This window comes from Actinoplanes rectilineatus (assembly GCF_000962825.1).
GTDB classification, from domain to species: domain Bacteria; phylum Actinomycetota; class Actinomycetes; order Mycobacteriales; family Micromonosporaceae; genus Actinoplanes; species Actinoplanes rectilineatus.
In genome coordinates, this window is record NZ_JZKF01000017.1 from 1 (window position 1) to 56,181 (window position 56,181).

54 protein-coding genes and 2 tRNA genes (1 of these 56 only partly in view) are annotated in these 56,181 nt (G+C 69.8%); 38 read left to right on the plus strand and 18 right to left on the minus strand.

Annotation, left to right across the window (positions count from 1 at the left end; translation table 11 throughout):
* Positions 1-65 precede the first annotated feature (65 nt).
* Positions 66-740, minus strand: coding sequence for a hypothetical protein (locus WH85_RS52255; protein WP_052720473.1), 675 nt, complete (start codon positions 738-740; stop codon positions 66-68).
* A 108-nt stretch (positions 741-848) separates the two neighbouring features.
* On the opposite strand from WH85_RS52255, the gene WH85_RS15225 reads away from it, so the two are divergent.
* Positions 849-1,400, plus strand: a complete 552-nt coding sequence (locus WH85_RS15225) for a YbaK/EbsC family protein (RefSeq protein ID WP_045742624.1) — start codon at positions 849-851, stop codon at positions 1,398-1,400.
* A 60-nt stretch (positions 1,401-1,460) separates the two neighbouring features.
* Here the strand turns inward: WH85_RS15225 and WH85_RS15230 are convergent, their stop codons facing one another.
* The 3 genes from WH85_RS15230 to WH85_RS15240 form a co-directional block, all read right to left on the minus strand.
* Positions 1,461-2,081 carry a DsbA family oxidoreductase gene (locus tag WH85_RS15230; protein ID WP_045742516.1) on the minus strand — a complete coding sequence of 207 codons (621 nt, stop codon included), beginning with the start codon at positions 2,079-2,081 and terminating at the stop codon, positions 1,461-1,463.
* A 1-nt stretch (position 2,082) separates the two neighbouring features.
* Positions 2,083-2,526, minus strand: coding sequence for a SufE family protein (locus tag WH85_RS15235; protein WP_045742517.1), 444 nt, complete (start codon positions 2,524-2,526; stop codon positions 2,083-2,085).
* 79 nt (positions 2,527-2,605) lie between these two features.
* The gene (locus tag WH85_RS15240) at positions 2,606-2,995 is read right to left on the minus strand and encodes a CBS domain-containing protein (RefSeq protein WP_045742518.1); all 390 of its coding nucleotides are present in this window, start codon (positions 2,993-2,995) and stop codon (positions 2,606-2,608) included.
* A 250-nt stretch (positions 2,996-3,245) separates the two neighbouring features.
* On the opposite strand from WH85_RS15240, the gene WH85_RS15245 reads away from it, so the two are divergent.
* From WH85_RS15245 to WH85_RS15295, 11 genes are all read left to right on the plus strand, one after another.
* Entirely contained in the window at positions 3,246-4,016 is a 771-nt protein-coding gene (locus tag WH85_RS15245) for an SGNH/GDSL hydrolase family protein (protein ID WP_045742519.1), read from the plus strand.
* Between the two features lie 73 nt (positions 4,017-4,089).
* Positions 4,090-4,989 (plus strand): sulfurtransferase, encoded by a 900-nt coding sequence (locus tag WH85_RS15250; RefSeq protein WP_045742520.1) that lies wholly within the window; start codon positions 4,090-4,092, stop codon positions 4,987-4,989.
* A 99-nt stretch (positions 4,990-5,088) separates the two neighbouring features.
* Entirely contained in the window at positions 5,089-6,843 is a 1,755-nt protein-coding gene (locus tag WH85_RS15255) for an HSP90 family protein (protein ID WP_045742521.1), read from the plus strand.
* Positions 6,840-9,674, plus strand: a complete 2,835-nt coding sequence (locus WH85_RS15260) for a tetratricopeptide repeat protein (RefSeq protein WP_045742522.1) — start codon at positions 6,840-6,842, stop codon at positions 9,672-9,674. The genes WH85_RS15255 and WH85_RS15260 overlap by 4 nt, the downstream gene beginning before the upstream one ends.
* A gap of 49 nt (positions 9,675-9,723) precedes the next feature.
* Entirely contained in the window at positions 9,724-10,329 is a 606-nt protein-coding gene (locus WH85_RS15265; RefSeq protein ID WP_045742523.1) for a TetR/AcrR family transcriptional regulator, read from the plus strand.
* A gap of 37 nt (positions 10,330-10,366) precedes the next feature.
* Positions 10,367-11,701, plus strand: a complete 1,335-nt coding sequence (locus WH85_RS15270; RefSeq protein WP_045742524.1) for an acetyl-CoA carboxylase biotin carboxylase subunit — start codon at positions 10,367-10,369, stop codon at positions 11,699-11,701.
* Positions 11,702-11,705: 4 nt separating this feature from the next.
* Positions 11,706-12,587 (plus strand): hydroxymethylglutaryl-CoA lyase, encoded by an 882-nt coding sequence (locus WH85_RS15275; protein ID WP_045742625.1) that lies wholly within the window; start codon positions 11,706-11,708, stop codon positions 12,585-12,587.
* A 156-nt stretch (positions 12,588-12,743) separates the two neighbouring features.
* A complete protein-coding gene (locus tag WH85_RS15280) occupies positions 12,744-13,277 on the plus strand; it encodes a hypothetical protein (protein WP_157411009.1) in 534 nt (177 codons plus the stop codon).
* A gap of 207 nt (positions 13,278-13,484) precedes the next feature.
* A complete protein-coding gene (locus WH85_RS15285) occupies positions 13,485-14,783 on the plus strand; it encodes a chaplin (protein ID WP_083449018.1) in 1,299 nt (432 codons plus the stop codon).
* Positions 14,784-15,008: 225 nt separating this feature from the next.
* Positions 15,009-16,532, plus strand: a complete 1,524-nt coding sequence (locus WH85_RS15290; protein WP_045742527.1) for an acyl-CoA carboxylase subunit beta — start codon at positions 15,009-15,011, stop codon at positions 16,530-16,532.
* Between the two features lie 14 nt (positions 16,533-16,546).
* Positions 16,547-17,704 (plus strand): acyl-CoA dehydrogenase family protein, encoded by a 1,158-nt coding sequence (locus WH85_RS15295; protein ID WP_045742528.1) that lies wholly within the window; start codon positions 16,547-16,549, stop codon positions 17,702-17,704.
* Between the two features lies 1 nt (position 17,705).
* Here the strand turns inward: WH85_RS15295 and WH85_RS15300 are convergent, their stop codons facing one another.
* The gene (locus tag WH85_RS15300; protein WP_425394648.1) at positions 17,706-18,122 is read right to left on the minus strand and encodes a MarR family winged helix-turn-helix transcriptional regulator; all 417 of its coding nucleotides are present in this window, start codon (positions 18,120-18,122) and stop codon (positions 17,706-17,708) included.
* 183 nt (positions 18,123-18,305) lie between these two features.
* Here WH85_RS15300 and WH85_RS15305 point away from each other — a divergent pair, with 183 nt between their 5' ends.
* Positions 18,306-18,875, plus strand: a complete 570-nt coding sequence (locus WH85_RS15305; RefSeq protein WP_045742530.1) for a YceI family protein — start codon at positions 18,306-18,308, stop codon at positions 18,873-18,875.
* 158 nt (positions 18,876-19,033) lie between these two features.
* Complete coding sequence (locus WH85_RS15310; protein WP_045742626.1) at positions 19,034-20,512, plus strand: glutamate-cysteine ligase family protein; 1,479 nt, start codon at positions 19,034-19,036, stop codon at positions 20,510-20,512.
* 57 nt (positions 20,513-20,569) lie between these two features.
* Here WH85_RS15310 and WH85_RS15315 read toward each other — a convergent pair whose 3' ends face one another.
* Positions 20,570-22,171 carry a hypothetical protein gene (locus WH85_RS15315; protein WP_045742531.1) on the minus strand — a complete coding sequence of 534 codons (1,602 nt, stop codon included), beginning with the start codon at positions 22,169-22,171 and terminating at the stop codon, positions 20,570-20,572.
* Between the two features lie 236 nt (positions 22,172-22,407).
* Between WH85_RS15315 and WH85_RS15320 the strand changes: the two genes are divergently transcribed.
* Positions 22,408-23,079, plus strand: a complete 672-nt coding sequence (locus WH85_RS15320; protein WP_052720474.1) for a PASTA domain-containing protein — start codon at positions 22,408-22,410, stop codon at positions 23,077-23,079.
* Positions 23,080-23,189: 110 nt separating this feature from the next.
* Here the strand turns inward: WH85_RS15320 and WH85_RS15325 are convergent, their stop codons facing one another.
* Positions 23,190-23,492 carry a hypothetical protein gene (locus tag WH85_RS15325; RefSeq protein WP_045742533.1) on the minus strand — a complete coding sequence of 101 codons (303 nt, stop codon included), beginning with the start codon at positions 23,490-23,492 and terminating at the stop codon, positions 23,190-23,192.
* An 870-nt stretch (positions 23,493-24,362) separates the two neighbouring features.
* On the opposite strand from WH85_RS15325, the gene WH85_RS15330 reads away from it, so the two are divergent.
* Together WH85_RS15330 and WH85_RS15335 are read left to right on the plus strand one after the other, a co-directional pair.
* Positions 24,363-24,599: a DUF397 domain-containing protein gene (locus WH85_RS15330; RefSeq protein ID WP_045742534.1), complete on the plus strand. Its 237-nt coding sequence runs from the start codon at positions 24,363-24,365 to the stop codon at positions 24,597-24,599.
* Positions 24,600-24,764: 165 nt separating this feature from the next.
* On the plus strand, positions 24,765-25,217 hold the full coding sequence (locus WH85_RS15335; protein ID WP_045742535.1) for a hypothetical protein: 453 nt from the start codon (positions 24,765-24,767) through the stop codon (positions 25,215-25,217).
* 168 nt (positions 25,218-25,385) lie between these two features.
* Here WH85_RS15335 and WH85_RS15340 read toward each other — a convergent pair whose 3' ends face one another.
* The 3 genes from WH85_RS15340 to WH85_RS15350 form a co-directional block, all read right to left on the minus strand.
* A complete protein-coding gene (locus WH85_RS15340; protein ID WP_045742536.1) occupies positions 25,386-25,970 on the minus strand; it encodes a hypothetical protein in 585 nt (194 codons plus the stop codon).
* Between the two features lie 104 nt (positions 25,971-26,074).
* Positions 26,075-26,899 carry a WecB/TagA/CpsF family glycosyltransferase gene (locus tag WH85_RS15345; RefSeq protein WP_245673945.1) on the minus strand — a complete coding sequence of 275 codons (825 nt, stop codon included), beginning with the start codon at positions 26,897-26,899 and terminating at the stop codon, positions 26,075-26,077.
* A gap of 514 nt (positions 26,900-27,413) precedes the next feature.
* Positions 27,414-27,496 (minus strand) — tRNA-Leu (locus WH85_RS15350).
* A gap of 245 nt (positions 27,497-27,741) precedes the next feature.
* Here WH85_RS15350 and WH85_RS15355 point away from each other — a divergent pair.
* The 7 genes from WH85_RS15355 to pknB all read left to right on the plus strand — a co-directional run bounded on the left by WH85_RS15355 (position 27,742) and on the right by pknB (position 36,634).
* Complete coding sequence (locus WH85_RS15355) at positions 27,742-28,530, plus strand: FHA domain-containing protein (protein ID WP_045742627.1); 789 nt, start codon at positions 27,742-27,744, stop codon at positions 28,528-28,530.
* A 5-nt stretch (positions 28,531-28,535) separates the two neighbouring features.
* Entirely contained in the window at positions 28,536-29,018 is a 483-nt protein-coding gene (locus WH85_RS15360) for an FHA domain-containing protein FhaB/FipA (RefSeq protein WP_045742538.1), read from the plus strand.
* On the plus strand, positions 29,015-30,427 hold the full coding sequence (locus tag WH85_RS15365; RefSeq protein ID WP_045742539.1) for a PP2C family serine/threonine-protein phosphatase: 1,413 nt from the start codon (positions 29,015-29,017) through the stop codon (positions 30,425-30,427). The genes WH85_RS15360 and WH85_RS15365 overlap by 4 nt, the downstream gene beginning before the upstream one ends.
* A 76-nt stretch (positions 30,428-30,503) precedes the next feature.
* The gene (locus WH85_RS15370; RefSeq protein ID WP_157411010.1) at positions 30,504-31,970 is read left to right on the plus strand and encodes an FtsW/RodA/SpoVE family cell cycle protein; all 1,467 of its coding nucleotides are present in this window, start codon (positions 30,504-30,506) and stop codon (positions 31,968-31,970) included.
* Positions 31,967-33,457 (plus strand): penicillin-binding transpeptidase domain-containing protein, encoded by a 1,491-nt coding sequence (locus tag WH85_RS15375; protein WP_045742541.1) that lies wholly within the window; start codon positions 31,967-31,969, stop codon positions 33,455-33,457. Before WH85_RS15370 ends, WH85_RS15375 begins: the two co-directional genes overlap by 4 nt.
* A gap of 31 nt (positions 33,458-33,488) precedes the next feature.
* Positions 33,489-34,829 carry a serine/threonine-protein kinase gene (locus WH85_RS15380; protein WP_045742542.1) on the plus strand — a complete coding sequence of 447 codons (1,341 nt, stop codon included), beginning with the start codon at positions 33,489-33,491 and terminating at the stop codon, positions 34,827-34,829.
* The gene (gene pknB, locus WH85_RS15385) at positions 34,826-36,634 is read left to right on the plus strand and encodes a Stk1 family PASTA domain-containing Ser/Thr kinase (RefSeq protein ID WP_045742543.1); all 1,809 of its coding nucleotides are present in this window, start codon (positions 34,826-34,828) and stop codon (positions 36,632-36,634) included. The genes WH85_RS15380 and pknB overlap by 4 nt, the downstream gene beginning before the upstream one ends.
* Before the next feature lie 57 nt (positions 36,635-36,691).
* Here the strand turns inward: pknB and WH85_RS15390 are convergent, their stop codons facing one another.
* From WH85_RS15390 to WH85_RS15405, 4 genes are read right to left on the minus strand one after another with little or no spacing between them, the layout of a single operon-like run.
* A complete protein-coding gene (locus tag WH85_RS15390) occupies positions 36,692-37,342 on the minus strand; it encodes an aminodeoxychorismate/anthranilate synthase component II (protein ID WP_045742544.1) in 651 nt (216 codons plus the stop codon).
* Between the two features lie 8 nt (positions 37,343-37,350).
* Positions 37,351-37,620, minus strand: a complete 270-nt coding sequence (locus WH85_RS15395; RefSeq protein ID WP_045742545.1) for a hypothetical protein — start codon at positions 37,618-37,620, stop codon at positions 37,351-37,353.
* 2 nt (positions 37,621-37,622) lie between these two features.
* Positions 37,623-39,275, minus strand: a complete 1,653-nt coding sequence (locus WH85_RS52915; protein ID WP_245673946.1) for a class E sortase — start codon at positions 39,273-39,275, stop codon at positions 37,623-37,625.
* Entirely contained in the window at positions 39,272-40,078 is an 807-nt protein-coding gene (locus WH85_RS15405) for a DUF881 domain-containing protein (protein WP_045742546.1), read from the minus strand. The genes WH85_RS52915 and WH85_RS15405 overlap by 4 nt, the downstream gene beginning before the upstream one ends.
* Positions 40,079-40,275: 197 nt before the next feature.
* Between WH85_RS15405 and WH85_RS15410 the strand changes: the two genes are divergently transcribed.
* Entirely contained in the window at positions 40,276-40,539 is a 264-nt protein-coding gene (locus WH85_RS15410; RefSeq protein WP_045742547.1) for a cell division protein CrgA, read from the plus strand.
* A gap of 140 nt (positions 40,540-40,679) precedes the next feature.
* Complete coding sequence (locus WH85_RS15415; RefSeq protein ID WP_045742548.1) at positions 40,680-42,827, plus strand: (Fe-S)-binding protein; 2,148 nt, start codon at positions 40,680-40,682, stop codon at positions 42,825-42,827.
* 163 nt (positions 42,828-42,990) lie between these two features.
* On the opposite strand, the gene WH85_RS15420 is transcribed toward WH85_RS15415, so the two are convergent.
* Positions 42,991-43,698, minus strand: a complete 708-nt coding sequence (locus WH85_RS15420) for a GOLPH3/VPS74 family protein (protein ID WP_045742549.1) — start codon at positions 43,696-43,698, stop codon at positions 42,991-42,993.
* An 86-nt stretch (positions 43,699-43,784) separates the two neighbouring features.
* On the opposite strand from WH85_RS15420, the gene WH85_RS15425 reads away from it, so the two are divergent.
* From WH85_RS15425 to WH85_RS15440, 4 genes are all read left to right on the plus strand, one after another.
* The gene (locus WH85_RS15425; RefSeq protein ID WP_045742550.1) at positions 43,785-45,119 is read left to right on the plus strand and encodes a hemolysin family protein; all 1,335 of its coding nucleotides are present in this window, start codon (positions 43,785-43,787) and stop codon (positions 45,117-45,119) included.
* Positions 45,112-46,152, plus strand: a complete 1,041-nt coding sequence (locus tag WH85_RS15430) for a hemolysin family protein (RefSeq protein ID WP_045742551.1) — start codon at positions 45,112-45,114, stop codon at positions 46,150-46,152. Before WH85_RS15425 ends, WH85_RS15430 begins: the two co-directional genes overlap by 8 nt.
* A gap of 81 nt (positions 46,153-46,233) precedes the next feature.
* Positions 46,234-47,103: a LamG-like jellyroll fold domain-containing protein gene (locus WH85_RS15435; RefSeq protein WP_045742552.1), complete on the plus strand. Its 870-nt coding sequence runs from the start codon at positions 46,234-46,236 to the stop codon at positions 47,101-47,103.
* Between the two features lie 295 nt (positions 47,104-47,398).
* Complete coding sequence (locus tag WH85_RS15440) at positions 47,399-47,779, plus strand: YcxB family protein (protein ID WP_245673947.1); 381 nt, start codon at positions 47,399-47,401, stop codon at positions 47,777-47,779.
* 39 nt (positions 47,780-47,818) lie between these two features.
* Here the strand turns inward: WH85_RS15440 and dcd are convergent, their stop codons facing one another.
* A complete protein-coding gene (gene dcd / locus WH85_RS15445) occupies positions 47,819-48,400 on the minus strand; it encodes a dCTP deaminase (RefSeq protein ID WP_045742554.1) in 582 nt (193 codons plus the stop codon).
* Positions 48,401-48,475: 75 nt separating this feature from the next.
* Between dcd and WH85_RS15450 the strand changes: the two genes are divergently transcribed.
* From WH85_RS15450 to WH85_RS15470, 5 genes are all read left to right on the plus strand, one after another.
* Positions 48,476-48,982: a pyridoxamine 5'-phosphate oxidase family protein gene (locus WH85_RS15450; protein ID WP_045742555.1), complete on the plus strand. Its 507-nt coding sequence runs from the start codon at positions 48,476-48,478 to the stop codon at positions 48,980-48,982.
* A 70-nt stretch (positions 48,983-49,052) separates the two neighbouring features.
* Positions 49,053-49,126 (plus strand) — tRNA-Gly (locus tag WH85_RS15455).
* Positions 49,127-49,481: 355 nt separating this feature from the next.
* Positions 49,482-49,739 carry a hypothetical protein gene (locus WH85_RS15460; protein WP_045742628.1) on the plus strand — a complete coding sequence of 86 codons (258 nt, stop codon included), beginning with the start codon at positions 49,482-49,484 and terminating at the stop codon, positions 49,737-49,739.
* On the plus strand, positions 49,736-50,080 hold the full coding sequence (locus WH85_RS15465) for a type II toxin-antitoxin system PemK/MazF family toxin (protein ID WP_045742556.1): 345 nt from the start codon (positions 49,736-49,738) through the stop codon (positions 50,078-50,080). Before WH85_RS15460 ends, WH85_RS15465 begins: the two co-directional genes overlap by 4 nt.
* A 186-nt stretch (positions 50,081-50,266) precedes the next feature.
* Positions 50,267-50,554: a YciI family protein gene (locus WH85_RS15470; protein ID WP_045742629.1), complete on the plus strand. Its 288-nt coding sequence runs from the start codon at positions 50,267-50,269 to the stop codon at positions 50,552-50,554.
* Positions 50,555-50,562: 8 nt separating this feature from the next.
* Here the strand turns inward: WH85_RS15470 and WH85_RS15475 are convergent, their stop codons facing one another.
* On the minus strand, positions 50,563-51,099 hold the full coding sequence (locus tag WH85_RS15475) for a phosphoribosyltransferase (protein ID WP_045742557.1): 537 nt from the start codon (positions 51,097-51,099) through the stop codon (positions 50,563-50,565).
* Between the two features lie 123 nt (positions 51,100-51,222).
* Between WH85_RS15475 and WH85_RS15480 the strand changes: the two genes are divergently transcribed.
* Entirely contained in the window at positions 51,223-52,350 is a 1,128-nt protein-coding gene (locus WH85_RS15480; protein WP_045742558.1) for a PP2C family protein-serine/threonine phosphatase, read from the plus strand.
* On the opposite strand, the gene WH85_RS50385 is transcribed toward WH85_RS15480, so the two are convergent.
* The gene (locus WH85_RS50385; RefSeq protein WP_157411012.1) at positions 52,347-52,499 is read right to left on the minus strand and encodes a hypothetical protein; all 153 of its coding nucleotides are present in this window, start codon (positions 52,497-52,499) and stop codon (positions 52,347-52,349) included. The two genes, WH85_RS15480 and WH85_RS50385, sit on opposite strands and share 4 nt — an antisense overlap.
* Before the next feature lie 275 nt (positions 52,500-52,774).
* Here WH85_RS50385 and WH85_RS15485 point away from each other — a divergent pair, with 275 nt between their 5' ends.
* Together WH85_RS15485 and WH85_RS15490 are read left to right on the plus strand one after the other, a co-directional pair.
* The gene (locus WH85_RS15485) at positions 52,775-54,631 is read left to right on the plus strand and encodes an acyl-CoA dehydrogenase (RefSeq protein ID WP_045742559.1); all 1,857 of its coding nucleotides are present in this window, start codon (positions 52,775-52,777) and stop codon (positions 54,629-54,631) included.
* 105 nt (positions 54,632-54,736) lie between these two features.
* Positions 54,737-56,181, plus strand: partial view of a S8 family serine peptidase gene (locus WH85_RS15490; protein WP_157411013.1) — the 5' portion only. Its footprint extends 520 nt past the window's final position; 1,445 of the gene's 1,965 nt are visible here — the first part of the coding sequence; its start codon is at positions 54,737-54,739; the stop codon falls past the right edge of the window.

The window sequence follows — 56,181 nt, forward strand, 5'->3', positions numbered from 1 at the left end:
CGGGGAGGCCGCGAGTGGCTGAACGGTGCCGGCGCACGGGGCGACCGGAGGCGGCGCTGTGGTTCTCAGGCCGAGTCGGGCAGCGACCGAGCGGCTTCGACGGCCGGTGAAGTGCCGGTGGGTTCGGCATGCGCTGCGGTACCGGTCTGTTCGACGCGCGCTGCGGTACTGGTCTGTTCAACGCGCGCTGCGGCACCGGCCTGTTCAACGCGCGCTGCGGCACCGGCCTGTTCAACGTAAGGCGTGGTTCCGGCCGGTTCGTGGTGTGGCGCGGTGTCGACCCATTCCGCGTGGGGCGCCGAGTCGTCCTGGTCGTCGGGCACACCGGTGTCGGCGTGGTCGACGGATGTCACTCCGATCGGCAGGGACACGATGGTTCGCCGCCGCTCCACGACGAAGTAGGCGCACGCCGCGGCGTACCCGGCACTGAGGATCGCGCCGAGCAGCCGGACCGCGTCGGAGACCAGCGGGAGCAGCGGTAGTGCGACGGCGGCCATCGACCACGCGGCCAGCAGCATGGTGTTGACGGTGTCGTGCCGTCCCCAGATCCGGGTCCGTCGCCGGGCCTGCCGCTGGATCTCGACGATCAGTGCGTGGGACATGCCGAGCGAGAGCAGACCGAGCAGCAGGGTGGCGAAGATCGAGTGATGGCCGCCGGCCACCGCGACGAGGGCGGTGGCTCCGGTCAGGAGGGCGAGGCCGCTGACGGTCCCGACCCGTGCTTTCCGACGCTCCTCCACATCCTCTGGCGGTCGGCATGATCGGCATGGACCTGAGGGTTCCCGGGGTCCGGTACCGGGCAGTCGAGTATCCGAAGATCCACGGCCTGGGTGAGGATGAACAGCATGATGGGAAGCCTGCAGACCGAATCAGCCCAGTCCCGGCTGGACCTGCTCGCCCCGCCGGTGGCCAAGGCGCTGGAGGTCTGGCCGGTGGAGGCGCCGATCGACGCCGATCAGGTGCTGGTCGCGCCGATCGATGCGAGCCTGGCCGACACCGCGGCGTTCTGCGAGGCGTACGGGGTGAGCCTGGCCGAGTCCGCAAACTGCGTGATCGTGGCCGGCCGCCGCGGTGAGGTCACCCGCTACGCGGCCTGCATCGTGCTCGCCACCACCCGGGCCGACGTCAACGGTGTGATCCGGAAGCACCTGGACGTCCGCAAGGCCAGCTTCGCGCCGATGGACGACGCGGTCTCGTTGACCGGGATGGAATACGGCGGGATCACCCCGATCGGGCTGCCGTCCTCCTGGCCGATCCTGGTCGACTCCCGGGTGATCGCCACCCCGCACGTGATCATCGGGTCCGGTGTCCGGCACAGCAAGATCGCCATCGCCGGCCCGGCCCTCGGAGCGCTGCCCGGCGCCGAGGTGATCGAGGGGCTGGCCCGCGAGATCGGCTGACATCGCCGGGTCTCGATGTTGTTCCACGTGAAACATCCACGGAAACGTCATCGACCGGGATCACCGCCCCGCTTCGACCGTCTCGCGTCGCCGGATCTCCTGGAACGCCGACAGCAGCGTGGCCGGATCCTGCGCTCCCTGGATCACGAACTTGCCGTCGATCACCAGTGTCGGGACGCTGGTGACGCCGAGTTCCCGGGCCTCGTCCAGGTCGTTGCGGACCGCCGCAGTGCCGGCCTGCGATTCCAGGTAGGACAGAGCCTCGGCGGCGTCCAGCCCGATCGTTCCGGCCACGGCCGCCAAGGCCGGCACCGACCCGAGGTCCACGCCGTCGGCGAAGTGCGCGCGCTGCAGCGCGTCCAGCATCGCGGACTGCCGGTCGCGGAGCGCCGCCCAAGCGATCAGCCGATGCGCCGTGAAGGTGTTGGCGGTGACCGCCCGGCCGAAGTCCAGGACCAGTCCGTCGGCCGCACCCGCCGCGGTCACCCGGTCGACCATCTCCGCGGCGTTTGCCATCACCGTGGTGACCGGCAGCGGCTCGGGCACCGGGGACGGGTCGAGCTGGTAGGCGCGGTAGGTCACCGTGACGTCCTCGCCGAACATCGCGAGGGCCGCCTCCAGTCGGTGGCGGCCGAGGTAACACCAGGGGCAGACGACGTCGGACCAGACCTGGATGTCCACGTCACTCCGCCGGGAGCGGGGCGAGCTGCTCGGCGACCTGCCGCTTGAGCCGGGCCAGGACCGCCGTGCCGCCGCGGACCCGCAGCGGGCTGATCGCCTGCGCCAGCCCCATCCGCGCGTAGAGGTCGGCCGGCACCGCGAGGATCTCGTCGGCGGTCGCGCCGGCCAGGCCCTCGGCCAGGATGCCGGCGAAGGCGCGGGTGGTCGGGGCCTCCGGCGGGCAGTCGAAGTGCGTCACCACGGTCCGGTCCGGCTGGACCACGGCCTTCAGGAAGAACGCGGTCTGGCACTCCGGGACCTGTTCCATGCCCTCGTGCCCGGCGAGTTCCGCGGGCAGAGGGGCGACCGCGTCCGAGAACTCCAGCAACATCTCCAGGACCACGTCACGGGGTGCGGAGGAGAAGTCGTCGACGATCTCGGCCAGTTTCGGCGGCATGTCAGTCACGCCCTCGAATCTACGCGCCGGGTGATCCGGTCATCCGCCGCGCCGAGCAGCGGATGACCGGAGACCGCAGAGCGGACCGTCAGGCGGCCGTGGCGGTGGCGGACAGTGCCACGTCACTGAGGCTGAGGATGCCGACCAGGTTGCGGTCCGCGTCGCAGACCAGCAGCCGGCGCACACCCCGCTCCCGCATCGCCTGCACCGCCTCCTCCACGGTGGCGGTCTGCTCGATCATGACCAGCTCGCGGCTGGCGACCGTGGCCAAGGTGGTGGAATCCGGTGGCAGGTTCTCCGCGATCGCACGGATCACGATGTCCCGGTCGGTGACGATGCCGGCCAGAGCCGGGCCGCGCGTCACCACGACATCGCCGATCCCGCGGTCGCGCATCGCCTGCGCGGCCTCGTCGAGTGGTGTGTCCTCCGGCAGATAGACGACCTGCCGGGTCATCGCGTCCGCGACCAGTCTGACCATGACTCTGCCGCCCCTCCAGCGCTGTTGTGTCACGGTTACCCGACCTCGGGCCGGATTACACCGATGACGTCCACAAGGGGCGTTCGTGACCTGTGGTGTGTGCGGCGTAGCAGCATGTCAACCAAGGCTAGGGATCGGGGGTGGTGAAAGCACGCCCATATCACTGTGTCGCCAGCGTCACGTTCCGTCTGGCCGCCGTCCGGTGGAAACTTGCTCAGCAGGCAAAGCTGAACAGACGTTAGGGGGCGAGATGGCCTGGCGCAGCTTCGTGGCTATGGGGGACAGCTTCACCGAGGGCATGTCCGACGAGTACCCGGACGGCACCTACCGCGGATGGGCGGACCTGGTGGCCACCCGCTTGGCAGTGGAACACGGTCCGGAGTTCGGGTATGCGAACCTCGCGGTCCGCGGGCGTCTCCTCGACCAGGTGCTCGCCGAGCAGCTGGAACCGACGTTGGAGATGAAACCCGACCTGGTCAGTTTCGCGGCCGGCGGCAACGACATCCTGCGGCCCCGGGTGGACCCGGAGATGCTGCTCGACAAGATCGACCCGGTGGTGGCGCGACTGCGCGCGGCCGGCGCCGACGTGATCCTGTTCCGGTTCGCCGACATCGCGTCGCTGGTGCCCGGCGGGCGCCGGATGATCGGATCCCGGGCGGACGCCCTGAACGACGGCTTCCGGGACATCGCCGCCCGGCACGGCGGCCACGTGATCGACCTCTTCGGGGACCACGCGTTCCTCAACCGCGACCTGTGGAACGCCGACCGGCTGCACCTGTCCGCGGCCGGCCACCGGCGGGTCGCCGGGCACGTGCTGAACGCGCTCGGCGTCGGGGTCGAGGAGGAGTGGATGCTGGTGCCGCCGATGCCGCAGTCCACGCCGTGGCGGCTGGCGCTGAGCGCGGACCTGCGCTGGGCCCGCGAGCACCTGGCCCCCTGGGTGGGACGGCACCTGCGCGGACGCTCGTCCGGTGACCTCGTCACGGCGAAGCGCCCGGTGCTGACCCCGTTCGGGGACTGAACAGGGTTCCGTCAGGGGGCGGGAGCGAGGCGAGGTCCAGCCCTCTGACGGAACAGGCGCTAGCGTGGCAGGCATGTCCGTTCCGAACGATCCGGCGCCGGCGCTGCAGGCGTACGCGCATCCCGAGAAACTGGTCACCACCGAGTGGCTCGCCGCGAACCTGAACAGCCCGGGCCTGGTCGTCGTCGAGTCGGACGAGGACGTGCTGCTCTACGACACCGGGCACATCCCGGGCGCGGTCAAGGTCGACTGGCATCTGGAGCTGAACGACCAGCTCACCCGCGACTACCTGGATCCGGACGCGTTCGCCGCCCTGTGCGCGGCGAAGGGCATCGGCCGCGACGACACGATCGTCTTCTACGGCGACAACTTCAACTGGTGGGCGGCGTACGCCCTCTGGGTCTTCGGTCTCTTCGGGCATCGCGACGTGCGGCTGCTCGACGGCGGCCGGCAGAAGTGGTCGGCCGAGGGGCGTGAGCTGACCCGGGAGAAGACCGTCCGGGAACCGGCCGACTATCCGGTCCCGGTGCGCAACGACGTCGAGATCCGCGCGTTCCGTGACCAGGTGATGGGGCACATCGCCGGTGGGCGGCCGCTGGTCGACGTGCGGTCCCCGCAGGAGTACACCGGCGAGTTGACGCACATGGCGGCGTACCCGCAGGAGGGTGCGCTGCGCGGCGGGCACATCCCGGGCGCGGTCAGCAAGCCGTGGAAGTCGGCGGCGAACGAGGACGGCTCGTTCAAACCGCACGACGAGCTGATCAAGATCTACCGCGACGAACTCGGCCTCGAGGAGGCGGACGACATCATCGCGTACTGCCGGATCGGCGAGCGGTCGAGCCACACCTGGTTCGTCTTGCGCCATCTGCTCGGCTACCCGCAGGTTCGCAACTACGACGGTTCCTGGACGGAGTGGGGCAACCTCGTGCGGGCGCCGATCGCCCGGGGCCAGGAACCCGGCGGTCTGCGGTGACACCGGGCCGCCGGGCCTGATCGACGCTGTGTAAACAAACGGTGCTGCCCGCTCGGGTAGCACCGTTTCTGTCGGTCCGGCCCGGTACCGTGCACGCCCGTGAGCAACACGTTCCAGGTCGACCTACGGGGCATCGTCGACCTGCTCAGCCACCACCTCTACGCGAGCCCCCGCGTCTATGTCCGCGAGCTGCTGCAGAACGCCGTCGACGCGATCACGGCGGTCGGGCCCGACCACGCCGGGGCGGTGGCGATCACGTCCGCCGATGCCACCGGGGACGGCACCCTGCGGATCAGTGACAACGGCATCGGCCTCACCGAGGCTCAGGTGCACGAGCTGCTCGCCACCATCGGCCGCAGTTCCAAGCGCGACGAGCTCGGCTTCGCCCGGCACGAGTTCCTCGGCCAGTTCGGCATCGGCCTGCTCTCCTGCTTCCTGGTCGCCGACGAGATCCGCGTGCACACCCGGCGGGAGGGTGCGGCCCCGGTGCTCTGGACCGGTTTCTCCGACGGGCGCTACGAGGTGCGGCCGGGTCCGGAGCGCGAGGCCGGCACCACGGTCACCCTGCTGCCGCGCCGTGGCGCCGAGCATTTCCTGACGGGTACGACCGTCGTCGAACTCGCCACCGTCTATGGCTCTCTGCTGCCGGTCGCCGTGACGGTCGACGACCGGACCGTCACCACGGGCGTCCTCCCGTGGCAGCTGCCGCCGGCCGGCCGGATGGCGTACGCGCAGGAGACCCTGGGTTTCCGGCCGTTCGACGTGATCGAGCTGAACGTGCCCGGTGCCGGGCTCACCGGTGCCGCGTTCGTGCTGCCCACCCCGGTCAACCCGGCCAGCCGCGGCGGGCACCGCGTCTACCTCAAGCGGATGCTGCTCTCGGAGAACGTCGAGGGACTGCTGCCGGAGTGGGCGTTCTTCGCCCGGTGCGTGGTGGACAGCTCCGAGCTGCGGCCGACCGCCAGCCGTGAGGCGCTCTACGACGACGGCATGCTCGCCGAGACCCGCGACGCCATCGCCGACCAGCTGCGCGGCTGGCTGGTCCGGCTGGCCGCCACCGACCCGCACCGGCTCGGCGAGTTCCTGCGGATCCACCACCTCGGGGTCAAGGCGCTCGCCCTGCACGACGACGAGATGTTGCGCCTGGTCGAGCAGTGGTTCCCGATGCAGACCAACATGGGTGAGGTCACCCTCGCCGAGTTCCGGTCCCGGCACGGCGTGCTGCGTTACGCGGCCACCGCCGACGAGTTCCGCCAGCTCGCCGCGGTCGCGGCGGCGCAGGACGTCGGCCTGATCAACGGCGGGTACGTCTACGACGCCGAGCTGATCGAGCGGCTGGCCGCCACCGACCCGGAGGTCCGCGTCGAGCGGCTCGACCCCACCGACCTGACCACCCGGTTCGTTCCGCTGGACACCGAGGTCGAGTTGCGGCTGCGCCCGTTCCTGGCCGCCGCCCAGCGCCGGCTCGACCGGCTGGGCTGTGAGGTGGTGGTCCGCGCGTTCGATCCGGTCACCCTTCCGTCGCTCTACCTGGTCAGTCGGGCAGCGGCGTTCCACGATGAGTTCACCGCGAGCCGCGATGAGGCGGATGATCTGTGGGGCGGGGTGCTGGACGCTTTGTCGCGGACAGTGCCGGCCGACCGTCCGCAACTGGTGCTCAACCATCGCAACCCGTTGGTCCGCCGGGTCGCCGCCCTCGGTGACGCGGAGTTGGCCGGCCTCGCCGTCGAGTCGCTCTACGGCCAGGCCCTGATGCTCGGCCACCACCCGATCCGCCCGTCCGACGCGGCGCTGCTCACCACGTCGTTCCTCGGACTGCTGGACCGGGCCGTCCCGGGGGAGGAGAACCGATGAAGACCGCACAGGAGCTCTGGGAACTGCTGCACCAGGCGTACGACCTGCCGTACGGCGCGGCGCAGATCGCCCTGACCGAACAGGTGCTGCGGCACGTGGAGGCGACCGGCGACCCGGAGTTGCGTTTCCACGCCCGCCTCTTCGCCACCACGGCGTATCTCTACGGCGGTGAGCCGGTGAAGGCGTTCCCGACCTTCTCCTGGTGTGTGAGCGATTTCGACCGCAACCCCGCGCCGTACCACGCGAGCCGGGTGCACAACATGTTGTGGCTGTTCAAGAACATGGTCAGCTCGTTGACGAAGTTTCCCGAGGTGCCGCTGGAGCGGACCTACGCGGTGCTCGACGACATGGAGCGGCGCTACCGCGAGGGCGGCCACGGCCTGCAGCCGGTCTACAAGTACCGCTACCTGGTCGCCGATCACGTCGGTGACACCGAGCAGGCCGAGGAGTGGTTCGCGAAATGGCAGACGGCGCCGCGCAACGAGTTGTCCGACTGCATCGGCTGTGACCCCAGCACCCTGGTCCGGCACCTGGCCGAGAACGGCAAGCACGCCGAGGCGGTCGAGCTGGCCGAGCCGGTGCTGGCCGGCGAGCTGACCTGCTCGGAGCAGCCGCAGAGCATCCTCAGCGACCTGATGGTGCCGTTCCTGCGGATCGGCCGGTTGCGGGAGTCGGCCGACGCGCACCGCCGCTCCTACCTGGTCGAGCGCAACAACCTGGCCGACCTGTGGGGCGTCGGCGACCACATCGCGTTCTGCGCCCGGACCGGCAACGAGAGCCGCGGCCTGGAGATCCTGCAACGGCACATCGACTGGCTGGACCGTGCCCCGTCACCGGCCGCCGCGATGAACTTCGCCGCGTCGGCGGCGCTGCTGCTGCGCCGGGTGACGGTGCTGGGCCACGGTGACTCGCCGATCCGCCGGGCCGGCCGCCCGGACATCACGGCGGCGATGCTCGGCGAGGAGCTGGCCGGGTTCGCCACCGGTCTCGCCGCCAGGTTCGACGCCCGTAACGGCACGTCGCACCAGAGTGCCGTGATCGCCGAGGTGCTGGCCGCCGAGCCGTTCGAGGTGACCGTCCCGCTCTCGCCGACTGCCCGCCGTGCGGGCGCGACGCCTGCCGAGCCGGTGACGGTGCCGGCCGGGCCGGTGGCGTCGCCGGCCACCGCACCGGCCGCCGTGATCCCCGAGATTCCGGCCGAGGCGACCGTTGCGGAACTGCTCGACCTGGCCGAGTTCCTGTCCGCCGACGACCAGGAGGCCGCCGCGGTCGCTGTCGTCGCGGTGCTCGACGAACGGTTCGGGGAGCCGGCCGACCCGGAACAGGCGGCCCGGTTGCTCACCCTGCGGGGCTTCCACCTGCCCGACGAGGAACACGCGGCGACCGTGGCGGTCTGGAAACGGGCCGCCGACCTGTTCGCCGAGGCCGGCCGGACCGGCGAGGCGGTCAGCGTGCTGGCCCGCGCGGCCCTGGAACGCGTCCGGATGGTCAAGGCCGGCGACGACGACGCCGAGGAGGTCCACGCGGTGGCCCTCGCGGCGGTGCAGGCCGACGTCGCCCACCAGGACGAGCACGGCGACGCCGGTCAGCGGGCCGGCGCCTGGACCCGGCTGTCCACGATGTACCTGCTGCTCGGCCGGATCGACGAGGCCAACGACGCCGGTGACCGTGCCGACGAGCACGCCGTGGCGTCCGGCGACCTCCGGCGGCAGGCCCACCACGCGATGATGCGGGTCCGGAACCGGGCCGAGGCGCACCGGCACGACGAGGCCGGTGAGGCGGCCCGTCAGGCGTGGGAGTTCTACCGCGAGCACGGCCCGGTCACCCTGTCGGCCGGTGCCGCCGCGGCGTTCGGGCAGCTCGCCGACGACCCGGACGAGGTGTTCACCGCGCTCACCGAGGTCATCGGGACCGGTCTGCCCGAGACGGTGCTGACGGCCCGGGTCCACAGGGGGCGGGCGCTGATCCGCCTGGAGCGGTTCGAGGAGGCGATCGACGACTTCGTCGAGGCGGTGGCGGTCTGCGCCGAACAGGGCCGCGACGAGGGCGGCCTCTTCGCCCGGCAGGAGCTCGCCGAGGCGTACCGCGAGGGTGGGCACCTGGCGGAGGCGGCCGAGGTGGGCGAGGAGGCGCTGATCGGGTTCCAGCGGCTGGAGATGGACGAGGCGGCCGACGACACCCGGTTCCTGCTGGCCGCGATCTACCGCGACCTGGGCGACAACCAGCGTGCCCTGGACCTCTACCGCGAACTGATCGAACGGCTGGCGGACAACCCGGCCGGCCGGGGCCAGATCGGTGAGCAGGCCGGCCAGCTGCTCTACGACATGGACCGGGACAGCGAGGCGGCGCTGACCTTCCAGGCGGCCGCCGACGCGTTGCGGGAGTCCGGCGACGCGGTCGGTGAGCTGCGGCTGCTCCGCCGTCAGCTGATGGCGCTCAACTACGCCGACGAGGTGCCCGCCGCCGAGGAGCTGATCAGCACGGTCGCCGGCCACTACGCCGAGCTCCCCGCCGAGTTGGCCGACCACCCGGGGGTGATCTGGGGGAAGGCGATCTTCGCGTTCGAGGTGGGCAACCTGCTGATGCGCCGTGGCCGCTACGCCGACACCGTGCCGCATCTGCGTGACGCGCCGGCACTCCTGCGGGGGATCGAGGCGGACGACGACGCCGATCGGGTGGAGGGGATGCTGGCCGAGGCGCTGCTGCGTTCGGGTGCCGCGGCCGAGTCCGAGGAGATCCTCAACGGCCTGCTGACGAGGATGGGACCGGCCTCGCCCACCCGCCAGCTCGCCGCCGAGCTTCTCGAGGAGGCGCGCGCCGCGCGAAAATAAGGCCTAACGACCGTTAAGGCGTGGGTTGACATCGGGTTAGAGTGGCCGGGTGACGACGGTAGAACAGCGGAACCGGGCCACCCCGCCGGCGCCCCGGCGGCGGTCACGCCGCGATGAGATTCTCGAGATCGCGGTGGGTCTCTTCGCCTCCCGTGGCTACCACGGCGTGTCGATGGACGACATCGGATCCGCCGCCGGCGTCACCGGGCCGGCCCTCTATCACCACTTCGCGGGCAAGGAGGCGATGCTGGTCGCCGCCCTGATCCCGGTCAGTGAGGGCCTGCTGCAGGGCGGGCAGGAACGGGTCGGCCGGCATCCGGACGACGCGGAGGCCGCCCTCGCCGACCTGATCGACTTCCATGTGGACTTCGCGCTGGCCAACCCGGCGGTGATCGCTCTGCACCTGCACGAGCTGGATCGCCTGCCGGAGGAGCCCCGCCGGCAGATCCGGCGGCTGCAGCGTCTCTACGTGGAGGAATGGGTCGGCGTGCTGTCGCGGGTGCGCCCGGAGCTGACCGCGCCGGAGGCCCGGGTGCTGGCACACGCCGCGTTCGGCCTGATGAACTCGACGCCGTTCCTGGGCGGCGAGGTGGACCGGCGCCGCCGTGCCCACCTGCTGCGTGAGGCGACGGTGCACGCCCTGACGGGCCACTGATCACCCACTCCCCACCGGGACCAGCGGGAAGGGCCACATGATCGAGTCCTTGCTCATCGCCAACCGGGGCGAGATCGCCCGCCGGATCGTCCGCACCGCGAAGCGGCTGGGGGTGCGGGCCGTCGTGGTGCACTCCGAGGCGGACGCCGGCCTGCCGTTCGTCCTCGAGGCGGACGAGGCGGTCTGTGTCGGACCGGCGAGCCCGGCACAGAGTTACCGCAATGCGGAGGCGATCCTCGCCGCGGCCAAGTCGACGGGTGTCCAGGCGGTGCACCCCGGCTACGGCTTCCTGAGTGAGAACGCGGACTTCGCGCGTACGGTGAGATCGAACGGCCTGGTGTGGGTCGGGCCCGGCGCCGAGGCGATCAGCGCGATGGGCGACAAGATCAATGCCCGGAATCTGATGGCCGCGGCCGGGGTGCCGGTCGCACCGGGCTCACCGGAACCCGCCGGCTCGGCCGAGGCCGCGCTGGCGACCGCGACGGCGATCGGTTTCCCGGTGATGGTCAAGGCGGCTGCCGGCGGTGGCGGCATGGGCATGGCGGTCGCGACCGAAGAGGCCGGGCTCCGTACGGAGTACGACAAGGTGCGTGCCTTCGCCGAGCGGATGTTCGGCGACGGATCGGTGCTGATCGAGCGCTACTTCCCCCGGGTGCGCCACGTGGAGGTGCAGATCCTCGGACTTGCCGACGGCCGGGTGGTGGCCCTCTCCGAGCGGGAGTGCTCGGTGCAGCGCCGCAACCAGAAACTCCTGGAGGAGGCGCCGTCCCCGGCGGTCGGCCCGGAGCTGCGGCAACGGCTGCTGGCCGCCGCGGTCAAGGCGGGCGAGGCGGTCGGTTACCGCAACGCGGGCACAGTGGAGTGTCTGCTGGACCCGGCGAGCGGCGAGTTCTTCTTCCTCGAGATGAACACCCGCCTGCAGGTGGAGCACCCGATCACCGAGCTGATCCACGGCATCGACCTGGTCGAGGAGCAGCTGCGGATCGCGTCCGGTCTCGCCCCGCTGTTCGACCCGGACCGGGCGACCCGGGGGCACGCGATCGAGCTGCGGGTCAACGCGGAGGATCCGAAACGGTTCCTGCCGGGGCCGGGCGCGGTCGCGACCTGGGACGAGCCGGCCGGTGAGGGGATCCGCGTCGACGCGGGCTACGCCGAGGGGACGACGGTCACCCCGTTCTACGACTCGCTGATGGCGAAACTGATCGTCACCGGCGCGGACCGGGACGAGGCGATAGCCCGGGCGCGGGCCGCGGTGGCCGGGTTCCGGATCGCCGGCCCGAAGAACAACCTGCCGTTCTTCGCCGAGCTGCTGGAGAACCCGGAGTTCCTCTCCGGCGACTACGACACCGGCATCGTCTCCCGGATGCGGTGACGTGATGACCACCGCGGTGTCGCTCCGGGAGGTCGCACCCCGCGACGGCCTGCAGAACGAGGAGCCGGTCCCGACCGAGGCGAAGATCCGGCTGATCGACGCGTTGAGCGGCACCGGGGTGCGGCGCATCGAGGCGGTGTCGTTCGTGCATCCGCGGGCCATCCCGCAGATGGCCGACGCGGACGAGGTCTGGGCGAAAGCCTGGCACAACCCGGACGTGCGCTACTCGGCTCTGGTGCCGAACACCCGGGGCGCCCAGCGGGCGATCGCTGCCGGGTTCCGGGAGATCGAGGTGGTGGTGTCGGCCAGCGACACCCACAACCGGCGCAACCTCAACCGGTCCACCGTGGACTCGCTGGACGACATCGCCGGCCTGATCCCGCTGGTGCACGAGGCCGGGGCGACGGTGGAGGTGATCGTCGCGACGAGCTTCGGCTGCCCGTTCGAGGGGGACGTGGATCCGGCGCGGGTGGCGGCCATCGTGGCGCGGGTCCGGGGCGACGGCGCGGACCGCATCGCCTTCGGCGACACCACCGGGATGGCGACACCGCGCCGGGTGCGGGATCTCCTCGCCGAGGTGCGCCCGGATCTGCTGCACTTCCACGACACCCGCGGTACCGGCCTGGCCAACATCCTGACCGCGCTGGAGCTGGGGATCACCGAGTTCGACGCCAGCGTGGGCGGGCTGGGTGGCTGCCCGTACGCGCCGGGTGCCACCGGGAACGTGGCGACCGAGGAGGTGGTGCACATGCTGCACGACATGGGCCTCGACACCGGGGTCGACCTCGACCGACTGATCGTGGCGGCGGAGTTGGCCGAGAGGGTGGTCGGTCGACGGTTGTCGTCGGGTGTTCTGCGGGCCGGACCGCGTACCCGATTGGTGTGATTCACCCTTTTTCTCACGATCATTTTTCCGATTTGTCCCCGTGACTTTCCCGTCCGGGGCCTCGTTATCTATACCGAGCGGCCAATATCGCCTGTTCCGGCCACAACCGGACAAAAACGGTGTATAAGGCCTCGGTAGACGACGAGGGGGTGGGTCATGACGGATGTGATCCATAGCGGTTCCGCCCTCATGCCGTTCCACAACCAGGGGACGGCGAGGAGCCCGGAGCGCCGTGCGGTGCTCACCGGTCACCGGTGGGTTCTGCGTGTACTCGTCGTCGGCGGACTGGCCGGTGCGGCCTGGCTGCTCACCGGCACCACCGCGCAGGCCGCGGACCCTGCGGGCGTGCCCGTCGGGGCCGTGGCGGAGATGCCCGGCTCCGAACCCGCGGCCGGCGAGCCGCGGCCGACGTCCTCCGTCGCGGACCTGTGGGCGGTGTCCGTCTCCCCGCAGGCCGGCGGGAACACTGTGGACGAAGCGCCGCCGGTCACGGCAGGGGCCGGCGCGAGACCCGTGGCGACTCCGAGCGGGGAGACACCACGGGCCGGCGCCGCGGAGGACGGTGAGACGCTGCGCATCGGGCATGCAGCCGTCCTGCCGCGCGCCGACACCGCATCCCGGCTCCCGGGCGCGATCGACGCCGGCCCGCGGCGACACCATGTCGCGGCACCGGCCGTCCCTCCCGACTGACGCACCCCGCTCCTTCCGCGGCCCGCGATTCCTCAACCGTTTGCGTACGAACGGCGAATCGCCGACGCCGAGCGCCGTTCCCGGACGTGCTCAGAAACAAAAGGAATAGTGCCCGGGCAGCACTGTGTCCGAAAAGCGTAGTTCCGGATCCGCATGTGAATACGCGGAAATCCTCTTGACGACCTTGCGAGAAAGGCGTGCCTCCTGATGAAGAAGACTTGGGTTCGTAAGACGCTCAGCGTGGGAATCCTGGCCGCGGGCGCGCTGCTGTTCGGCCCGGCCGCGGCGGCGAACGCCACCGAGGGCACCGGCGGCTCCTCCTACGGCAACATCGGCGCGCTCAACGGGAACTCGGTCTCGATCCCGGTGGACATGCCGGTGAACGTCGTCGGCAACAGCGGCGCGCTGCTCGGCGGCAAGAGCGTCGCCGGTGGCAGCGGCAGCAACCAGGTCAAGGGGCAGGGCAAGACCGCTCAGCAGGCCGCCGGCACCAACCTGGGTCTGCTGAACGGCAACTCGATCTCGGTGCCGGTGACCGTGCCGGTCAACGTCTGCGGCAACTCCGACGCGGTGCTGGGGCACAGTGCCGCCGGTGCGTCCTGCTCGAACAGCGTGGGCGGCGTCGGGGGCGGCAACGGGTACGGCTCGGCCGCGAAGGACAAGAAGGGCCGCACGCTGGAGAGCACCACCCGGCAGGGTGGCGGCAACCCGCTGGCGACCAACATCGGGCACCTGAACGGGAACGACGTCGCCTCCACGGTCATCTCGCCGGCGAACCTCTGCGGCAACTCGCTCGGCATGCTGGGGCACGCGTACAGCGCCGGGTCCTGCGGCAACGACGTGAGCGGCGGCAAGTACACCAAGCCGGGCAACAGCCACAAGGTGCAGCCGAGCCACGACTGGGCGCACGACCTGTGGCACGGTGGCGCCGGGTACGTCTACGGTGCGGCCCACAACCTGGCCCACGGTGGCGTCAAGACCACGTCTCCGGCCGCCGGCAACCTCGGCGTCCTGAACGGCAACTCGATCAACATCCCGATCACCGTGCCGGTCAACCACTGCGGCAACTCCCTCGGGCTGGCCGGTGCGGCGTACGGCTCGGGCAGCTGCGGCAACAACGTGGGTGGCGGCTACCAGCACAAGGGTGGCCAGAAGCCGATGAAGCCCGGCTACGGCGGCCAGGGCGCTCTCAACAACACGGTCGACGTCCTGGACAACGACTACGTGGTCCTGGACAACCAGGACAGCGGTGCGCTGGACAACGGCGCGGGTGGCGCCATCGACGCGGGCGGCCAGGGCGGTCACGGCGGCCAGGGCCACGGGAACAAGGGCGGCAAGGGCCACGGCAACGGCGGCTACGTCAGCCCGGACATGTACGCCGACCAGGGCGGCGACGCCGACACCGGCAACGGCGGCCGCAAGACGGAGGCCACGGTGAACCGGCTGACCGGTGGTCTCGGCACCGGCAGCCTCGGCGGACTGGACCTGCTCGACGCGGTGCGCTGACCGCGCGTCGCACTGGAACGGGGTCACACGCCGGTCCCGGGCGTGGACCCGGCCCGCCGGTGCTCCTCCACAGCGCCGGCGACAGTTGAACGGGAGTTCCCGCATCATGCGGGGACTCCCGTTCGTCGTTGCCGAAACACGCAGGGTCGTTGCCGGAGCGCGCCCGGTGAGCTAGCCTAACGCTCGTTAAGGTCTAACGAGCGTTAAGGCGAATCGGAGGACGCGATGGACGGCGACGCGCTCGCGGGTGCCCGCAAACGGGTGCTGGCCGGTGGGGCGGAGCGCTACCACGCCGCCAACGCCGCCAAGGGCAAACTCTTCGCCCGGGAACGGGTCGCCCTGCTGGTCGACGAGGGTTCGTTCGTCGAGGACGGGCTGTTCGCCAACAGCCTCGCCGACGGGCTGCCCGCCGACGGGGTGATCACCGGAGCCGCCCGGATCGACGGCCGCGACGTGCGATTGATGGCCAACGACTCCACGGTCAAAGCCGGGTCGTGGGGCGCACGTACCGTCGAGAAGATCATCCGGACCATCGAGCGGGCCTACCGGGACGGCGTGCCGATGATCTATCTCGTCGACTCGGCCGGCGCCCGCATCACCGACCAGGTCGACCTCTTCCCCGGGCCGCGCGGCGCCGGCCGGATCTTCCACAACCAGGTCCGGGCGTCCGGCGCGATTCCGCAGGTCTGTGCCCTGTTCGGGCCGTCCGCGGCGGGCGGCGCCTACATCCCGGCGTTCTGCGACGTGGTGGCCATGGTGGACGGCAACGCCAGCATGTACCTCGGTTCCGACCGGATGGTCGAGATGGTCACCGGGGAGAAGACGACGCTGGAGGCGATGGGCGGCGCCCGGGTGCACTGCGCCGAGTCGGGCGTCGGGCACTTCCTCTGCAAGAGCGAGCGTGAGGCGCTCGACGTGGTCCGGACCTACCTCTCCTACCTGCCGGCCAACTGGACCGAGCGTCCGCCGTCGGAGGCCGCCACCGCCCCGGCGGGCATCGATCTGGGTGCCTTGGTCCCGGTGAGTGAACGGCAGGCCTTCGACATGCGGCGGTACGTGAAAGGCCTGGTCGACGAGAATTCCTTCTTCGAGATCCACGCGTTGTGGGCCCGGGAGTTGACGGTCGGATTCGCTCGTCTGGACGGCGAGGTGGTCGGCGTCGTCGGCAACAATTCGATGTTCAAGGGCGGGGTGCTGTTCGTGGACTCGGCCGACAAGGCCGCCCGTTTCGTCCAGCTCTGCGATGCCTTCAACGTCCCGTTGCTCTTCCTCACCGACGTGCCCGGCTTCATGGTCGGCACCGCGGTGGAGAAGCAGGGCATCATCCGGCACGGCGCCAAGATGATCACCGCGATCGCCGAGGCGACGGTTCCCAAGATCTGTGTGGTGGTCCGTAAGGCGTACGGGGCCGGCTTGTACGCGATGGCCGGGCCCGGGTTCGAGCCGGACGCCACGATCGCCCTGCCCACCGCCAAGATCGCGGTGATGGGCGCCGAGGCCGCGGTCAACGCGGTGTACGCCAACAAGATCGCTGCGATCGAGGACGCCGGGGAACGGGCCGCCTTCGTCGCCGCGCGCCGCGCCGAGTACGAGCGCGACATCGACATCATGCGCCTGGCCAGCGAACTCGTCGTGGACGCCGTGGTCGAACCCGGCGACCTGCGCGACGAACTGGTCCGGCGGTTCTCCGCCGCGCGGGGCAGGGACCGCGCGTTCTCCCGGCGCCGGCACGGCGTCACCCCGGTCTAGAAGGAGCACAGGTCATGGTCGACTTCCGGCTCGCCGACGAGCACGAGGAGTTGCGCGCGAGTGTCCGGGAGTTCGCGCGTGAGCAGGTCGCCCCGGTCATCGCCGATCACTACGAGAACCGGACGTTCCCGTACGAGATCGTGCGCCAGATGGGCAAGATGGGCCTCTTCGGGCTGCCCTTCCCGGAGGAGTTCGGCGGGATGGGCGGCGACTACTTCGCGCTCTGCCTGGCGCTGGAGGAACTGGCCAGGGTGGACAGTTCGGTGGCGGTAACCCTGGAGGCCGCCGTGTCGCTGGGCGCCATGCCGATCTTCCGGTACGGCACCGCCGACCAGAAGCAGCGCTGGCTCCCCCGGCTGACCAGCGGCGAGGCCCTGGCCGCATTCGGGTTGACCGAGCCAGGCTGCGGGTCGGACGCGGCGGGCACCACCACGCGCGCGGTCCTCGACGAGGACACCGGCGAATGGGTGATCAACGGGACCAAGGCGTTCATCACCAACTCCGGTACCGACATCACCTGTCTGGTCACGGTCATGGCGGTGACCGGCCGCAACGCGGACGGCAGCAAGGAACTGTCGACGATCGTGGTGCCGTCCGGGACACCCGGCTTCACCGTCGCCCCCGGCTATTCGAAGGTCGGCTGGTGCGCGTCGGACACCCACGAGCTGTCGTTCGACGACGTCCGGGTGCCGCAGGCGTTCCTGCTCGGCGAACGGGGCCGCGGTCTGGCCCAGTTCCTGCGGATCCTCGACGAGGGGCGGATCGCGATCGCAGCCCTCTCCGTCGGTCTCGCCCAGGGCTGCGTGGACGAGTCGGTCGCGTATGCCAAGCAGCGCACCGCGTTCGGCCGGCCGATCGGCGACCACCAGGCGGTGCAGTTCCTGATCGCGGACATGGAACTGCGCGCGCACGTGGCCCGGCTCGGCTACTACGACGCGGCCGCCCGGCTGCTCGACGGCGACGACTTCAAGCGTTATGCGGCGATCGCCAAACTCAACGCCAGCAACGCCGCGATGGAGAACAGCCGGTACGCCACGCAGGTCCACGGCGGGTACGGCTTCATGAACGAGTCCGCGGTGGGCCGGTTCTACCGAGACGCCAAGATCCTTGAAGTCGGTGAGGGGACGTCCGAGGTGCAGCGCATGCTGATCGCCCGGGGGTTGGGTCTCTAGATCAAGCGGGCTGGGCCGTCTCCGCGCTGCCCGCCGCGGCGCACGGGTTCACCGCGTCGCGGATGGTGCGCAGGGAGTCGAGCAACTGGGTGAGCTGGTCCGTCGGGAGCATTCCGACATACCACTTCTGCAGCAGCTCGAGGTGCCCCGGCAGGACCTCGGCGATGCGCTGCGAACCGGCTTCGGTGATCACCGCGTAGGAGCTGCGCCGGTCGCTCGGGCAGGCCTCGCGGCAGACCAGGCCGCTGCGCTCCATCCGGTCGACGACGCGGGTGACGCCGCTGGTGGAGAGCGTGGTCTGGCCGGCGAGGTCGGTCATGCGCAGGCGTTTGCCCGGTGAGCGGGCCAGTCGCATCAGCACCTCGAACTCGACCTGCGAGAGCCGGTGCTCGTCGAACTGGGCGGCGAGCCGGTTCATCAATCCGGTGTATGCCTCGGCGAGCAGTCCGACCGCGGTCAGGCGTGGGTCGTCGAGGAGGTCCTCCCGATCTGTGTTCACCCGGTAACCCTAGCAGGCACTTGACAGAGCAACTATTGCCGAGCATATAGTTGCTCCGTCACACAAGCATCCGCGGCGTTCCCCTGGAGAAGAGGCATCACCATGACCGTCAGCACGCGTGAGTTCGAGGGACTGCAGATCCCGGCCGCCGGCACCTACGAGCTGGACGCCGCTCACAAGCGCGTCGGCTTCGTGGTGAAACACCTCATGGTCAGCAAGATCCGTGGCCAGTTCGCCGAGGCGAGCGCCACCATCGTCGTGGGCGAAAACCCGCTGGACTCCTCGGTCAGCGCCTCGATCAAGGCCGCCAGCATCGAGACCGGCGTGGTCGACCGTGACAACCACCTGCGCACCGGCGACTTCCTCGAGGCGGAGAAGTTCCCGACCCTCGAGTTCCGCAGCACCGGCGTGAAGTCCCACTCGGGTGCCGAGTTCGTCCTCGACGGTGAGCTCACCATCAAGGACGTGACCCGCCCGGTCGAGCTGGTCGTCGAGTTCGAGGGCGCTGCCACCAGCCCCTACGGCCAGCACGTCTTCGGCTTCAGCGCGCACACCGAGATCGACCGCACCGACTGGGGCCTGACCTACAACATGGCCCTGGAGACCGGTGGCGTGCTCATCGGCAACAAGATCAAGATTGAGATCGAGGGCGAGGCCATCCTCCAGGCCTGATCCCCACGAGATCTCCCACGAGGCGTCGCCCGGTTCGGGCGGCGCCTCGTTGTGCTGGCGATCCCCCACGCGAGGTGGCAAGGTGAACCGAGCGCAAGCGTTCGCTCACAGAGTGGTGATCGACGTCCGATTCGTCCCCGGCCGTCGCGGGAGTGCACATGGGTAAAGACCTGGTGGGCGCCGTTTTCTCAGCACAGGACCGCGTGCGGTTCCGCAACAAAGTCCGTCGATGTCTCGGCGTGCTGGAACGCATGCTCGACGACGGGCGGTTCGACGGGGACGAGCCGATGACCGGCCTGGAGATCGAGATCAACCTGGTCGACGCGGACGCCGAGCCGGCCATGCGCAACGCCGAAGTGCTGGCCGAGCTGGGCGACGACCGGTTCCAGTCGGAACTGGGCAAGTTCAACATCGAGCTCAACGTGCCGCCACGACTGATCGCCGGTGCCGGCCTGGGTGACTACGAAGAGGACATTCTGGACGCTCTGCGGGGCGCCGCCGAATGCACCCGCAAGACCGAGACCCGGCTGGCCCTGGTCGGCATGCTCCCCACCCTGGTCCCCGGGCACCTGGTCCTGGACAACCTTTCGATCAACGACCGGTTCCAGGCGCTGAACACCGAGATCGTCGGCGCCCGCGGCGACGACTTCCACGTCGACATCCAGGGTGCCGAACGGCTCCGGATCAGCAGCGACTCGATCGCCCCGGAAGCCGCCTGCACCAGCGTGCAGTTCCACCTCCAGGTCGCGCCGGCGGACTTCGCGCGGTACTGGAACGCCTCCCAGGCCGTCGCCGGCGTGCAGGTCGCCCTCGGCGCCAACTCGCCGTTCCTGCACCGCCGCCGGCTCTGGGCGGAGACCCGGATCGCCTTCTTCGAGCAGGCCACCGACGCGCGCCCCGATGAATTCAAAGCCCAGGGGGTACGCCCGCGCGTCTGGTTCGGCGACGCGTGGATCACCTCGGTCCTCGACCTGTACGCGGAGAACGTCCGCTTCTTCCCGCCGCTGCTCCCCGAGATCAGTGGCGAGGACCCGGAGGCGGTGGTCGCGTCCGGCGGGGTACCGCAACTCCCCGAGCTGCGGCTGCACAACGGCACGGTCTACCGCTGGAACCGGCCGGTCTACGACGTGATGAACGGGCGCCCGCACCTGCGCGTGGAGAACCGGGTGCTGCCCTCCGGGCCGACCGTCGTCGACCTGCTCGCCAACGCGGCGTTCTACTTCGGGCTGGTGCGCGAGCTGGCCGAGGACGACCGCCCGGTCTGGGCGGATCTTCCGTTCAGTGCGGCCGCGGCGAACTTCCAGCGGGGTGCGCGGGACGGCATCGATGCATGCGTACGCTGGCCCGGCTCGGAGAACGTGCCGGTGGTGGATCTGGTGCTGGGAACGCTGTTGCCGAAGGCGTATGCCGGTCTGGACCGGTACGGCGTGCACCCGGTCCACCGCGACCGGCTGCTCGGCATCATCGGGGAGCGTTGCCGGACCCGTCGCAACGGCGCCTCCTGGCAGACCCAGACGGTCCGCCGGGCCGAACAGGAGCACGGCCTGGACCGGGACGCGGCGCTGCGCGAGATGACCCAGCGCTATCTCGAGTTGCAGCGGGCGAACGAGCCGGTGCACACCTGGCCGGTGCACTGAATCGCCGGCCAGGTGTGCGACCGGTCTCGTTGAGCTGCCGTCTTCTCCGGTCGGCGGTCAGGTGCCGTTCTTCGGGTTGATCCGGGCCACGGCCGGGTTGGCCGGCGGCGGCGTGATGGTGCCGCTCTTGCGGGGCGGAGGCCGTTTCGATCCGGAGGACTTCCGCGCGGCCGCGGCGACCTCCGGGTCACCGACCTTGTCGGATTTGTCGTTCTTATCGGTAGGTGCCGTGACGTTTCCCATTCGTGCCGGGGTCGCCTTGGCCGGAGCGGGTCGCGGGGCCGGCGGCGGATTGACCGGCGCGGGCGCCTGCGGCGGGGCATTCGTCGGGATCGGTGTCTTCGGCGCGGAGTCCGATGTGGCCGTTTTGCGGGAGAAGAGTCCGCGGAGAGGTTTCGGCGACGCTTCCTTCGCGGGTTCCTCTTTCAGCCCCAGCAGCGGGCTCGGCCCCTCCTTGAGGTTGCCGGGCTCGTTCTTGAGGCTGCGCAGCCACTCGCTGGTGGACTCGTCCTCCGCCACGCCGGAGGCGCCACCCTTGCCGGGCTTCCCGTCAGCCGGTTTCGCCGGAGCGGGATTCTCGGCGGCCGGCGTCTCGGCCGGGGGCTTCTCCGTGACCGGCCTCTCGACCGTCGGCTTCTCGGCGGGAACAGCGGACTCCGCCGCCGCGGCCTTACGGCCCCGGGCCCGGGGCGCGGGGGCCGGAGCCGCCGGGGCGGGCGGCACCGGTTCGGGCGCCGGGGGCAGTGCCGGAGCCGTGGGACCGGGAGCCGCCGGCTCGCTGCGCAGGCCCGACCGGACGTCGCGCCGGCGGGTGAGCGTCACCGTCACCGCCGAACCACCGAGCCCGGCGAGAACGGCGTACGGCGCGATCAGATAGGCCGACTGCAGCGGGCCCAGCGCCTCGGTCAGCTGCGGCGCCAGGATCAGGAACGAGAACGCGACGAGCAACGGGCCGACCGCACCCGAGATCGCGTTGCTCAGCCCCAGATTGCCCCGGCGGGCCGCCGGCCAGGACGCGACCAGACCGATGCCGAACGCCGCGACCAGGGTCAGCAGCGCGCTCGGCCAGTAGATCCCGCCGTAGCGCACCGGGTCGATCGACTCGGCGAACTGCCAGCTCGTCAGATAGGTGGCCAGGTCACGTCCACTGGCGAGCTCGACGGCCACCCCCGCGACGGCGAGTGCCCACAGCCACGCGGCAGTGCCGATCAGGTTCGCCGCGACCGGGCTCGAGGAGACCGCCCAGAACGCGATGATCAGCCCGGCGATCAGTCCGGCGACCGCGTAGCCACTGGCCACCAGCTGCGGGGAGAGCGTGCCCGGGTGAACCGCCGACCGGGCCGGCAGCGCCACCAGGGCGACCGACACCAGAGCGCCCAGCGCGGCTGCCGCGGCGAGACTGAACCGCCGGAAGCCACGCCACCGGCCGCCCTGCTCCGTGCGTAGTCGCCCGGCGATCACCGCGCCGAGCATCGTTGCGCTTGCTGTGATCCATGTCGCCCAGCCGAGACTGCCCAGCCACACGCTCTCGGCGGCGGCCGGGGTCATCGGCCATGCGATCACGCCCAAGCCGTAACCCAGACCCAGCTGGGCGGTGCCGGCTCCGGCGGATATCCCAGCGGCCGTGGCCGCCTGTGTTGTCCAGCCCTTCTCGGCCATGCCGGGCACTGTACTGGCCCCGGCCGATGTCTGCGAACCGACGTTTGCCGGGGTGACACCGTGTGGCGGCAAGATTCGATACGTTGACGGGTGTCATCGCTGCCCGCACGTGGGGATTCGTCCCATGTCGGATATCAGAGATCAGTCGGGTTACGGGTTGCGACGGCCGACGAGAGGGAGCGGGGATGTCCGACGAGCGCGAGCCGGGTCGCGACGAAACGCGGCCCATGTCCCCCGTGAACGATGCGGACGCCACCGCGGTGGACCGGAATCAGCCGTCCGGTGGTCCCCGATCGGATGACGCCGATCAACGTGTCTGGACCGGACGGGCCGGAGTGCGACCGCCACGGCCCGGCACCGCCGACTACGACACCGAGCCGGACTGGGCCGACACCCTGCCGTCCGAGCCGTCCGGCCGCTGGTGGGCGCCGATTGCCGTCGGCACCCTGGCACTGCTGCTGCTCGGACTGCTCGTGGTGGGCATCGTCCTGATCGTGCAGAACGCGGGCGGTGGCACCGAGAGCCCGTCACCGACCCCGACACTGGCGACCACGACGACCGGTGACGGTGCCGAGACCGATCCGACGGGCACCGTGTCCACGCCGGCCCCGCAGATCACCACTACCCCGACGACCGAACCGGCGAGCACCGAGGTCACGGTGCCGGCGCTGCGCGGGATGCCGCTGGCCGACGCGCAGGCCGCGCTGGACCGCACCGGACTCCGCAACCGAGTCATCCGGATCCCGAGCGACGCCGAACCGGGCACCGTGATCGACAGTGATCCGGCGGAAGGCCGGCAGGTCCCGTCGGACACCCGCGTCACGCTCGTCGTTGCGTCCGAGCAGACGTCCGAGCCGACCACCGCACCGACAGCCTCGGCCGCGTCGTCCCCGAGCCCCGCCGGCTGAGCCCGGGACCGCATCCGGGTGCGTCGGGTGGCTCAGTCGGTAGTCAGTGTCGTGACCGGGCCTGATCCTGTCCGCCGAGATCATGGCCGGGTCGCTGGACGCGGGGTGGGTCAGCGGTGGGCGCGAACCGGGCGGGACGGGGCCACGCCGGGACGCGCCGCGGGCTGTCGACCGTTGCGGGCCCGCGGATCGGGTGCCTTGCCGACCGGGCGCAAGCCGTTGACCTGCACGAAGATGGAGCGGCGTTCCACGGCGTCGCCGGCCGAGTTCAGCTCGTAGCCGTCGAGCCAGACCCAGCCCTCGTACGTCGGCCAGTCATGGACCCGGATGACCCGGAAGAGCATCGGTGATGCGAATTGGACGCTCGCGGCCTTCGTCACGTGGATGACATCGCCGGACCGAGGAAGAACCACGTCATCTCCTGCCCTGAGACTCGTGTGGGTGGACTGAATAAGGCACAGATGCACCAGTCTGACCGGTTATCGCACCTTGGCAAGACTCCTATGGGGGAACCATGGGAGACGGTTGCGGAAAGTCACCGTTGCCGACCACTTCACCAAGATCGGTGCATTGGTCCATGGTGGACCCGCGGTGGCTCAGCGCCCCGTTTTGGACGTTGTTGTGTGGTGTTACGTCTGGCTTGTCCGCATCTCCCAAGAACGTTAAGTGATGCAAGCCATACGCAAAGATTGCACCACCAGTCTTGTCGATGCAAGTTGCATGTACGCCATCCGTGATCCTCCGTGATCATCCACTGTGGCCTGACGATCACGTTCGGACCGGCGGAGCTGTCCGTGAGGTGTGGTGCTCACGGTGGGCGGACGGGTTGTCCGCCGGTCAAGATATCCCGCCGTGTCGCGTCACAAACATCCATCGACTCGGCATTTTGGACAATTGCTTTTCTACCTGCAGGAGGACCCGTAAAACGTCCCTAAATCCCGTTCGGCATCGGATGGTGAACGCGTCATTCGCACCCTTGAGCAGTGGTTATGGCGGTTTGAAGATCAATGCAGTGGATCCGGCGGTAATCGCTGAGGTGGCCATCGGTCTCATCGGAACCATCCGATGGGACGACCCCGTTCGCAGAATCGCGTGACCGCTCCGCGACCCGGCGGGGTCACAGTCGTTACTGATTCAGGACGATCCAATCGATCTCTGGGCGATGCTCGATGGGCCGGCAGGCCCCGGCAAGCCGGCGACGACATGTCACCGACGGGCGAGTCGCATGCGGAGCCGGTCCCCGGAACGGGGCCACCGCCGAGATCACACTTGGCAGAGGAGCCATGGTGGACACCAAAACCGAGATCAAGACCAAGGGGTTCCGGCTCGACCTGAGCCGGGCCGAGTGGCTCGCGAGCACCCAGGGGGGATCGGCCGCCAACCGTGTCGAGGTGGCCTTCGTCGACGAGGCCATCGCGGTCCGGGACTCCCGCAACCCGGCCGGCCCCGCGCTGATCTTCACGGCCGCAGAGTGGGACGCCTTCGTCGGCGGTGCCAAGGACGGCGAGTTCGACCTCTGACCTGCATGTCAGCCCGGTGCGCATGGCCGAGGGTTTGAACCTACTGTGGCCATTTGCCCGATTTTGCCGTCGCTGAGTGCGACTCCCCTCGTTGAACGGCTCATGAGCGCGGGCCGGACCGCGCGACGGGCCGGAATGGACTTCCGAACGAGGCAAGGCATAAAGATGACGATTGGCTCCGACAACCTCAGCAATGGTTCGTCGACGGCGCAGGACCGATTCAGCGGGGGCGTCAGCGCGTACCGGCAGAGTCGGCGGGACGCCCTGTCCCCGGACAGCGACGGCGAACTACTCTCCCGCGGCAGCTCCGGGCTGCCGACCCGGATGCCCGGGCGCACGCACTCGCCCTCCCACAGCCTCGAGCCGACGAGCGCGCTCGACCGGGCGGCCAAACTGCCCTCCCTGGATCTTCAGGGCCTGACCGAACCGGTCTTCTCGTCGAGCAGCTGGGAAAGCTCGCCGAGCCAGTCGATGGCGGACCATCCGCTGCTGCGCGGGCTGCTCCAGGAGCTGCCGCCGCGCGGCACGCTGCCGCAGTCCGACTGGTTCGACCGGTGGTTCGAGGCGGCACGCTCCATCTTGGAGCTGATCTACACCCAGGAGGCCAAGAAGTTCTGACGCACGTGGCGGCGTGCTCCGGCCGGCCGGCCCGTCGACAGACGGCCGCAGCCGGCCGTCTCCGTCTCCGAACAAAGCCGGACCACTTCCTTCATCGGCGCTGGTTCAGCCTGGTCGGGATCACGGTTCGATGATCTTGGGGAGCCGCTTCTCGGCGGCCCGGGATCATCAGAACGGGCGCGATCCCCCGCCGAGCGGAGCGAGACCGGACAACAGAGCCAGGCGGCTGTGCCGCAGCCCCGCCCGCAGCCCGATCACCGCCACAGCGACCGCGACCACGGTGATCGCCACACCGGCGACCCCGGAACCCGGCAGCGACACCACACCCGCGGCGATCGGCAGGCCCACCAGCGCGGCCACCCCGGTCACCTGCAGCGGTGCCGTCACCAGCGGATGCGCGGCTGCGGCGCGCAGCCCCGGCGGCACCGGAACGAGCGGAGCGGTCGCGAACGCACCCGCTCCCTGCCGGACCCGGGAGAGACGGCGCAGGGTCGCGGTGAGGACGATCAGAGCCGGTACGGCCGGGAACAGCGCGGCCGCCGGAGCGGCCGACACCCCGGGCACCGCCTCGACGATGAACGGGAGCGCGACGAACACCACGGCGCCCGCAACCACCAGGGCGGTCAGGAGCCGGGCCCGGCGACGGAGCTGACCTGCGGTGCCGGCGGTCGGCAGACCGTCGACGAGGAGCCCGGCGCTGAGCCAGATCGCGGCGAGGGTGCCGATCAGGATGACGTCCACTGCGGTGTCCACAGGATCAGCGTTCACCGATTGTGGTCGATTCGAAACCGGGTTATGCCCGGAACGCCGACCCGTAGGGGTGGTGGCGACCCACCCCTGCCGGAGGCCGCCGCAGGTCAGACCGCGAAATCGTGGACCGGAACGGTGGCGGGGGCCGGCGGGGCCGCCTTCCACAGTCCGAGCTTCTGCGCGAAGAGCCGGCTGAGGTAGGCCGGGTTCAGCAGCACGTAACGCTTCCAGAGCCGCTTGGGCTCCAGGCCGAGACGCCAGAGCCACTCGAGCGCGAACCTCTGCATCCACGCGGGCGGGTTCTTCAGCAGGCCGGCGTGGTAGTCGAAGGCGGCGCCGACGGCGAGCAGAGGCATGTCGAGGTGCGGGCGCATCGCGTACGTGAAGATCTCCTGGCGCGGGCAGCCGAGCCCGACCAGGACGATGCGCGCACCGGAGTCCTTGATCCGCTCGGCGATCTGTTCCGGCTCGCCGGGCTGCGAGGAGCGGAACTTCGACGCCTCCACCCCGGCGATCTTCAGGGCCGGGAACATCGCGATCAGCGCCGGGACGAGCTTGTCGAGGACCGGCTGGGTCGACCCGTAGAGGTAGACGGGCAGCCCCTCGGCGGCGGCCTGCTCGACCACCTGGAGGGTCAGCTGCGGGCCGTAGACCCGGTCGGTGAGGCCGGCGCCGTGCAGCAGGTTGAGCGCCCACCGGACCGGCTGGCCGTCCGGGGTGACGAGGTCGAACGAGTTGAGCCGGGCGTTGTGCGCCGGATCCTGCACGCCGGTCATCACGCCGTGCACGGCCAGCGCGGTGACGGCGAACGGGCGCTGCTCGCGGGCCGCCTCGATGATCTGTGCCGTTGCCGTCGCGTAGTCCGTGGCGTCGACGAGCACGCCGAGCACGTTCTGCTTGCCCCGAACGGTTCCGGTAGGTGTGACGGTCACGGACGACACTCCAGCCCTAGCCATGAAGAACAGTGAGCGGCGAGCATAACGCCACCTCCCCGGATACCCCATGGTCGACCACGGACCACATGACGGTTCCGCGCGGTTCCTGCCCCCACCGTCCCCGACGACCGCTGTGCGGGCAATCCCTGGAGAGGGTGGCGCGCCCGGAACCCCGGAGACCGAGGGTGACGTGCGCCGCACTTACCAGCCCGAAAACCCCGCTGTGACCCGTTTGAACGAGATTCGCCCCACTGTGCCGGAAACCCAGCCCCGCGCGTGTCGTCGTTCAAAATCACTGAGAAGAAGGACCACGACGACCGCAAGAAGAAGTCGAGAACAAGTCAAGGGCGAGGCGAAGCCGAAGCCGAGACGAGTCACCCACCGGGCCGACCCGGCACTTTCCAGGGTGACCATCGCAACGCGGGGGTCTGGGGCTCGGCCCCCAGGCAGGAAACGACGAGAGGCCCCAGGTTCGCGCTTTCCGCGAACAAGGAGCCCCGATGCCGAATCGTGGGGATGGGGGGAGTTGAACCCCCACGTCCTTTCGGACACACGGACCTGAACCGTGCGCGTCTGCCATTCCGCCACATCCCCATGTGACTTGCCCTGAGATCGTATAACTGACCTCGTGGCCCGAAGTAAGCGGGTCCGGTGTGATCCGGTCTAGCCTGCTTCTGGTTACTGCGAGCGACAGACTACGCTGTCGCTCGTCACTAAGCGATTTTGATATCGCCTGGCGACGCCGAAACAGTAGCACGGCGTCGGAGGTGGTCATACGAGGGTCAGAAGTGCCGGGTGCTCTTGGGCTACAGATGCGCAAGCGGCGGCCGGATACCATCATGTCCTCGGAACCCGAGGAGGAGCCGGTGAGCGTGCTGCAGCGCTTTGAGAAGCGATTGGAAGGCCTGGTCGAGGGGGCCTTCGCGAAGGTGTTCAAGGGTGTCGTGCACCCTGTGGAGATCCTGAATGCCATGCAGCGGGAGGCCGAGGCACACAAGGCCATCCTTGCCGGTGGCCGCACCCTCGTGCCCAACCGCTATGTGATCGATCTTTCGCCCTACGACCACAGCCGTCTGGCGCCCTATGCGGCCGCGCTGGCCCAGGAGCTGGCCCAGTCGCAGGCCGAGTTCATCGGCGAGCAGGCCTGGACGGTCTACGGCGATGTGATCGTGGAGATCGAGCGGGGCGACGGACTGGACACGGGCATGTTCCGTGTGACCGCGGAGGTGTACACCGGTGGCGAGGTCGCCCCGGTGCAACAGCCCGCTTACGACGCGGGCGGCTACGGGTCGCCCTACGACCAGCAGGGTGGATACCAGCAGCACGGCGGCCACGGTGGTGGCCCGCGCAGTGTCGGCCTGGTCTCCGGTGACGGCCGGACCTACCCGCTGCAGATGGGCTCGACCGTGATCGGCCGTGGCGACCAGGCGAACCTTCGCCTGCCGGACGTCGGCATCTCGCGTCGGCACGCCCGTCTGGACTACGACGGCAATCAGGTCGTGCTGACCGATCTCGGATCGACGAACGGGACGATGGTCAACGGCCAGCGTGTGTCGGCTGTGGCGCTGAACCCGGGCGACATGATCCAGCTCGGCACGACCACGCTCACCTTCCGAGTGGACGGCTAGCGACCTTGCCCGAATTCGTCCTCACCGTCGCCCGTTTCGGATTCCTGATCCTTCTGTGGATCTTCGTGTTCACGGTGGTCGGGGTCATCCGGCGGGACCTCTTCGCCGGTGGCCGGTCCAAGAGCATCGTCGCCAGCCCTCGGGGGGTGGGTGGCACGGTGCTGCCAGGCCGGCCGGCGAAGGTGAAACGCGGTAAGGCGGCGCGGCAGATGGTCGTGACCGCCGGTCAGTTGGCCGGCACCCGGATCACGCTCGGCGAGGTTCCGATCACGATCGGACGCGCCGAGGATTCGACGCTCGTCATCACCGACGACTTCGCGTCCGCCCGCCACGCCCGGCTGGTGCCACGGGAAGGCCAGTGGTTCGTGGAGGACCTCGGCTCGACCAACGGCACGTACCTTGATCGCGGTAAGGTCTCCGGACCCACTCCAGTCCCCCTTGGCGTCCCGATCCGGATCGGGCGCACTTCTCTCGAGTTACGGCCATGACCCTGACCCTGCGCTATGCCGCTCAGAGCGACCGCGGTCTGATCCGAGACCTCAACCAGGACTCCGTCTACGCCGGTCCGCGACTTCTTGCTGTCGCGGACGGGATGGGCGGCATGGCCGCCGGTGACGTCGCGTCCAACATCGTCATCGCCGCCATGGCGCCACTCGACGACGACGTCCCCGGGGACGCCATGGTCGATGCCCTTCGGCACGCCGTCGGCACCGCCAACCAACAGCTGCGCGACACCGTCGATGCGAACCCGCAGCTCGAGGGCATGGGGACCACGCTGACCGCGGTCCTCTTCTCGGGCAGCAAGTTCGGCATGGTCCACATCGGCGACTCGCGTGCCTACCTTCTGCGCAAGGGTGAGTTCTCGCAGATCACGAAGGACGACACATACGTCCAGATGTTGGTCGATGAGGGACGAGTCAGCCCTGAGGAGGCGAGCAGCCACCCGCAGCGGTCGCTGCTCACCCGTGCGCTCGACGGCCGGGACATCGACCCGGAGTACTCGGTTCGCCAGGTGCTCAAGGGTGACCGCTACCTGATCTGCAGCGACGGCCTCTCCGGCGTGGTGAGCGCCGAGACGATCGGGCAGGCCATGCGGGAGATCCCGGACCCGAAGGCGTGCGTCGAACGGCTGGTGCAGCTCGCACTGCGCGGCGGCGGCCCGGACAACATCACCGTTGTCATCGCGGACGCCACCGACGCCGACATCGTCGAGCAGGCGCCGATCGTGGGCGGGGCGGCATCACTCGACCGGGGCAACACCACGGTCGCGGACAGCTCCACCTCTGCAGCCCGTGCCGCCGCGCTGAAACCGCCGCGTGCGGCACAGCCCGAGCCGGCCGCGGGCGGGTTCGAGCGCGAGCCGGAACCGGCCGGTCACCCGGTGCGGACCACCGTGATGGTGCTGGCTCTGCTCGGTGTGCTCGGCGGCGGTCTGTGGGCCGGCTGGAAGTACACCCAGAACCAGTATTACGTGGGTGCGACCGACGCGGGCCAACTCGCCATCTTCCAGGGTGTTCCCGGACAGGTCGCGGGTCTGGACCTGTCCACCGTGAGCGAGACCAGCCAGGTCCGCCTGGACGACCTGACCACGATCGCCCAGGCGCGCGTGAAGCAGGGCATCCAGGTCGACAACCGGGCCGCCGCACGGACCACCCTCGCCGATCTGACCACCGACGAGCCGTCGAACCCGAACCTGAAGCCGATCTGCGAGGCGCCCACCGCGTCGCCGACCGTCACCACTTCAGCTCCGGTGAAACCGGCCGCCGGTGCGAGTGGCCGGCCCGGTGGCGCGGTCACCACACCGCCGTCCGCGCCGGTCAGCTCGCCGACCGCCGTCCAACCGACCGAGACCGACTCGCCGGCCGAGGATTCGGTCGGGTGCCGAACCGTCGACTGAGCACGGCCTACACGTCTGGGGAAAACTCTTGACCGCGCCCGCCGTACCGGCTCCGACGCCCGCTTCCACGGGTGAGATGTCGCGTATCCCGGGATTGAAGACCCGCCGTAACGCCGAGCTCGGGTTGCTGGCGTTCGCCATGGTCATCGTCGCCGTCTTCGGCGCGACCGTGGAGGCGAACAAGTACGAATCGCTCCAGTCGAGTTTCTGGGTGCCGGCCGCGTTGCTGAGCATCCTGTTCCTCGGCCTGCACATCGTGGTGCGCATCGTGGCTCCGTACGCGGATCCCGTGCTGCTCCCCACGGTGGCGTTGATCAACGGCATCGGTGTGGCGTTCCTGCGCCGCATCGACATCGCCGACGCGATCAACGACAAGCTGCCGCCGCCGGGCATCTTCTCCGGCACCGGCGGACGGCAGCTGGCCTGGACGCTGATCTCACTCATCCTGGCCGCGGGTCTGCTCCTGGTGGTCCGTGACCACAAGAACATCTCGAAGTACGCGTACACGCTCGGCCTCACCGGCATCGTGCTGATGATGATCCCGGCCGTGCTCCCCGCCAGCCTCTCCGAGGTGAACGGCGCGAAGCTGTGGATCAAGATCGGTGGCTTCTCCATCCAGCCGGGTGAGTTCGCCAAGATCATGCTGGTCACGTTCTTCGCGTACTACCTGGTCCGCAAGCGCGAGGTGCTCTCGCTGGCCAGCAAGCGCTTCCTCGGCGTCGACTTCCCGCGTGGCCGCGACCTCGGTCCGGTCATCACGGTGTGGTTGTTCAGCCTCCTGGTCCTGGTCTTCGAGAAGGACCTCGGCACCGCGCTGCTGTACTTCGGCCTGTTCGTGGTGACCCTCTACGTCGCCACCGAACGGTCCAGCTGGTTGATCATCGGTCTGCTGCTGTTCTTCGGCGGCGTCTACGTGGCCTACCTGCTCGGCGCCTCGGTCGGCGGTCCGTTCGCGAACTTCTACGACCGGGCGGACGTCTGGCTCAACCCGTTCGACGACGACCAGTACAACCGGGTCGGCGGCAGCTTCCAGCTGGTCCAGGGCCTGCTCGGCCTCGGCACCGGCGGACTGTTCGGCACCGGGCCGGGCGCCGGTTCGCCGCTGTTCGTCCCCGAGGTCCGCAACGACTTCATCTTCGCCGGCCTGGGTGAGGAGATCGGCCTCTTCGGCCTCTCCGCGCTGCTGGTCTGCTACCTGCTGATCGTGGTGCGCGGCATGCGCGCGGCGATCGGCGTCCGGGACTCGTTCGGCAAGCTGGTCGCCGGCGGTCTCTCGTTCACCCTCGGCCTGCAGGTGTTCGTCATCCTCGGCGGCATCACCGGCCTGATCCCGCTGACCGGTCAGACCACCCCGTTCCTCTCCTCCGGCGGTTCGTCACTGATGGCGAACTGGCTGCTCGTCGCGATGCTGATGCGCATCTCGAATGCGGCCCGCGGCCCCGCGACCAGCGGTGGCGGCATCGGCGGAGTGGAACGCCCGGCCGGACCGAAGAAAGCTCCCACCCAGTTGCACGGCGCCATGACGGAGGTGATCAAGCCGTGAACGCACCCCTGCGCAAGTCCGGCGTGGTCCTCCTGGTTCTCTTCGGGCTGATCTTCGCCAACCTCAACTGGATCCAGGCCTACAAGGCCGACGAGTACCGCACCGACTGGCGCAACGCCCGCGTCATCGTCGCCCAGTACGAACGTCCCCGCGGCATCATCGAAGCGGCCGGTGGCGTCGCCCTCGCCGAGAACACGGCGACCGACGACAGCCTGAAGTACCTGCGCGTCTACCCCGAGGGGGAGATGTACGGGCCGGTCCTCGGCTACAAGCCGGTCAACATGAGCGCGGTCGGCATCGAGAGCGCGGAGAACGACTTCCTGTCCGGGGAGAGCGACAAACTCTTCGCGGACCGGCTCAGCGACATGTTCACCGGCAACGAGACCAACGGCGGCAACGTCGTGCTCTCGTTGAAGCCCAAGGCTCAGGAGGTCGCCTGGAAACAGATGACCAAGAACGAGCGTGGGGCGACGAAGGGCGCGGCGGTCGCGATCGACCCGCGGACCGGCGCGATCCAGGCGCTGGTCTCGATGCCGAGCTTCGACCCGAACGCACTGGTCAGCCACGACACCAAGGCGGCCGCGGCGGCGTACCAGAAGCTGAACAAGGACGAAGATCAGCCGATGCTGAACCGCGCGGTCGCCAACAACCTGCCTCCGGGCTCGGTGTTCAAGGTGATCGTCTCGGCGGCGGCTCTGGAGGCGGGTTACAGCCCGTCGTCGGAGATCGAGGCCGGCTCGGTCTACCGCGAGGGCGGCGCCACCATCCGCAACTCCGAGGAAGAGGTGTGCACCGGCTCCCAGGTGACCCTCAAGGAGGCGCTGACCCGCAGCTGCAACACCGGCTACGCGCGTCTCGGCGTCGAGCTCGGCGCGGACAAGGTCAAGGCGGCGGCCAAGGCGTTCGGTTTCGAGGACGACACCCTCAAGGTCGGCGACCTGGAGAGCGGCGCGGGTCTCACCGTCGCCGCCAGCCGTACGGGTGACATCGCCAACCAGGACGGCAGCACCGACACCGCCGCTCTGGCGCAGTCCTCGCTCGGCCAGCGTGACGTCCGGATCACCCCGCTGCAGGGCGCGATGATCGCCGCCACGGTGGCCAACGGTGGTGCCCGCAGGCAGCCGTACCTCGTGCAGCAGTTGCTCGGCCCGGACCGGCGGACGCTCTACACCGCCGAGCCGAAGACCCTGAACAACGCCGTCTCCTCGAAGGTCGCCGACGGCCTCAAGGAGATGATGGTCAGCGTCGTCGAGAACGGCACCGGCACGAAGGCTCAGATCAGCGGGATGACGGTGGGCGGCAAGACCGGCACCGCGCAGAACGCCGAGGGCGCCGACCCGCACGGCTGGTTCGTCGGCTTCGCCTTCAACGACAAGGGTGAGGCGGTTTCCGCGGTGTGCGTCATGCTGGAGAACGTTCCCGGCGGTAGCGCCAGCTCCGAGGCGGCCCGGATCGCCGGACTGATCATGAAGGCTGCGGCCCAGTGAACGGCCACCGTGAGCTCGGGAGGGGACTGAGATGATCCGCCCGGGTGTCACGCTGGGTGGGCGATACCGCTTGGAGGAGCGGATCGCCGGTGGCGGCATGGGTGACGTGTGGCGCGGCACGGACGACGTGCTGGGCCGGACCGTCGCGGTCAAGATCCTGCTGCCCGCCCTGCTGGACGAGCCGGGCTTCGCCGAACGGTTCCGTGGCGAGGCCCGGACCATGGCGACGATCAACCACCCGGGTGTGGTGGATGTCTACGACTACGGGAGCGACCAGCAGATCGCTTTTCTCGTAATGGAGTACGTGGAAGGTGACGCGCTCTCCCGTACTCTCAGCCGGGTCGGCCGGCTGACGCCCGCGCGGACCATGGCGCTGGTCGCTCAGGCGGCCGACGCGCTGCAGGCCGCGCATGCCAACGGCATCGTGCATCGCGACGTCAAACCCGGAAACCTGCTGGTCCGGACGAACGGCACCCTGGTCCTCACGGACTTCGGCATCGCCCGTTCGGCGCTCGTCGGCCAGCTCACCGTGGCGGGCGCGGTGCTCGGCACCGCCTCGTACATCTCCCCCGAGCAGGCCGCCGGCGACGTGGCGACCTCCGCGTCCGATGTGTACGCGCTCGGCGTCGTCGCCTACCAGTGCCTCTCCGGGCACCGGCCGTTCGACGGCAGCACCCCCATCGAGATCGCCATGAAGCACGTGCGGGAGACCCCGCGCCCGCTTCCCGGTGACATCCCGCCGGCCGTCCGCGCCATCGTGGACCGGGCGATGGCGAAGGACCCGTCGGCCCGCTGGCCGAGCGCCGCGGCGATGGCGACGGTGGCGCGGCAGGCCGCGTCGTCGCTGACCACCTCGATACAGCCGCCGGTCTCGCAGCCGGTGCACACTCCCGGCCCGGCGAGTCCGGCGCCGTCGCACCCGCAGTCCGGGGCCGCCCGGGCCGCGGTGTCCCGCCCGGTCTCCGGGGCGCGGGGCGCCGCCTCCGTCCCGCCGGCCAACGTTCCCTCTTCACCGCCTCCGCCCATGCCGCCGCCCTACCGGCCACAGCCGGGACCGGCGGCCAACGGGTACTCGCCGCCGGTCGCGCCGTCGGCGAAACCGGAGAATTCGTTCGGCCGTCAGGTCCTTGTCGTTCTCGCCGTTGTGCTGGCACTTCTCGTGTTGCTCTGCGCCGGGGTCATCTCTTTCCTGTTACGACATGGCAACGGCAACTTCGCCGCGGACAATGCGCTGGGCTATAACAGCAGCTCTACGGCTATCCTCCGCTCGGGCGTGGTCGTCGACCCAGTGTCGGTGGCGTCGTACCGTCTTATGAAGGCCGATGCCCAGTTCGGCTGGATCCGACCGAACGAAGGACGACAGACGTTATGACGGCTCAGGCCCGCCTGCTCGGTGGCAGGTATCAGGTCGGCGAGCTGCTCGGTTACGGTGGCATGGCCGAGGTGCACAAGGGGCGCGACCTGCGTCTCGGCCGCGACGTGGCGATCAAGATGTTGCGGTCCGATCTGGCTCGTGACGCCACTTTCCAGGAACGCTTCCGTCGTGAGGCCCAGAATTCGGCAGCCCTTAACCATCCGGCAATCGTCGCCGTCTACGACACCGGTGAAGAGATCTCGTCGACCAACGAGAAGGTCCCCTTCATCGTCATGGAGTTCGTCAACGGCGAGACCTTGAAGGAGTTGCTCGCCCAGGAGCAGCGGTTGCAGCCACGCCGCGCCCTGGAGATCACCGCCGACATCTGTGCGGCGCTGGAGTTCAGCCACCGCCACGGGATCATCCACCGGGACATCAAGCCCGGCAACGTGATGATCACGCAGAACGGCCAGGTCAAGGTGATGGACTTCGGCATCGCCCGGGCCCTGGCCAGCGGCGCCACCACGATGACGCAGACCAGCGCCGTGATCGGCACCGCCCAATATCTCTCCCCGGAGCAGGCCCGCGGCGAGTCCGTCGACGCGCGTTCCGATGTGTACGCGGCCGGCTGCGTCCTGTTCGAACTGGTCATCGGCCACCCGCCGTTCGTCGGCGACAGCCCGGTCAGCGTGGCGTACCAGCACGTCCGGGAGGACCCGCGGACGCCCAGCTCGATCGTCCACGACCTGCCGCCGGAGATCGACGCGATCGCCCTGAAGGCGCTGGCGAAGAACCCGGTCAACCGTTACCAGAGCGCCCAGGAGATGCGCGCCGACGCGCTGCGTGCCGTCTCCGGCCGCCCGGTGATGGCCACCCCGGTGATGAGCCAGGCCGAGACGATGGCGATGGGCGGCGGCGCCGCCACCCAGCGGTGGCAGCCGCAGGGCGCCACCACCATGCAGCGGCCGATCGAGGCCACCATGGGGCCGCCGCGCCGCCAGGACAACAAGTCCTCGATGGTGATGGCGGTGCTGGCCGGTCTGGCCGTGCTCGTCGTGGTGGTCCTCGGCGTGGCTCTGGCGATGAGCAAGGGCAACGACAACGACACCACGGCGCAGACGCCCACCGCGACGGTGCCCAACGTGAAGGGGCTGTCGGAGAAGGACGCCAAGGCCAGACTCACGGAGCTGAAGCTGACCAACGTCACGATGCTCGACCCGACCAAGGAGAAGGACTGCGAGGGCAAGATCGCCACGCAGGACCCGACCGCGGGGGTGACGGTCCCGATCGATCAGGCGATCAGCCTGCAGGTCTGCAACGCGCCGGACGTGGCCACCATCCCCGAGGGGCTGGTCGGCGGCACCGGCAGCGCCGCCGAGGCCGCGCTGAAGTCGGCCGGTCTCGAGTCGAACATCCGCAACGTGGACAGCGGCTCGCCGGAGGGTCAGGTCGTCGCGATCCTGGTCGACGGCAACGAGGTCAAGGGCGGCCAGACGTTCGAGCCGGGCACCACCGTCACCGTGCGGGTCTCCCGGGGCAACCTGGTCAGCGTCCCCGAGCTGGAGGGCAAGACGCAGGCGGTCGCCGAGGCACTGCTCGAGCAGAAGGGCCTGGAGGCCGAGGTCAAGCTGGTTCAGGCCGACGGCGAACCCGGCACCGTGGTGGCGCAGAGCCAGCGGGCCGGCAAGAACGTCGAGAAGGGCACCAAGGTCACGATCAGTGTGGTCGAGGAGACGCCCGAGGTCGACCCGAGCAGCGGCAGTGGCCTGCCCTCGTCGGAGGACCCCGGTGACGGCACCGGTGGTGGCGAACAGGAGGGCTGAGCCCGTCCGAGCATGAAGAAGGGCCGTGACCCCCTGGGGGTTACGGCCCTTTCAGCGTCACGCTGAGGCGAAAGCGGACCGCCGACGTGTTTCCACCTCGGCGGCGAGCGCCGGGGCCTTCTCCAGCGCTGTGGGGAGGCCGCACGAGGCGAGCCAGTTCGCCAGCATGGTGTGCCCGCCCTGGGTCAGCACCGATTCGGGGTGGAACTGCACACCCTCGATCGGCAGTTCGCGGTGCCGCATCGCCATCACGACACCCGACGCGGTCCGCCCGGTCACTTCGATCTGCGCGGGCAACGTCTCGGGCAGGACGGCCAGCGAGTGGTACCGCGTCGCGATGAACGGCTCGGGCAGCCCGGCCAGCACACCGTCACCCTGGTGGAAGACCTCGGAGGTCTTGCCGTGCAGCAGTTCGGGGGCCCGGGTGACGGTCGCCCCGAACGCCGCGCCGATCGCCTGGTGGCCGAGGCAGACACCGAACATCGGGACGGTTCCCGCGTACGCCCGGATCACGTCCATCATGATCCCGGCACGCTCGGGGGAACCGGGGCCCGGCGAGAGCAGGATGCCGGCCGCGCCGAAGCCGGCCACGTCGTCGACGCTGATCTCGTCGTTGCGCCGCACCTCGCACTCCGCGCCGAGCTGACCGAGGTATTGCACCAGGTTGAAGACGAACGAGTCGTAGTTGTCGATCACGAGAATGCGCACGTCGTCACCTAGCTTGCCTCGGGCGAAGGGTGGTTGGTGGTGTCGCTGTAGGGCAACTCGTCGGGGGCTTCCTCGCCGGGGATCGTGCCGTCGGACCCGCCGTCGACCTCCTGCCCGGTGCCGGACTCGACCTGGACGTCGTCGAACGGCAGCAGCGGGGTCGCCCACGGGAAGATCACGTACCAGAGCAGCGAGCCGACCGCCGTGAGCAGCACCAGCGAGAAGGTCAGCTTGCTCCGGAAGCCACCCGGGAACTTGCGCCAGATCCAGGCGTACACGGCTAGGCCTTCATCTCCGCCGGCATGCCGGCGTCGGCCGCGGTGGTGTCCCGGGGCACCGTCTTGACGAGGTCGGCGTGCACGACGAGGCGCTCGTAGTTGTTGAACTTCGGGTTGCAGGTGGTCAGGGTCAGGACCGCCTTGGTCGCCTTGGCCTTGGGCTTGTTGGGGACCGCCGCGACCACCTCGACCGCGGTCGGCTTGACGACCTGGTGGCCGGAGACCTGATAGACGTACCAGTTGTCGCGGGTCTCCACGCCGATCACGTCGCCGGGCTTCAGCTCGTCGAGGCGCCAGAAGATCTTCCGGATGCGGTGTCCGGCGACCGAGAAGTTGCCGATCTGGCCGGGCTTGGCGGTCTCCGGGTAGTGGCCGGGCGCGTACCGGATGTCGTCCGGCTTCACACCGTCGACGACCACCCAGTTCATGTCGAACTTCGGGATGTAGAGCACGCCGACGTACTGCGAGCCGGGCGGTGCGGGCGCCTGGACGCCGCTGCTGGCGCTGGGTGCGACGGTCGGGTCGGCCCACGAGTCGCGCAGGTCCTGCGCCAGGTGGTCCTGTTCCTCCTGGACCTTGGCCGAGTTGCCGAACACCTGGTAACCGGCGAACAGCAGCACCACCAGGCCGAAAGTGATCATCAGTTCGCCGGCGCCGCGGATGCCGGTGCGGATCCGCGAGCCGATCGTCGGCCGGGTCAGCTCGGAGTAGACGCTCTTGTAGCCCTCCTCGGTCTGCTCCGGCCGGAGCTTGACCACCCGCTCACCCCTCTTGGGCTCGACCGGCTCGGCCGGCGGCTGCGGGGCACTCGCGACCCGCGCCACGGCGTCCGGATCGACGGTGGCCGCGCCGAGTGTGGCGTCCGGCCCGGCGGCCTCCCGGGCGGCCTGCGCCGCGCTTCCCGCGGCCTCGGTGCCGGTGGTCACGGTGGGCATCATGCTGGTCGGAGCAGCGAGGGTACGAATGACAGCCGTCGGACTGTGATCCCGGTGGGGGACGGCCGCGGCGGCCCACGAACCGGTGTCCTGGCCGGGGGCGGTGGCGGGAGCCGGGGCGGTGGCGGTGGTCGGCTGGTTCCAGCCGGTGGCCCCGCCGACCGCGTCGCGGGACTCGGGGGCCGGCGAGCGTGCCGGGTTCCAGCCGGTGGGGGCGGGGGCCGCCGTGCTCAGACGGCCGCTCCAGTCCGCTCCCGTGCCACCGGCGCCGGGGTCGTGGCCGGCCGCGGGCGGGGTGACCGGTCCGCTGCTCGCGGCCCAGCCCGGTGCCGGCGCGTTCGTGCCGCCGGCCCAGCTGGGGGTCTGCGGCGGCGGGTTGGTGCCGCCGGCCCAGCTCGGGGCCTGTGCCGCGGGGTTGGTGCCCCCGGCCCAGGCCGGAGTCTGAACGGGCGTCTGCGGGGGTGCCGCGGGCGGCACGGTCCAGGCGTCGCTCGCCTGCTGGGCGGCGCGCTCGGCGGACCCGCGATCCCAAGTGGAGGCCGGTCGCGGATCGGCGTTGCCGCCCAGGCCGACCGGGGGCGCCAGCGGGCCGCCGGGAACCCCGTCCGGGGAGGCGTCGCTGAGACGCGGGATGTACGCGGTCTGACCCTCGACGTCGCCGTCGGGTGCGCGGTGGCGGCCGGAACCGGCCCGGGGCGTCGGATTCTCCGGGGAGGTCACTGGGCAGCCTGCGCCGATCGGAGGTCGGTCGATCCGTCGTACGCCTGCACTCTCACGTTCTTCTCCACCTTTTCCGTGTAGCCGAGCCCGAAGTCGGCGACGGCCTCCCGGAACTGCCTGACTCCCTCTGCGGACTCCAACGCGTGACGCATGGATGTGGGTTCGCCAATCGCGGTGATCCTGAAGGGGGGAGAGAATACCTGTCCGTGGAGGAGCAGCGTGTTGCCGACACAGCGTACCGCGCTCGTGGAGATCACCCGGATATCCATGATCGTCATGGCTTCGGCGCCACCAGCCCAGAGAGCGTTCACGACCGCCTGGACGTCACCCTGATGCACGACCAGATCATCGTTGTCCGGAGCGTTCTCCGCGAAGTCCGTCCCACGACGGGGTGAGTCGTTGAGGGTGACGGACAGGCCCGGACCCTGCAGCGCGGTGAAGCCGGCCGGCTCGCGCATCGCGGCGGCGCTCTCCCGGGCGGCGCGGACCGGCTGGTCCACCTCGGCCAGACGCGCGGTCTCCTCGTCCACCTCGGCGAGCAGTTCGGCGGACTCCTCCTCGTGCTGGGCGAACCGTTCCCGCTTCTCGGTGATCAGCTGCGCCAGCTGGGGCCTGCGGTCGTCGCGCAGGGCCGTCCCGTCGGCGGTCGTCGCGGACGTCGTGAAGAGCAGGCCGGCCGCCAGCGCGATCAGCGGCACCCCGGCGGACCAGACCGATCGGCGGTCGCCACGCCGGGGCTTCAGGCCCCGCGCGACGCGCCGAAGAACGAGCCGCCAGGAGGGTCCACCAGCGGCGTTGTCCACGTCGCCGCCCCCTTGAATGACCACTCAGTCCCCCCTCAGAACCCGATCCCGGGTATTTTCCTGCCCCGGCGGGTGCCTGTTCGTGCAACCTCTTGACTACGCTAGCTGTCGAACAGTATTCGCCACGGGCAGCATTCGGGGTTTCCGGAGCCGCTCAGCGGTGGTTGTTCACCACTTGTTGCCCTCAGGAGAGCACCGTGCCGAAGTCACAGGTTCGCAAGAAGAAGGTCTACACCCCGCCGTCGGACATCAGCCCGGCGGTGAAGGCGGCGTCCAACAAGCCGAGTCCGGTCTGGCTGCCGTTCACGGCGGTGACCCTGATCGTCGTCGGCATCGCCTGGCTCGTCGTCTACTACCTCTCGTCGCAGCAGTGGCCGGTGGAGAGCTGGCGTTACTGGAACCTCGCGGTCGGTTTCGGCTGCATGGTCGCCTCGCTGGGCCTGCTGTCGCGCTGGCGCTGACCCGCCTGCTGTTCGTTGTTCCAAGCGCACCCCCGCTCTGCGTGGGGTGCGCTTTCGCCTGAGGGCCGGTCGCCGCGCGCCCATCTATTACTCATGGGTAACATAGGGTCGGCGTCCCGTCGACCGAGGAGGCACTACAGATGGGCATCGCGCAGATCGTCGCCACCGTCTCAGCGGGGGCGGTCACGGTGGTGGCCGTCTATCTCGCGGTGCGCGCCGTGCAGACCATCACGGCGGTGATCCGGCAGGGGCAGCCAGCCCCGGAGCGGTTCACCGAGCCGAAGACCCGGACGAAGACCATGCTGGTGGAGACCGTCGGTCACACCAGGATGCTGAAATGGTCCGCGATCGGCGCGGCGCACTGGTTCGTGATGTTCTCGTTCCTGGTGCTGTCGTTGCTGGTGCTCGAGGCGTACTTCGAGGTGGTCAGCCCGAGGCTGGGGCTGCCGCTGATCGGGCACTGGACGATCTTCGGTCTGGTCACCGAGTGGTTCGGTATCCTCGGCACGGCCGGCATCCTCTACCTGATCTTCGTCCGACAGCGGCAGAAGCCGGGCGCGGTCAAACGGAGCAGGTTCCTCGGTTCGACCATGTGGCAGGCGTACTTCGTCGAGGCCGTGATCGTCGGGGTGCTGATCTTCGGCTTCCTGATCCGGGGCTTCAAGGTCGCGACGGACCACTTCGAGTACCCGTTGTGGGCGACCCCGGTCAGCCACGCGGTCGGCTCGGTCCTGCCGGCCTGGGAGGACGGCGCCACCTGGATGGCGCTCATCAAGATCTTCATCTCGATGACCTGGCTGATCACCATCTCGCTCAACCCGACGATGGGCGTCGCCTGGCACCGCTTCCTGGCGTTCTTCAACATCTACTTCAAGCGTGACCCGGAGAAGCCGGCCGGTTCCGGTCTCGGCCCGCTGAAGCCGATGATGAGCGAGGGCAAGCCGCTCGACTTCGAGGAGGCCGACCCGGAGAAGGACCAGTTCGGCGTCAACCAGGTCGAACAGTTCACCTGGAAAGGCCTGCTCGACTTCTCCACCTGCACCGAGTGCGGCCGCTGCCAGTCGCAGTGCCCGGCGTGGAACACCGCCAAGCCGCTTTCACCGAAGCTGCTGGTGCTGTCGTTGCGCGATCACGCGTACGCGAAGGCGCCCTACATGCTGGCCGGCGGCGGCAAGGACCTGATGGGCGAGGAGAAGGCCACCGAGGCCCAGCTCGCGCACATGGACGTCCTGGCGCTCGCCGAGGGCAACCGTCCGCTGATCGGCGGCGTCGACGAGAACGGCGTCATCGACCCGGACGTGCTCTGGTCCTGCACCACCTGCGGCGCCTGCGTCGAGCAGTGCCCGGTCGACATCGAGCACATCGACCACATCGTCGACATGCGCCGCTACCAGGTGCTGATCGAGTCGAGCTTCCCCTCCGAAGCCGGCGTGATGCTGCGCAACCTGGAGAACAAGGGCAACCCGTGGGGCGCCCCGCAGAACACCCGCGAGGACTGGACCAAGGGCCTGGACTTCGAGGTGCCGCGGGTCGGCGAGACCGAGGACTTCGAATACCTGTTCTGGGTCGGCTGCGCCGGCGCGTTCGAGGACCGGGCCAAGAAGACCACCCGCGCGGTCGCCACGCTGCTCAACGAGGCGGGCGTGAAATACGCGATCCTCGGCGAGGGCGAGACCTGCACCGGCGACCCGGCCCGCCGCATCGGCAACGAGTTCATCTTCCAGATGCTCGCCCAGCAGAACGTGGAGACGCTGACCGAGGCGCTCGGCGAGAACACCACCAAGAAGATCGTCGCGACCTGCCCGCACTGCTTCAACACCCTCGGCAACGAGTATGAGCAGCTCGGCCTCAAGGTCGAGGTGGTGCACCACACCCAGCTGCTGCAGCACCTGGTCGCCGAGGGCAAGCTGACGCCGGTCCAGCCGATCGAGGGCGACGTCACCTACCACGACCCCTGCTACCTGGGCCGGCACAACCGCGTCTTCGACGCACCCCGCGAGGTCCTGGGCGCGGCCGCCAACGTCATCGAGATGCCCCGCAACTCCGAACGCTCGTTCTGCTGCGGCGCGGGCGGCGCCCGGATGTGGATGGAGGAGCGCATCGGCAAGCGGATCAACGTCGAGCGCACCGAGGAGGCCCTGGCCACCGGCGCCAAGACCATCGCGGTCGGCTGCCCGTTCTGCTACACGATGATCGGCGACGGCGTCACCGGCAAGGGCAAGCAGGAGGAGGTCGAGGTCGTCGACGTCGCCACGGTCCTGCTCCGCTCCCTGAAGCAAGAGGCCTAGATCAAAGGCGAGTTCAAGTTCATGTCGTAGCCGGGTGGTGGGTGCGGACCGTCGCTCCCGCCGAGGGCCCGGCGGCTCCCGCCGGCCGCTGCGCGTCCGTAGCGCGGGAGCCACCGCGCGACCTGCGTGAGCGGTTGCGCTCACCCCTGAGGATCAAAACCACTCAACTGCCGCCGCCCCCACCGCCGTCGCCTCCACCGCCACCGCCGTCTCCGCCCGCGCTGCCGTCGCCGTAACTCATCACGGCGGCGGCGGTGACGGCCGCCTGGACGTCCTGGATGGCGCGGCGGACCGCGGCGGCCGCCCAGTCACCCTCGCTGATCTCGGCCAGCCGGGCGCGTACCCGTTTGCGGTCCAGATCCGGCAGCAGTCCGTGTTCCATGCCGGTGGCGGCCACCAGTGCACACAGTGCCGCGGTCCGGGGCGTGATCGGGTCGGGCCGGGTGACCGCCGAGTGGACCCGCTGCCGGGCGTCGGTGCGGGCCGGCGCCTCCGGACCGGCCACCGCCGGATATCGCGTCCGGGTGAAGACGAGCAGCATCGGGGTCTGCTCGACCCGCAGCACCTCGGCGGCGACCAGATCGTGCAGCACCCGCTTCTGGGTGCCGCGGGCGAACCGGGACACCCAGTGCACCGCCTTGCGCGGCCGGGCGTCACCGGCGATGCGGTCCAGGGCCTCGTCGGCGGCCGGGATCCCCACCGGGTCGCCCGCCGAGACCACGACCTTGCGGTCGGCGACGTCGATCCGGCGGGCCAGGGCGAGCTCCATCAGGATCGCCCCGCCGAGCCCGTGATCGATCCGGCCGCTGTCGATGATCCGGGCACCGCGATCGTCATGTGCCAGCAGAACGAACTCTTCGAGTAGGTCCATACCTCGACGGTAGGCCCACTTGTCATCAGCAGGGTTAGTGCCGAACCGGTCCGGTCCGGCACAATGAGGTCCGAGGTGAAGCGATCATGGACGGCCTGTTACTGACCGCGTTGCTCCCACTGGTGGCCTTCGTGCTGCTCACGGGTGGCAACGCGTTCTTCGTGGCCGCGGAGTTCGGCCTGGTCACCGTCGACCGGGCGGAGATCGACGCCCGGTGGGCGGCCGGCGACAAGCGGGCCGGCACGGTCCGCACCGCGATGCACAATCTCTCGTTCCAGCTCTCCGGGGCGCAGCTCGGCATCACGCTGACCGCGCTGCTCACCGGATACCTGGCCGAGCCGGCTCTCTCCGAGCTGTTCAACCCGTTGGTGGAGCCGCTGGCCGGCTCGTCCACCGAGACCGTCACGCACGTACTGGCCCTGGTGGTCGCGACCCTGCTCTCGATGCTCTTCGGCGAACTCGTGCCGAAGAACGCGGCACTGGCCCGCCCGATGCGGATCGCACTGCTCACGGCCGGCCCGCTGCGCGGCTTCTCCATCATGTTCAAGTGGCTGATCGCCGCGCTGAACGGCACCGCCAACTGGCTGGTCCGCCGACTGGGCATCGAGCCGCAGGAGGAGCTGGCCAGCGCCCGCTCGCCGGAGGAGCTGGGCCTGCTGGCCGCGATCAGCGCCCGGGCCGGCGCGCTGCCCAACGAGACGGCCACGCTGCTGCGCCGCACCATCCGGTTCGGCGAGAAACGGGCGGCCAAGGCGATGACACCCCGCGTCGACGTGGTCGGCCTGAAGATCACGGCGAGTGTCGCCGACCTGATCGCGGTGGCCCAGGAGACCGGGCACACCCGCTTCCCGGTGTACGAGAACACCCTCGACGCGGTCACCGGCGTGGTCGGGGTGAACGAGGCCCTCGGCGTCCCGCCCGAGCGCCGCGCCACGACCCGGGTCTCCACCCTGGCCAAGGAGCCGGTGTACGTGCCGGAGAGCCTCAGCCTGGACAAGGTGCTGGCCGCCCTGCGCGCCGCCGACGCCGACCTGGCGATCGTGGTCGACGAGTACGGCGGCACCGACGGCGTGGTCACCGTCGAGGATCTGATCGAGGAACTGGTCGGTGAGATCGCCGACGAGTACGACACCGACGTCGCGGAGACCGGCAGCCAGGAGCTGACCGCACCGGGCGGCGAGAAGACGTTCCTGGTCGACGGCCTGCTGCGCGAGGACGAGACGCTGGAGCAGACCGGTTTCCAGTTGCCGGAGGGGCCGTACGAGACGCTCGCCGGTTTCCTGCTCGCCCGGCTGGGCCACATTCCGGTGGTCGGCGAGTCGCTCGAGGAAGACGGCTGGGAGTTCACCGTGATGGAGGTCGACCGGCACCGCGTCGAGCAGGTGCGCGTGGTCGCGCCGCTGGAGCCGTCCGATGACTGAGCTGTTGTTCGTCGCGGTCCTGCTGATCGGGAACGGTCTGTTCGTCGGTGGTGAGTTCGCCCTGATCGCGTCCCGGCGTACCGCGCTGGAACCGTTGGCGGAGACCTCGCAGGCGGCCCGCTGGGCGCTCTCGGCGATGAGCCAGATCCCGTTGATGATCGCCGGTGCGCAGCTGGGCATCACGATCTGCACGCTGGTGCTCGGCGCGCTCGCCGAGCCGACCGTCGCGCATCTGCTGGAGGGCCCGATCACGGCCACCGGCCTGCCGGAGAACGCGGTGCACCCGGTCGCGTTCGTGGTGGCGCTGATGATCGTGACGTTCCTGCACACGGTGATCGGCGAGATGGTCCCGAAGAACATCACGCTCGCCGGGCCGGAGCGTTCCGCGCTCATCCTCGGACCGTTCATGCTGGGCTTCTGCATCGCCACGAAGCCGCTGCTCAACGCGATGCGCTGGGCGTCGCGGCTGATCCTGAAGCTGTGGCGGATCGAGACCACCGACGCGGTCAAGACCGTCTTCACCGCCGAGGAGCTGGCCGGCATGGTCACCCAGGCGCGCAGCGAGGGCCTGCTCGGATCCGAGCAGTACGCCCGGATCCACGCCGCGCTCGGCCTCAACAGCCGGACCGCGGACGACGCGCTGCTGCCCTGGTCGCGGGTCACGACGGTGGCGGCGGACGTGTCGCCGGCGACGTTGGAGGCGGTGGCCACCCGCAGTGGCCGTTCGCGGTTCCCGGTGGTGCAGCGCGACACCCGCCGGGTGCTGGGCTTCGTGCACGTCAAGGACGTCCTGGGGTACGCGTCCACGCAGCGGCGACTGCCGATTCCGGCGGAGGTGATCCGTCCGCTGGCCGTGGTGCCGCCGGAGCGCAGCCTGGCGGATCTGTTGCTCACCATGCGACGGGATCGGCTGCACATCGTTCTGGTCAGTGACGGCCGGCGGCCGCTCGGAGTGATCACTTTGGACGACGTGTTGCACGCGGTGGTCGGCGAACCGGCGGCATCCGGTCAGCTGGTGGCGCGCGGGCGCTGACCTCGGTGTGTCCGGTCGGAGTCCCCGATACGGGGGAATACTCCATTTGGGCATACTCGCGACAATGCGGACAATAGCCGCATGCTTTCCTCTCGGCGGCGCGTCCTGCCGATCGGCGCCCTGTCAGCCGTCCTCGCCCTCGGCGGCGTCCTGCTCCTGTTCCTCCAGCACCTGCCCGCCGCCGCCCGCCCCCGGACGCCGGCGGCCGCGGTCAGCGTCCCCCCGGCCGTACTGCCGATGCCGGGCCTGCTCGCCAACGTCAGCGCCATCTCCGGACCGGCCCGCTCCGGCCAGATCCGGACCGCCGCCGCGCCGCTGACCGTCCGCTACGACTTCAACGGCGGCATCGCCAAGCCGATCGCCGACCACACCGGTGGGCACGAGCTGCGGCCCCTCGGGCAGAACGGGGGAGCGCTTCGGCTCGTACCCCAGGGGGCTGGTCTCGCCGTCGCCTACCCGGACCGCTGCACCCTGCTGGAGGACCACGCCTGCCCGCGCGCGATCCTCGAAGGACTGCGCGACGACGACCTGAACCCGGGCCGGCGGCCCCTGCGATACGGCGCGGCGGTACGGATGACACACGCCGACCTCGCCGACGGCGCCAACGTGGTGCAGAAGGGCTACTCGGTCGGCGGCGTCAGCCAGTTCAAACTGCAGGTCGACCATCAACTCGGTCACCCGAGCTGTGTGATCGCCGGGACGCAGGCCCGGATCTACCGCGCCGAACCGCACATCGACGTCGCCGACGGCCTCTGGCACCGGCTGGAGTGCCGTCGCGCGCCCGGCCGTCTGGTGATGATGGTGGACGGACTGGCGCGTGCCGGGGTGCCGATCCCGCCGGTGCTGACGATCGCCAACGCGGAGCCGATCCGGGTCGGCGGCAAGGGCCCGAACCGGGGCAACGACCAGTTCGCTGGCGAGATCGACGACGTCTTCGTCAGCATCGGCTGAGTTCCCTCGTGGCCGGGTCCCACTCACGCAGGTCGCCTGGCGGCCTGAGCGTTTCGGACGCGTAGCGGCCGGCGAAGACCGGCAGGCCCTCGGCGGGAGCGACGGTCAGCACCACCCACTCGGATGCGACATCGGTTTTGATCTGGTTTTTAATGAGCCGTCCGGGTGAACCGAAATGCCCGAGTCGCGAAGTAGCTTTCCGTGGATGAAGATCCAGGTCACTACGGTTCCGGATGCTCGGCTGGTGGCTACCGCCACGCGGCGCGTGATGCGTCGACCGGTTCTGATCGCTCGCGTGACGGGGTGGGCGCTGCTGCTGCTCACGGCGTCACTGCTGGTGGTCACCGGGGAACTCGAACCGATGCCGCTCGCCGGTGGGGCGCTGCTCGCCCTGGCGCTGCCGGTCTTCCTGCACACCAGCACGGCACGGCAGGCCGCCCGGTCCGGGCGGCTCACCACCTACGAGATCAGCGAGCAGGGGCTGGCCAGTTCCAGCGCGGAGAGTCGGCACGCGTACACGTGGAAGGCTTTCCGCTCTGTCGAGCGGCTCTCCGGGCAGCTGCTGTTCGGCATGGGCGGCGCCCGGTTCGTGCCGGTGCCGACCGGCGGCCTCAGTGCCGCCCAGATCGACCAGGTGCTGGCGGCGGCCTCCGCGGGCGGCCTGCGGGTCGGTTAGTGGCCGCCGGCCAGGAGCCCGCCGGTTAGTAGCCGCCGGTCAGGAGCCCGTCGGCCAGGTGCGGAAGTTCAGCGCCGAACGGCTCGCCGTCGGGCCGCGCTGACCCTGGTATCGGGAGCCGTAGACGGCCGAACCGTACGGGTGCTCGGCCGGGCTGGACAGCCGGAAGATGCACAGCTGACCGATCTTCATGCCCGGCCAGAGCTTGATCGGCAGATTCGCCACGTTGGAGAGCTCGAGCGTCACGTGACCGGAGAAGCCCGGGTCGATGAAGCCGGCAGTGGAGTGCGTCAGCAGTCCCAGGCGGCCGAGGCTGCTCTTGCCCTCGAGCCTCGCCGCGAGCTGCTGTCCGAGACTGATCACCTCTAAGGTGGACGCCAGCACGAACTCGCCGGGGTGCAGCACGAACGGCTCGCCGTCGGCCACCTCCACCTGCGCGGTCAGGTCGTCCTGCTGCTCCGCCGGGTCGATGTGGGTGTACAGGTGGTTGTTGAACACCCGGAAGAACCGGTCGAGCCGCACGTCGATGCTGGACGGCTGGATGAGCGCCGGTTCGAACGGCTCCAGCGAGAGATCACCGTTCTTGATCTCGGAGATCAGGTCACGGTCGGAGAGCAGCATCGCAACACCATACCGACCTGGTTGTATCGGCATGTCCGGTGGATGTCTCGAACAAATGTTCGATAGACTGCCGGCATGGCTTCCTGGTCCGATTTCGCCACCGCCGAGCCCCTTCTTGCCGCCGGCGTCCGTGCGCTCCTGCAGCAGTATGGGCCCGGCATGGGCTACCTGGCGACCATCCGCCCCGACGGCGGGCCCCGCGTGCACCCCGTCTCGCCGGTCTTCACCGACGACGGCCTCCACTGCTTCCTCGTCGACTCCCCCAAACGCCGCGACCTCGAACGCGACGGTCGCTACGCCCTGCACTCCTACCCACCGGAGGACAGCGACGACGAGGCCGTCCTCACCGGCCACGCCCGTCCCGTCACCGACCCCGAGATCGTCGCCCGCCTCTCCGCGGCCCTGCACGCCTCCGGCGACGTCGACTGGCGCCTCTTCGAGCTGACTGTCGACACCGCGATGCTGCGCTACCACGGTCCGGCCGGCGCCCTCCCGCTCGCCGTCCCACCCCACCGCACCACTTACGCCCAGACGTGGCACGCGCCCCGGCGGTTACAGCCGGCCCTCGCGATCGCCGGCTGACGTCTGTCGGCTGACAACTGGAGGGCGGTCCCGCCACAGAGCCGGATAATCAGGTACAGTGGGGCCGCTTGCGGGTGTAGTTCAATGGCAGAACATCAGCTTCCCAAGCTGACAGCGCGGGTTCGATTCCCGTCACCCGCTCCAAGTCGGGAGGCCTGTGTCCACGGATTGCGTGGACCGGGCCTTCTCGCATTTCTGCCGGGGGCCGAGCCCCGGACCCTCACGGTGCGAGCGGTCTCAGATTGGTGGGCACTCCCGGGAATCCGGTGACGGCTGCGGGCCGCCTGGATCGCCCATACCGCGTATCGGCTGGTGGCGTCCCATGATGACGGATGCCGACTTGTCGACTGCCCCGATCTTGTTGCGCCCGGACTGCGGCGTCGCGGTGGGTAGGACGCCTGGCGCGCTGAAATGCCAGTGGCGGCTGTCGCCATGGCGCTACCGAACGATGTATACGCTGCTGTAGACGACTGTGTCATCTCCTGGATACGCTGTGACTATGGGCAGCGTGATGATCCGGGTGGACGAGTCCACCCGTGACGACCTGACTCGCATCGCCAGCGAGGATCTTGGTGGTGCGTCGGCGGATGAAACGATCCGCCGGTTGTTGGCCGAGCACTGGCAGATGAAGGCCATCGCGGCCGTGGACACGTATCGGGCAACCGATCCTGAGGGCTGGGCAGAGTACGTAGCCGAGGCTGACAGGGAGGACCGGGCTTCCGCACCGTCGGCCGACATGTGGGACGAGGCTGCGTGACGGCCGTCCAGCCGTGGCAGGTCTGGTGGGCCGACCTCGACCCGACCGAGGGCCGCGAGCAGGCAGGCCGTCGTCCGGTGCTCGTGGTCTCCAGCGTCTTCCACCTGCGATTGACCGGGGAGGCTCTGGTCACCGTGCTCCCAGTGACTACGCGCGAGCGCTCCGGCTGGCTGCATCGCGTCCCGGTGCGCCCCGCCAGCCGTCCGGTGGGGTTCGTCATCACGGAGCAGGTCCGGACGGTCGCCCGGTCGCGGCTGCAGGGGCAGCGGCCGGCATGGGTGCTCGCCGACGACGAGATTTCAGCGGTGAAGACCGTGCTACGGCAGATGATCGATGGGTAGGCGGTCCGCGACGTCATCGAACCCCGAGTCGCCTCTCCGGATCACGACGGTTCACTGAGGGAGAGGGCCCTCGGCGGGAGCAGCGGTCGGCACCACCCGCCGAGATGCGACAGGCACTTGATCGGATTTGATCTGCGCCGCGGCGATGTGGGCCGGATCGAGCTTTACGATGACCGTGTGTATCTGATGATTTCGAAGTATTTGAAGCCGATCGCCGAAGTCGACGCGGCCCGTGAGGATCACCTCACGTTCCTGGCCGAGATCGAGGCGAAGGGGCTGGCGGTGACCGCCGGCCGCCAGGACCCGCCGGTGGGTGGCATCGTGGTGCTGGACGTGGACAGCGCGGACGAGGCGCACCAGGTGATGGCCGGTGACCCCTACGTCGCGCGGGGCCTCGCCGCCTACACCGCCACCGGCTGGGTGCCGACCCGTGGCCTGCTGGCCGGTTACGAGCGGGTTCGCCGGACCGTCTGACGCCCGCTTCACGGGTCCAGGTCGGCGCCCGTCAGCAGGCTCTTGATGCACAGTTCCGCGGAGACCTCCGGCGGGCACTCGTCGACGATCACCGACGTACCCAGGTACCGGTCGCCGAGGAGGGTGCGCAGGCCGCGGGCCTGTGCGCCGGTCGCGGCCCAGTCGTCGACGACCAGGACCCGGTCGGCGTGACCGATCAGGCGGCTGCGTACGCCCAGCCGCTGCACGTCCCCGCGATGGTCGGTGGGCACGTCCGCCCAGATCATCGGTTCGGCGATGGGGCGCCGCGCCCCGGCCCGGTACGCCTCGACGAATCCCACCCCGAGTTCCCGGGCGACCAGCGGCCCCAGCATGAACCCGGTGACCTCGGGGGACACGACCACGGTCGGCTGCTGTGAGCGGAACGGTTCGGCCAGTGCCGCGCCGACGCCCGCGAGGATGCCGGGTTCGCGCCACCAGCCCGAGCGGTCGCTGACCAGATAGTCGCTGCCGACGTCGGTCCAGCGGAACTCGGCACGTAGAAGATCACGGAGATCGTTCGTCACGGGGACATCCTGTCACCGGCGCGCTGCCCTTCTTGGACCGATGGAATGACAGGGGACCTACGGGTGGACAGAACCGACTCAGCCTAGGGGTCAAGTTGATGCCCGACGTAACGCCGATCGGGCATGCTGTTCGGCAGAGCCATGCCTACTTTCACGCCGGGTCGTCGCCCGCTGAGCCCTGGGAACCGCGCCGGACTCGGCGCGGCTCTCGTGCTGCTCGCCGTCGTGTCCGCCGTGGAGTCGTCCGACGGGGCTGCGGTCCACTACGTGGGGTTGCTGGCGGCGGTGCCGTTCGTGGCCGCGGTGTTCGCGTCGTGGCAGCTCGTGGTCGCGGTGGGGGTTGCGTCGACTCTGGTCGGGGCGGCGTTCGTGGGCGCGTCCGGCAGTCACGGTCTGGCCGGCCTGGTCAATCTTCTGGGCATCATGGTGACCACCGGTGTGGCGGCGGCCGGCGCGATGATCCGGCAGCGGCAGGCGGACCGGATCGCCGAGTTGCTGCAGTTGGCGGCGGTGGCCCAGCAGGCGGTGCTGCGCCCGATCGGCCCGCAGGTGGGTGCCTTGGCGGTGGCCGGGCGGTACATCTCGGCGACCGCGGCCGCGGACATCGGCGGTGACCTCTACGAGGCGCTGAACACGCCGTACGGGGTTCGCATCATCATCGGTGACGTGCGGGGCAAGGGCCTGGACGCGGTCCGGCTGGCGAGCATCGTTCTGGGGTCGTACCGGCATGTGGCGTACGAGCGGGCCGACCTGAAATCGATAGTGGCCGACCTGGACCGGGCGGTGGCCCGCAGTGTCGGCGACGAGGATTTCGTGACCGCGGCCCTGGTCGAGGAGCGCGGCGGCACGCTGACCATCGTCAACTGTGGACATCCGGCGCCGTTGCTGCTGCGCCGGGGTCAGGTGATTCCGCTGGAGCCGCCGGCGCCGGCTCCGCCGCTCGGGTTCATGCCCGAGGTGAAGGCACGGGTCGAGCGTCTGGAGCCGGGTGACCGGCTGCTTCTGTTCACCGACGGTCTCGGTGAGGCCCGTCGGGAGGGCGAGTTCTTCCCGACCGCCGACCGGGCGTGGCGTCTGCTGGGCCACGGCACGGTCGGCGACGGTCTGGCGTCGTTGGAGACGGCGTTGACCGATTGGGTCTTCGGCCGTCTCGAGGACGACATCGCCCTGGTGCTGCTGGAGTACGCCGGACCGGACGGCGGCGCTGCCGTCGCGGTCCCGAGCTGGGAGGTCGGCGCCGCCGGTAGTTAGGCGGCGTTCTCCTCCGGTTCGGCTTGCGGCGGCGTGCGTGGCGCCGGCGCCGGGGCGTTGTTCTCGGGCTGCCGGTGCCGGCCGACGTAATTACGTGGCTGGTTGGCCGAGCGCGGCTCCGGGATCAGGCTTTTGATGGTGGCGAACATGGCGGCCCCCTTTAAGGCTCGATGCTTGCCGCGGCGAGATGTTCTTCGCCGTCTATCCGGTGAAACGAGCATGTTCGAACTGCGATACGCGGTCCGAGTGTCGAAGTCGGCAAATGGCCGAACGGCTGTCCCGTCGCCCACCCGATCGGAGTCCTTCGGCACACGAAGCGACGGAGAACGGCCGTAGTGCTGCCCGGCTTGTCGCTGGCTACCGATGAGTAATACAGTGGTAGTTACTGACCGGTAACTCGCGTCCGGAGAGCGGGGCCAGCACCATGACGCATTACAAGAGCAACCTCCGCGACATCCTCTTCAACCTGTTCGAGGTGTTCGGGGCGGACAAGGCGTTCGGGCAGGCCCCGTTCGACGAGATCGATGCGGAGACGGCGCGCGACGTGCTCGCCGAGGTGAACCGGCTGGCCCGCGAGGATCTCGCCGCCAGCTACACCGACAGCGACCGCAACCCGCCCGTCTTCGACGCCGCCACGCACACCGCGCCGCTGCCGGAGTCGTTCAAGAAGTCGTATGAGACCTTCATGGCCTCCGAGTTCTGGCGGCTCGACCTGCCGTCCGCCCTGGGTGGCACGTTCGCCCCGCGGACGCTCTACTGGGCCATCGCCGAGCAGATCCTCGGCGCCAACGCCCCGATCTGGATGTATTCGTCCGGTCCCTCGTTCGCCCACGTGGTGTGGACCGAGGGCACCGACGAGCAGAAGGAGTGGGCGAAGCTCTTCGTCGACAAGCAGTGGGGCTCCACCATGGTGCTTACCGAGCCGGACGCCGGTTCGGACGTCGGCGCCGGCCGGGCCCGCGCGATTCCGCAGCCGGACGGCTCGTGGCACATCGAGGGCGTGAAGCGCTTCATCACCTCGGGCGAGCACGACCTGACCGACAACATCGTGCACTACGTCCTGGCCCGTCCGGTGGGCGTCGACGGCGTGGGCGGCCCGGGCACCAAGGGCCTGTCGCTGTTCATCGTGCCGAAGTACCACTTCGACCCGGCGACCGGCGAACTCGGCGAGCGCAACGGCGTCTACGCGACGAACGTCGAGCACAAGATGGGCCTCAAGGTCTCCAACACCTGCGAGATGACCTTCGGCGAGCACGGCGTACCGGCGAAGGGCTGGCTCCTCGGGGAACGTCACGAGGGCATCCGGCAGATGTTCATGATCATTGAGTACGCGCGGATGATGGTCGGCACCAAGGCGATCGCCACCCTCTCCACCGGTTACCTGAACGCGCTGGAGTACGCGAAGAACCGCGTCCAGGGCGCCGACCTGGCGCAGAACACCGACAAGGCCGCCCCGCGGGTGACGATCACGCACCACCCGGACGTCCGCCGGTCGCTGATGCTGCAGAAGTCGTACGCGGAGGCCCTGCGCGCCCTGGTCGTCTACACCGCGGGCTGGCAGGACAAGGTGGCCATCGCGACCGCGGCCGGCGACGAGAAGGCCGCCAAGGTCGCGAGCCGGGTCAACGACCTGCTGCTCCCGCTGGTCAAGGGCGTCGGCTCGGAGCGGGCCTACGAACTGCTCGGCCACGAGTCGCTGCAGACCTTCGGCGGTTCCGGCTTCCTGCAGGACTACCCGCTGGAGCAGTACGTCCGGGACGCGAAGATCGACACCCTGTACGAGGGCACGACCGCGATCCAGAGTCTCGACCTGATCTTCCGCAAGATCGTGAAGGACAACGGGCGTGCGCTCGCCACCGTCGCCACCGAGATCCAGGGCTTCGTGGAGAGCGAGGCCGGCAACGGTCAGCTCAAGAACGAGCGGCTGGCCCTCGGTAAGGCGCTCGGCGAGATGCAGCAGATCCTCGGCACCACGATGGGCTGGCTGCAGGCCGTGCAGGGTGGCGACAGCCGGGAGCTCTACAAGATCGGCCTCAGCTCGCGGCGGATCCTGCTCGCCCTCGGCGACGTGGTGCTCGGCTGGCTGCTGCTGCGCCAGGCCGAGGTGGCGTTGACCGCGCTGGGCGGCGAGGTGTCCGAGGCGGACCGGAAGTTCTACGCCGGCAAGGTGGCGGCGGCCCGCTTCTTCGTCGGCGAGGTGCTGCCGCGCATCGGCTCCGACCGCCGGATCATCGAGAACACCACCCTCGACCTGATGGACCTGGACGAGGACGCGTTCTGATCAGACTTTTCCCACTCTCCTGAAAAAAGTGGAAGCCGGCGGACAACGGAGTCTGCCGGCTTTCGCCTTCCGTGACGACGCTACGGTGCCGTAGCATCCTCGGTCGTGCGCCACATACCCTCCTCCCTGTCCACTGTGCTGCTGGCGGTCGGCCTGGGAGCCCTGGCCCCGTCCGCCGCGCAGGCCGCGGACACCGCCACGACCCGCCTCGACGTCGGCATCGAGGTCGGTGCCGACCCCGCCGGTGTGGTCGCCGCCCTCGGCGACGGGGTGACCTACCACCGGGTCGACGGCCTGAACGCGATCGCCGTCGACGTCCCGCCCAGCACCCGCGCCGCCGCGCTGAAGACGCTCACCGCCCACCCCGACGTCCGGTACGCCGAGGTGGGCGCCGTCCTCAAGGCCGACGGCGACCCGCTCGACACCACCAACGCGCCCAAGTTCGAGGAGATGACCGTCCCGGAGGCGCGGACCTGGACCACCGGCCGACCGGACGTGCTGGTCGCGGTGCTCGACACCGGCGTCAGCCCGAACCCGGACCTGTCCGCGGACCGGCTCGTGCACCCGCGTGACGTCGTGGACGGCGACGACGACGCCACCGACGACGACAACCACGGCACGATGGTCGCCAACCTGATCGCCGCGGCGGACAACGGCGTCGGCTCCACCGGGGTGTGCAGCTCGTGCGGCATCATGCCGGTCCGGGTGCTGAGCCACCGCGACGGCGCCCCGGCCGAGGGCAGCAGCGCGGACGTCGCGGCCGGCATCGTCTGGGCCGCCGACCACGGCGCGAAGGTCATCAACCTGTCGATGAGCACGCCCACACGCAGCACGCTGCTGGAGGAGGCCGTCGAGTACGCCGACGGCAGGGACGCGCTGATCGTGGCGGCCGCGGGCAACGACCCCGGCTCGCACCGGCGCTACCCGGCGGCGATCGACAGCGTGCCGGTTCTCGGGGTGGGCACCTTCACGATGGGCGCCACCAACGCGCCGGACGACGAGTGGATCACGCTGAAGGCGCACTCCGGGTTCACCGTCCTGGACGCGAGCGGCACCCCGCGACGACTCGAGGGCACCTCGGGTTCGGCGGCGGTGACCTCGGGGGTGGCCGCACTGGTCCACATCGGCGGACAGGACGGCGTGCCGATGCGGTCGGCCGGCTGGGCGATCGCGGCGTACGCCCAGCAGATCCACGGGTTCCCGGGGCTGCACGCGGCCTGGGCGATGTTCGCCAACGGCGCGCCGAACGGTGAGCAGCCGACGGTCTCGTTCGAGGTGCTTCCGCAGGGGCAGACGGCCCACCGCACGTTGAGCGTGCGCCCGGCCGCCTCGGACGACCACATGGTCACCTACCTGCAGCTGGTGGTCGACGGCAAGGTCGTGCAGGAACGCTACGGCCGGCTGACGAACGAGCCGCTGCGCTGGACCCCGCCCGCCGGATTCTCCGGAACGCTGCCGGTGGAGGTCTGGGCCAACGACTTCGCCGACACCGGCCGGGCGCCCGCCGTCAAGGTCACGTTCGACAACGCCGGACCGGTGGCCACGTCGGT

Excerpts from the sequence above, each read along its gene's own strand:
- WH85_RS15330 (WP_045742534.1), top strand. The coding sequence starts at position 24,363 with ATGGTGGACACCAAAACCGAGATCAAGACCAAGGGGTTCCGGCTCGAC.
- WH85_RS15295 (WP_045742528.1), top strand. The coding sequence starts at position 16,547 with ATGGTCGACTTCCGGCTCGCCGACGAGCACGAGGAGTTGCGCGCGAGT.
- WH85_RS15430 (WP_045742551.1), top strand. The coding sequence starts at position 45,112 with ATGACTGAGCTGTTGTTCGTCGCGGTCCTGCTGATCGGGAACGGTCTG.
- WH85_RS15450 (WP_045742555.1), top strand. The coding sequence starts at position 48,476 with ATGGCTTCCTGGTCCGATTTCGCCACCGCCGAGCCCCTTCTTGCCGCC.
- WH85_RS15240 (WP_045742518.1), bottom strand. The coding sequence starts at position 2,995 with ATGGTCAGACTGGTCGCGGACGCGATGACCCGGCAGGTCGTCTATCTG.
- WH85_RS15275 (WP_045742625.1), top strand. The coding sequence starts at position 11,706 with ATGACCACCGCGGTGTCGCTCCGGGAGGTCGCACCCCGCGACGGCCTG.
- WH85_RS15480 (WP_045742558.1), top strand. The coding sequence starts at position 51,223 with ATGCTGTTCGGCAGAGCCATGCCTACTTTCACGCCGGGTCGTCGCCCG.
- WH85_RS15315 (WP_045742531.1), bottom strand. The coding sequence starts at position 22,171 with ATGGCCGAGAAGGGCTGGACAACACAGGCGGCCACGGCCGCTGGGATA.
- WH85_RS15310 (WP_045742626.1), top strand. The coding sequence starts at position 19,034 with ATGGGTAAAGACCTGGTGGGCGCCGTTTTCTCAGCACAGGACCGCGTG.
- WH85_RS15305 (WP_045742530.1), top strand. The coding sequence starts at position 18,306 with ATGACCGTCAGCACGCGTGAGTTCGAGGGACTGCAGATCCCGGCCGCC.
- WH85_RS15420 (WP_045742549.1), bottom strand. The coding sequence starts at position 43,698 with ATGGACCTACTCGAAGAGTTCGTTCTGCTGGCACATGACGATCGCGGT.
- WH85_RS15485 (WP_045742559.1), top strand. The coding sequence starts at position 52,775 with ATGACGCATTACAAGAGCAACCTCCGCGACATCCTCTTCAACCTGTTC.
- WH85_RS15355 (WP_045742627.1), top strand. The coding sequence starts at position 27,742 with ATGTCCTCGGAACCCGAGGAGGAGCCGGTGAGCGTGCTGCAGCGCTTT.
- WH85_RS15470 (WP_045742629.1), top strand. The coding sequence starts at position 50,267 with ATGATTTCGAAGTATTTGAAGCCGATCGCCGAAGTCGACGCGGCCCGT.
- dcd (WP_045742554.1), bottom strand. The coding sequence starts at position 48,400 with ATGCTGCTCTCCGACCGTGACCTGATCTCCGAGATCAAGAACGGTGAT.
- WH85_RS15365 (WP_045742539.1), top strand. The coding sequence starts at position 29,015 with ATGACCCTGACCCTGCGCTATGCCGCTCAGAGCGACCGCGGTCTGATC.
- WH85_RS15370 (WP_157411010.1), top strand. The coding sequence starts at position 30,504 with ATGTCGCGTATCCCGGGATTGAAGACCCGCCGTAACGCCGAGCTCGGG.
- WH85_RS15300 (WP_425394648.1), bottom strand. The coding sequence starts at position 18,122 with ATGAACCGGCTCGCCGCCCAGTTCGACGAGCACCGGCTCTCGCAGGTC.
- WH85_RS15285 (WP_083449018.1), top strand. The coding sequence starts at position 13,485 with ATGAAGAAGACTTGGGTTCGTAAGACGCTCAGCGTGGGAATCCTGGCC.
- WH85_RS15225 (WP_045742624.1), top strand. The coding sequence starts at position 849 with ATGGGAAGCCTGCAGACCGAATCAGCCCAGTCCCGGCTGGACCTGCTC.
- pknB (WP_045742543.1), top strand. The coding sequence starts at position 34,826 with ATGACGGCTCAGGCCCGCCTGCTCGGTGGCAGGTATCAGGTCGGCGAG.
- WH85_RS15290 (WP_045742527.1), top strand. The coding sequence starts at position 15,009 with ATGGACGGCGACGCGCTCGCGGGTGCCCGCAAACGGGTGCTGGCCGGT.
- WH85_RS15435 (WP_045742552.1), top strand. The coding sequence starts at position 46,234 with ATGCTTTCCTCTCGGCGGCGCGTCCTGCCGATCGGCGCCCTGTCAGCC.
- WH85_RS15415 (WP_045742548.1), top strand. The coding sequence starts at position 40,680 with ATGGGCATCGCGCAGATCGTCGCCACCGTCTCAGCGGGGGCGGTCACG.
- WH85_RS15250 (WP_045742520.1), top strand. The coding sequence starts at position 4,090 with ATGTCCGTTCCGAACGATCCGGCGCCGGCGCTGCAGGCGTACGCGCAT.
- WH85_RS15335 (WP_045742535.1), top strand. The coding sequence starts at position 24,765 with ATGACGATTGGCTCCGACAACCTCAGCAATGGTTCGTCGACGGCGCAG.
- WH85_RS15270 (WP_045742524.1), top strand. The coding sequence starts at position 10,367 with ATGATCGAGTCCTTGCTCATCGCCAACCGGGGCGAGATCGCCCGCCGG.
- WH85_RS15380 (WP_045742542.1), top strand. The coding sequence starts at position 33,489 with ATGATCCGCCCGGGTGTCACGCTGGGTGGGCGATACCGCTTGGAGGAG.
- WH85_RS15245 (WP_045742519.1), top strand. The coding sequence starts at position 3,246 with ATGGCCTGGCGCAGCTTCGTGGCTATGGGGGACAGCTTCACCGAGGGC.
- WH85_RS15425 (WP_045742550.1), top strand. The coding sequence starts at position 43,785 with ATGGACGGCCTGTTACTGACCGCGTTGCTCCCACTGGTGGCCTTCGTG.
- WH85_RS50385 (WP_157411012.1), bottom strand. The coding sequence starts at position 52,499 with ATGTTCGCCACCATCAAAAGCCTGATCCCGGAGCCGCGCTCGGCCAAC.
- WH85_RS15460 (WP_045742628.1), top strand. The coding sequence starts at position 49,482 with ATGGGCAGCGTGATGATCCGGGTGGACGAGTCCACCCGTGACGACCTG.
- WH85_RS15280 (WP_157411009.1), top strand. The coding sequence starts at position 12,744 with ATGACGGATGTGATCCATAGCGGTTCCGCCCTCATGCCGTTCCACAAC.
- WH85_RS15260 (WP_045742522.1), top strand. The coding sequence starts at position 6,840 with ATGAAGACCGCACAGGAGCTCTGGGAACTGCTGCACCAGGCGTACGAC.